This window comes from [Clostridium] ammoniilyticum (genome assembly GCF_025566905.1).
Classification (GTDB): Bacteria; Bacillota_I; Bacilli_A; order Erysipelotrichales; family Coprobacillaceae; genus Faecalibacillus; species Faecalibacillus intestinalis.
In genome coordinates this window covers 1-52,490 of sequence record NZ_JAOQJR010000017.1, presented here as the reverse complement: position 1 = coordinate 52,490, position 52,490 = coordinate 1, and the positions used below count along the sequence as shown (strand labels likewise).

The window sequence follows — 52,490 nt, the reverse complement described above, 5'->3', positions numbered from 1 at the left end:
GCAGTAAAAGAAGCATTATTTACACCATTAGCACTTGAAAACGTTGAAAAATTCAACAAAGGTGAAAAACCAACAAACATCATCAACATGTATGCATTACAAATGTGGGGTGAATTCGGTGGTTCAGGTGTTACTATCGGTTTAGTAATCGCAATCATGATTTTTGGTAAACGTGAAGATAACAAAGCAATCGCTACATTATCATTAGTTCCAGGTTTATTCAACATCAATGAAACAGTTACATTCGGTGTACCAATGGTATTAAACCCAATCTTAGGTATTCCATTCGTAGTTGCTCCATTAATCACAATCATTATTGGTTATGTATTAACAGTTATCGGATTCTGTCCAGTTGCATGTTTAACAGTACCTTGGACAACTCCACCAATCGTATTTGGTTTCTTAGCATGTGGTGCTAACGTAATGGGTGCAGTAACTCAAGCAATCTTAATTGTTGTTTCAACAGTTATTTACACACCATTCTTAATCTCTTACGAAAAATATCAAAACAAACAAGCTGCAGAAGCTTAATATTGATAAATTAAATAAGATAATGAATAAGGGCGGGATTCCCCGTCCCTTATTTTTTAAAAAAATATTTAATGAATATGAGTTGACTTTATTAAAGAAAATTGATATTTATTAAATATTGAAAGTATAGAATTAAAGAGGGGTTTTTATGGAATCAAAAAAAGTCGAATCAAATGCGGAATTAACTCCATTTGAAAAAGAATTTAAAGTTCAATTAAATTTACCTGCTGCATACTTTAGTGTATTTTATGTAATCTATGTGGTGTATATGATTGTTTCAGGTAATTTTAGTGATTTACCTGCAATTATTGTATTAGGGGTTGTTGCTATTGGATATTTATTTGGATATAGACCTTATAAATATGTTGTAAAAAGAAGAACTTTAGAAATTCATAGAAGAATTGGAAAAACAAAAGAAATAAACTTAATGAACTGTGAAACAATTACTGATCCAATCGCTAAAATGACAAAGATCATTACAAATGCACATTCATATGAAATTTATATGGACGATGGAACTCGTCAAACAGTTGCTCCAAAAGATCAAATGGGATTTGTGGATGCTGTTGTTCATTCAAATAAGAGAATTCACTGTCAAGTTGAAGAATATAACCAAACTCATCGTAAATGGGAAAAGAAAAGAAGAAAAGAAGAAAAGAAAGCTAAAAGAACTGCTGCTCAATAGTATGCAGCTCTTTTTTTGTATAAAATAAATAAAAAATTATCAAAATGATAAAAACTTTGTAATAGTTGTTGACAACCTATATTTTCGTTTGTATAATGACATCATATAAATGATAATTTATATACTAAATAAGGGGGATACAAAGATGGAATTTAACAAGTTAGTTGAAGATTATGGATGCCTAGCTTTTACTGATGATGTTATGAAGGAAAGAATTCCTAAATCAACATATAAAGCATTCCATGAATCGCTTGATAAAGGCGAAGAATTATCAAAAGAATGTGCAACTGTTATTGCGAATGCAATGAAAATTTGGGCAGTTGAACATGGAGCTACACATTTTACTCACTGGTTTACACCAATGACAGGATTAACTGCTGAAAAGCATGATGCTTTCTTAGAACCAGATGGGTCAAAAGCTGTTCTAGAATTTAGTGGGAAAACATTAAGAAAAGGAGAACCTGATGCTTCTTCATTTCCATCAGGTGGTTTAAGAGCTACTTTCGAAGCCAGAGGATATACAGCATGGGATTGTACATCACCTGCATTCGTTAAAGATGGAACATTATATATTCCAACGTTATTCTGTTCATATACAGGGGAAGCATTAGATAAGAAAACACCTTTACTTAGATCATGTGATGCTTTAAGTAAAGCAGCTTGTCGTTTGTTACCTTTAATCGGGGTTGAAGGGGTAACTAAAGTTTCTGCTTCAGTAGGGGCTGAACAAGAATATTTCTTAGTTGATGATAAATATTATCAAGAACGTATGGATTTAAAATTAACTGGTAGAACTTTATTTGGAGCTATGGCACCAAAAGGACAAGAATTAGAAGATCATTACTTCGGTTCTTTAAAACGTAAAGTTGCGGCTTTCATGAAAGATTTAGATGCTGAATTATGGAAATATGGTATTCCATCTAAAACAAAACATAATGAAGTTGCACCAGCACAACATGAAGTTGCTTGTGTTTATGCAAAAGTAAATATTACTACAGATAACAACCATTTATTAATGCAAATTGCTCAAGATATCGCTAAAAAACATGGTTTACGTTGTTTATTACATGAAAAACCATTTGCTGGAGTTAATGGTTCTGGTAAACATGATAACTGGTCAGTAATTACTAATACAGGAATCAACTTATTTAATCCAGGAAAAAATCCTGAAGAAAATAAACCATTCTTAGCTGCATTAGCTTGTACAATTAAAGCTGTTGATGAATATGCTGAAATCTTACGTATGTCAATTGCTTCTGCTGGAAACGATCATCGTTTAGGAGCAAACGAAGCACCACCAGCAATCATTTCTATGTTCTTAGGTGAAGAATTAGATAAAGTTGTAGAAGATATTTGTACTGGTAAAAAATCTGATCATGAAGAACTTGGACGTTTTGATACAGGCGTTTCTGTTGTTCCAACATTCTCTAAAGACAATACAGATCGTAACAGAACTTCACCATTTGCCTTTACAGGTAACAAATTTGAATTCCGTGCTGTAGGTTCTGCACAATCTGTAGCTGGTCCAAATACAATTTTAAATTCAATGTTAGCTGAAGAAATGACACAAATGGCTGATGCTATTGAAGGTGGAAAATCATTTGAAGAAGTTGTTAAAGAATTTATTTCTGAACATAAGAGAATTATCTTCAATGGTGATGGATATTCAGCTGAATGGGAAGAAGAAGCAAAAAGACGTGGACTTCCTAACCACAAAAACACTGTTGATGCTTTAAAATGCTTAAAAGATGCAAAATATATTGATATGTTAGATCGTCAAGGTGTTTATACAAAAGTAGAAATCGCTTCACGTTATGAAATCTTATTAGATAACTATATTAAAACAATTCAAGTTGAAGCTTTAACTGCAGTTAAAATGGTTAAAACACAAATTTATCCAGCAGCTTGTGATTATTTAGCTAAAGTATCGTCAGAAGTTGTTGCTGCAAAAGAAGCAGGTATTCCAGCAGCATTCTTAACTGAAGATGCAACAAAACTTGCAACGTTATTACAAGAAACTAAAGATAAATTAACGACATTAGAAAATAATATCGCAAAAGCACAAGCAAGCGAAGAAGAAATCTTCGAAGTAGCTACTATGTGGAGAGATGATGTTTTCGGAATGATGCAATCATTAAGAGAAACAGTGGATACAATTGAAGAATTAGTTGATGATTCTTATTGGCCAATTCCAACTTATGTAGACTTATTATTTGGTATTTAGTATATATTAAAAATCGGTTCTATGAACCGATTTTTTTGTCCTTTCTTTTAAGTATAAAATAAATGATTAAAAGCATGATCAATGCCCCTGTTGAATCAATACACACATCTCTTATTTGCCCAGCTCTGCCAGAAATAAAGAGTTGGTGAAATTCATCACTACAGGCATATAAAGCAGTAAATATAAATGATTTTATCAATGGATTTTGTTTATGTATAAAAGTTTTATAAAGTAAGAATGCAAGAATGGCATATTCTGTCATATGTGCACATTTTCTTACAATGAAGGAAAGGGTATCTCTTGTAATTGGAAGTATGTGAATAATGATATCCACAATAAAATTACTTTGTTTAGAAGAATCATTTCCAGGAGTTTGTGACATCACAAAGATAAAAATCATCCAAAGTATCGTAAGTATTAAATATTTATTTTTTTTCATACGTGCATTATAACAAATAATAATTATAAAATAAATGTTTACAATTGTATACAATTTGGTATAATGAGAGCGTATATCGGATGATAATGGCGAAAGAGATTCTATAAGAACACCGAAGAATTAAAGATTTCAGGTAAAAGGATCGCTATTGGACGAACCATTGGAGAGATTCATTCAATTGAACACCGAAGGAGCAAACCCGTTAGGGTGAAACTCTCAGGTAAAAGGACAGTGGCTAAATAGTATTTTTTCATTATTAATTCCGACTAATTTATTAGGAGGAGTTTTTTTATGCAATTACTAACACAAATATTAAAACAAATTAATGATTATGTATGGGGATTACCACTTATTTGTCTATTATTAGGGACAGGTATTTACTTTACCTTCAAATTAAGATTGATCCAGCTTACAAAATTAAAATTAGCTTTTAAATGCATCTTTAAAAAACAAGAAGGAGATGGAGACGTCAGTAGCTTTCAAGCTTTATGTACTGCACTTTCTTCAACGATAGGGACAGGAAATATTGTCGGTGTCGCTACTGCAATTGCGGCAGGAGGACCCGGTGCTTTATTTTGGATGTGGATTTCAGCCTTTTTTGGGATGGCTACTAAATATGCTGAAGGGTTACTTGCAATTCGTTATCGTCAAAAAGATGAAAATGGTGAGATTGCAGGAGGACCAATGTATTATTTAGAAAAAGGTCTACATAGTCCTTTGCTTGCAAAAATTTTTGCTTTCTTTGGTGTATCTGTAGCGTTACTTGGAATTGGAACATTTACGCAAGTAAAATCAATTTCTGATGGACTTTCAATGTCACTTAATGTTCCACGTTACATAACAGCAATTCTTCTAACAATTGCAGTTGCTTTTATTACTATTGGAGGAATCAAAAGAATTGCTTCCGTGGCAGAAAAAGTTATTCCACTAATGTGTGTGTTATACATTGGAGGGGTCGTTTTAATACTTGTGTCACATATTACCGTATTGCCAAGTGCCATTGCTTTAATTATTAAATCAGCTTTTACACCTCAAGCAGTTTTTGGTGGAGGAACTGGAATTACGATGGTTATTGCGATGCAAAAGGGAATTAGTCGAGGTATCTTCTCGAATGAAAGTGGACTTGGAAGTGCTCCAATTGCGGCCGCTGCCGCTAAAACAGACTCTTGTGTTGAACAAGGACTTGTTTCCATGACAGGAACATTTATTGATACGATTGTGATTTGTACTATGACAGGTCTTGCTATCGTGTTGACACAATCTTATACAACAGGATTAGATGGTGCAGCGATGACAACACATGCATTTTCAGTGGGACTATTTATTCCATTAATTGGTAAATATATTGTCAATATTGGTCTTGTATTCTTTGCCTTTACAACAATTATTGGATGGAATTATTATGGAGAAAGATGTATGTATTATCTTAAAGGTTTAAAAGCAGTAAAGATTTATAAAATTGTTTTTATTATATTTATTGCAATTGGACCATTTATGTCTTTAGAATTTATCTTTGTCTTAGCGGATATTGTCAATGGGTGTATGGCAATTCCTAACTTAATTGGATTAATTGGTTTAAGAAAAGAAATTGTTGCAGAAACAGAAAAATATTTTGAATATGAACAACCTGTAGAATTGGTTACAAATATAGAAGGATAGCGAGAGCTATCCTTCTATAAGTTGAAGAATATTTTTTAAAATCTTATTGGTAGAATCTTCATGATAGTATAAAGATATTGGAGAGAGAATATCTAAATCTTGATATTGAAGATATTTAGAATATTGATTTGATTCGATAAAATCATGTAAAATGGCATATCCTTCTTTTAAACATACTTTTAAAAGTGTTTGTTCTATTTCGTACTGTTCCATAGATTCTTGACGAACATCATAAATAAGTTTTAAAGAATCAAGTGAACAAGCTTGATGATAATACTTTCTTAAATGAGATATTTGTAACAAAAGATGTGAATAATCTTTAACCTCTGGATATTCAAAAGTAATAATGGCATCTAATTGTCTTTCTTTAAATAATGTTAAAAGTTCTTTTCTTGAATACGCTTTATAATGAAGATCAATGTGTGGGAAATGGTCTTTTATTTTTTGTAATAACTTTAAAAGAAGTTCGTCATCTAAAGATTTAATAAAACCAATAAAAATACTTCCTTGATTACCTTTTTGATATTCTTCGATAATTTGATAACTTAAAGCAACATTATCTAAGATTTTTCTGGCATAAGGCAAATAAAGATTGCCTTCGTTTGTTAGTTCTACAGACTTCTTACTTCTTATAAATAAAGGAATTCCTAAATCTTTTTCTAAACACTGGATTTGTTTAGTAATAGCTGTTTGACTAATATAGAAATTTTGCGCAGTTTTAGTGAAATTCAATGTTTGACTTAAATCAACAAAATATTCAAGTTGTTTAATATTCATAATATCATCTCATAACTTATAGTTATTATAATATGAAATAATAATATTGGAAAGTTATTAACAAATTCAATAAAATAGCTTTGAAAAGAGGAATGCTATGAAAAGATATGTTTATTATTTATTAGGAATGAATATTTTAGTATTGGGAATTACATGTAATACGTTATCGAATTTAGGGGTTGGTGCTTTTAGTACCCTTCCTTTTGCGATAAGTTCTTTAAGTGCTTTGACCTTTGGACAGGCAAACATTATTTTCTACTTGCTCTTTGTATTTCTTCAAATCATTATTGAAAGAAAAATAAGTGTAAAATTTGTTTTAGAAATACCATTTTCTTTTATCTTTGGTTTTCTGGTTGATTTCTATCAATATTTAATATCATCTATGGATCTAAATATTTATACACAAATTATTGTTTTATTATTTGGAAATACTTGTTGTGCAATAGGTGTTTATTTCATGCTTAAAGGAGATTTAATCATGACACCAGTAGATGGTTTGGTATTAAGTATTTCAGAAGTATCCCATAAACCTTATTCTATCTGTAAGAATTGTTTTGATATTTCAATGATTTTATCAACTGTTGTTGTTTGTTTTGTTTGTCGTAGTCCAATTTATGGTATCGGGGTAGGAACTGTTTTTTCAGCGTTTTATATTGGACGTGTGATTCTTTTTTGTGAAAACTTCAAATTAAATACATATAAAAAAATCGAGTCTTGATGACTCGATTTTCATTAATCAGTTAAATCTTCACCGTTAGATGAGATAACTTTTTTATACCAATAGAATGAATCTTTTCTATAACGATCTAATGTTTTTAAATCAAATTCATCTCGATCTACATAAATAAATCCATAACGTTTAACCATACCTTCATGAGTAGAAATTAAATCAATTGCTGACCATGGGCAATATCCCATCATTTCTGCACCATCAGTAATCGCTAATTGAATTTGTTCAATATGTTTTCTTAGATATTCAATTCTGTATTGATCATGAACTTTTCCATCTTCAGTTAAAGTATCATAAGCACCTAAACCATTTTCAGTAACGATCATAGGTAAACGATATCTTGAATACATTTCACGAATTGTTGCTCTAAATCCCATAGGATCGATTTCCCAACCAAATTCAGTAGTTGGTAAGTTAGGGTTTTTATATCCTCTATAAACACCAGCTTCACCACGGGCAGTTTGTTGATCTGCACCTGGATCTAATTTTTCAGTTCCATCACTAGCTTCTACAGTAGCAGTATTATAATAGTTGAAACCGATGAAATCAGGATGACCGTTCTTTAATGCTTCTGCGTCACCTTCACCAAATTCAGGACATGCATCATTTTCTTCTAAATAAGCCCATACTAAGTTGTTATAAACACCATAAACAGCCATATCTAAATATAACCAGTTTCTAATAGCATTGTAGTTTTGTGCAGCTAAAACATCTTCTGGTTTACAGCTTGCTGGGTAAACTAATGAGATATTTGGAGCTGGTCCAATTTTAGCACCTGGTAACATTTCATGACATAAAGCCATCGCTTTTGCTTGTGCTACTAACATATGGTGGTTTTGTTGGTAAGTTTCTTTTAAAACATTTGTACATCCTTCAGGAATCATTAATGTTCCAATAACTGGTCCAACTAAAGTTAACATGTTTTGTTCATTGATTGTTAACCAATATTTAACACGATCACCAAAGTTTTCAAACATAACTTTTGCGAAGTTTAAGAACCAATCGATTGAGTCTCTGTTTCCCCATGATCCACGTTCATCTAATGCTGCAGGCATATCGAAATGGAACATAGTTACTAATGGTTCGATTCCATATTTTAAACATTCATCGATCACATTGTTATAGTATTCAATCCCTTTAGGGTTGATAGCTCCTGTTCCTTCAGGAATAATTCTTGACCAAGAAATTGAGAAACGATAAGTTTTGAATCCCATTTCTGCCATTAAAGCGATATCTTCTTTATATCTGTGATATTGATCTGCACAGACTTTTAAATCAGAAGTTCCTTCTGGTACAACTTTAACATCTTGACATGATGGACCTTTTCCATCTTCTAAACTTGCACCTTCTACTTGATAAGCACTTGTACTTGCCCCCCAAAGGAAATCTTTAGGAAATGGTTTTAAAGTTTTGTGTAACATATTTTAAATATCCTCCTTAAATTCAAGGCTATTATACATAAATAATATTAAAATATTGATTTTTTTTATATTATGAAAAAAATGGGACAGTTAGGCTTGTAACTGTTCCCATTTTTCCATGATTTCCATTAATTCCATTTCTTTTTCTTCAATAGAATCTGTAATTTCATTATATTTTTTATAATTATTCATAACTTCTTCACTTGTGAGTTCTTCTTTTAAAGAATTAATTTCTTTTTCTAAAGAATCAATCGTTCTTTCAAGTTTTTTAATTTCATTCTTAGTTTTTTTATCAATGATCTGTCTTTGTTTAGCTTCTGTAACAATCTTTTGAGTTGTTTCTACAACAGGTGTTTTTTGATTTAAATAATCATCATAATTACCATTATAAGAAAGACATTGATCTTTTTGTACTTCGATTACACGAGTCGCAATTTTATTAATAAAATAACGATCATGACTAATAAATAAAATTGTTCCTTCAAAACTTCTTAAAGCTTCTTCTAAAACTTCTTTGGAAGAAATATCTAAGTGGTTGGTTGGTTCATCTAGAATTAAGAAGTTAGCTTGTTTTAATAAAACTTCGGTTAAAACAACACGTCCTCTTTCTCCACCTGAAAGCATTGCAATATCTTTAAAGACATCATCGCCTCTAAAGTTAAACATAGCAAGAGTACTTCTAATTTCTTGATTGGTCATACGTGGATAACAATCACTGATTTCATCAAAAATCGTTTTATTATAATTTAAAGATTCATGTTCTTGATCGTAGTAGGCCATTTCTACGTGACTACCAAAACGAATTTTACCGTGTTCAATTGGCAATTGACCTACAAGAGCTTTAAATAAAGTGGTTTTACCAACCCCGTTTTCACCAACAATCGCAACGCGTTCTCCTTTTTTGATATCAAGATTACAGTGTTCAAAAACAATTTGATCATAACGCATTGATAAATCATTAACTTTTAAAACATCGTAACCTGATTCAATAGCTGGTGTAAATTGAACAGTGATGGCACTTGGTAAATTTTCTGGTCGATCAATACGTTCAATCTTTGCAAGTTGTTTTTCTTTCGATTCTGCACGTTTAATACTTTTTTCACGATTGAATGATTTTAATGTATCAATACTTTCTTGTATTTTTTTTATTTCTTTTTGTTGATTGATATAGTGTTTTAAATCAATCGCACGTTGTGTTCTTTTTTGAATAGAATATTCTTCATAACGACAATTATAACTATGACTTTTTCCATTTTCTATTTCAATGATCTTATTAGAAACAACATCAATAAAATAACGGTCATGGCTAACCACAATCAAAGCATTTTTATATCCTTTTAAATAGTTTTCTAAAAAGGAAATTGCTTGACTATCTAAATGGTTGGTTGGTTCATCTAAAACCAAAAGTTTAGGTTCTTCTAATAAAAGCTTGGCAAGACAAAGTCTGGTTTTTTGACCTCCAGATAATTCATGGACATATTTTTGAAAGTCTTCTTCCACAAAACCCATTCCTTTTAAAACACCAACAATACGACTTGGATAACTAAAGCCATCTTTTTCATTAAATCTTTGAGTCAATGAATCATATTCATTCATGACTTGTTCACTATGATCATAAGACATCATACTTTCTAATTCACGCATACGATTTTCTATTTGAATAAGTGGATCAAAGACTTCTAAAGCACATTCATAAATGGTTTTATTCATATCTAAATCATGATGCTGTTTTAAATAGCCGATATTTAAATCACGGCTTTTAAATAAATCACCACTATCATAACTTTCTTCACCAATTAAGATATTTAAGATAGTTGTTTTACCAGCCCCATTGACACCAATAATCGCAATTTTATCATGGTCATCTACTTTAAAACTAATATCTGTTAATAAATCAATTCCTTGAAATGATTTCTTTATATTTGAACATTCTATAAGCATTTTTCATCACCTCGACTATTCTATCAATAAAATAAGTTGTTTACAAATATTCTTTGTATAAATCTTGATAAGTAGAATCTACTTCTAATAAAGCATTCATGCTTAGATAAAAAGCTTCATCAAAACAAGGTGAATCTTTTTTAATACACCATAAAGCTTCATGTCCTGTAAAGGCATGCGCTAAAGCTTGATATAAAATCTCTGGATTCGATAAATTATGAATTTCTTTTTGTTCTTGGGCTTTTTTTATAATGATGATACAAAGTTTTGTAAGATTATCACGCATATCAAAGCTATGACGATTTTCTTTTAAATTCGCAATAAACATTTGACTAAATAAATCATAACCATATTTTTTAGTATCTTTAATTAATGTAGAAAAGACAATAAGTAGTTGTTGATAGTGACTATCACTATCAACTAGTCTATACGTGTCTTTTACAAGATGATCGATGGTTGAATCATAAAGATCTAAAATAAGCTCTTCTTTATTATTGACGTATTTATATAAAGTTGGTTTGGTGATATGTAATTCGTTACAAATATCTTGAATTGTGACATTGTTATATCCTTTATCTAAAAAAAGCTGAACAGCTGTTTGTGATATTTCTTCTTTTGTTATTTTCATAAAATTCTCCTTAGAAATAATATACCATAGATTTAATGGAAAGAGGTTTGTTAAAAAATTCACTTTTATTTTATGAAAGCGTTGACATTTATTTTTACAGTTATATAATTTACTTGAGTTAAATAAATATTTACTATGGTAGAGGAGGAAAAAGAAAATGGCTAAGAGTTTATTTGATAAGACATACATAGGTAAAATGAAATTAAAAAACAGAATTTTCATGTCACCTATGGGAACAACAGGAGAAGCTGATGGAGCTTATTGTAATGAAGGTATTGATTATTTTGAAGAAAGAGCAAAAGGTGGCGCTGGTTTAATTATTACAGGTGCTAACGTTGTTTCGACAAAATATGAACCAAGACCATGTACAGAACTTTCTGATTTCCATCATGTAGAAAGATTAAATATGTTAATTGAAAGATGTCATGCTTATGGAGCAAAAGTCTGTGTACAATTATCACCAGGTTTAGGACGTCAACAATTTACCGATCCTTTTACACCACCTTATAGTGCGGGTAGTGTAGGTGCATTCTGGTTCCCAAATTTAATTTGTAAACCTTTTTCAAAAGAAGATATTCATTATTTAGTAGAAAAAGTAGGGTACAGTGCTTCACTTGCTGTAAATGCTGGTGCAGACTGCGTTGAATTACATGCGTATGGAGGATATTTATTAGATCAATTCCATTCTGTTCAATGGAATAATAGAACAGATGAATATGGTGGAACACTTGAAAATCGTATGCGTTTTACATTGGAATGTATTGAAGCAATTAAAAAGAACGTTCCAGATACAATGCCTGTACTTGTTAAATTTACACCACATCAAAGAGTAGAAGGCTTTAGAACCATTGATGAAGGTATTGAAATGGCTAAAATCTTAGAAAAAGCAGGGGTTGATGCTTTACATGTTGATACAGGATGTTATGAAGAATGGTTCCAAGCGATTACAACTGTTTATAGTAAAGAAGGATATAAACTTGATGTACAAAAAGCAATTAAAGATATTGTAAGCGTTCCAGTATTAGGTGATGGGAACCTAAAAGATCCTGAAGTGGCTAAAAAAGCTGTTGAAGATGGTATTTTAGATTATGTAGGACTTGCTCATCAAATGTTAGCTGATCCATATTGGCCTAAAAAAGTCAAAGCACATCATGAAGAAGATATCGCTCCATGTGTTGGATGTAATGAATGTTTACTTGCTGGATTTAGTGGAAAACACTACTATTGTGCAGTAAACCCATTATGTTATGCAGAAAAAGCTTATGCTTTACCACTTCCAAATGGTCAAAAACGTAATGTATTAGTTATTGGTGGAGGTCCAGCTGGTATGATGGCTGCCATTACTGCAAAACGTCGTGGTTTTGATGTTGATTTATATGAAAAAGAAGATAAATTAGGTGGAACTTTATGGCCTGCAGGTGGTCCTGATTTTAAAGCGGATGTTTTAAAATTAATTAAATACTTAGAAACACAATGTCAAAAATTAGGAGTTAATATTCATTTAAATACAGCAATTACAAAAGATAATCTTGAAGGAGATTATGACAAAGTTATTTTAGCTGCTGGTTCAACTCCTGCTATGCCACCAATTACAGGTATTGATACAACAGTTCTTGCGAGTGATTATTTAACACATCAAGCAACAGTTGGTAAAAAAGTTGTTGTTATTGGTGCTGGTCTTGCTGGAACAGAAGCTGCTTGTGATATTGCTGGAAAAGATGGAGATGTGACATTAGTAGAAATGTGTCCAGATATCTTATTTACAGCAAACCATTGTTTAAACAACGATCAACATTTAAGAAAAATGGTTAAAGATCGTGGTGTTAAAGTTGAAGCAAACGCTAAAGTAACAAATATTACACCAACAAGTGTTACATTTGAAAGAGATGGACAAACAATGACGCTTGAATGTGATACTGTTTTAAATGCTGTTGGATTTAGACCTAATAATCAATTAGAAGATTTATTAGATGAAAAATATGATGAAGTTGCTGTTATTGGAGATGCTGTTGCACCAAGAAAAATTTTAACTGCAATTCATGAGGGATATCAAGCAATCCGTGTGATGGAATAGGAGATAATAAAGATGATTAGTTTTGATTTAACAGGAAAAGTAGCGGTTGTTACAGGAGCTTCAAGTGGACTTGGACAACAATTTGCAAGAGCATTGAGTGAACAAGGATGCGATGTTGCTATCCTTGCACGTAGAAAAGAAAGATTAGAAGAATTTTCTAAAGAATTGAAACAAAATGGACAAGATTGTTTACCTGTTTCATGTGATGTTACAGATGAAGAAAGTATTAAAAATGCGATTAAAGCTGTCGTAGATCATTTTGGAAAAATTGATATTCTTGTCAATAATGCAGGCGTTGTTGAATACTCAAGTGGTCTTCATGATCATACAACGGCACAATGGGATAAAGTTTTAGATACGGATTTAAAAGGTGTTTTCCTCATGGCAAGAGAAGTTTCAACTATTATGATGAAACAAAAATATGGAAGAATTATTAATATTTCATCGGTTGGTGGTATTCAAGCTGGACCTGCTCAAGTAAGTTATTTTGCGGCTAAAGGCGGGGTTGTCAATCTTACAAAAGCCATGGCTGGAGATTTAGCCCCTTATGGTATTCTTGTTAATGCGATTGCACCAGGTGTCTATGATACAGAAATGACACATGATGCTTTAGATGCACCGGGTTCTCTTGTTTTAAAAAACAGAGTAGCTCTTAAGAGATTTGGTCGTGAAGGTGAAATGAATGGAGCACTAATTTACTTTGCAAGTGACGCTTGTACTTATACAACAGGACAATTACTTGTTATTGATGGTGGAATGACAAGCATGCTTTAAAATAAAAAACAATATCCATATGGTGTGGATATTGTTTTTTTGCATAAACAAGAACATTTTTTGCAAAAAAAAATAAAAAAGTATGATAATAAGGTATGAAATTAGATAATTGTTTTCAATTGTATACAAAAATGCAACATTCTGTTGAAATCAAGAAAGCCCTTTGATATAATACAAAGGTGCTTTAAGAAAGTTTAAGTAGGGAATTGTTAAAACTAGGAGGAAAGGGAAATGAACTTATTAAAGAAATCTTTATCTGTTCTTGCTGTTGCTGCAATGGCTGTATCCTTAGCTGGATGTGGTGGTTCAAGTAGCTCAAGCAAAAGTACAGAAAGTGGCGAAAAAGTATTTCGCTTTGGTCAATCTAATCCAAAAGTTGGTTTAGATATGCAAACTAATACTAACTCAGGGGCTTCTTCTGTTGCTGACAACGTATTAGAAGGATTATATCGTTGGAATGATGACAATAAAGAAGAATGTGTTCTTGCTAAAGACATGCCAGAAGTATCTGATGATGGATTAACTTATACAATTACACTTAAAAAAGGTGTTAAATTCTCAGATGGTTCTGATTTAACTACTGAAGATGTTAAATATACATTCGAAAGAATGTTTACACCAGCAACAGGATGTACAAATACATATATGTACAACATGATTACTGGTGCTCAAGATATGTTAGATGGTAAAGCTACTGAATTAAGTGGTTTTGAAACAGTTGATGATTACACTTTTAAATTACATATTGATTACAAATTTGCACCATTTGTTGCTAACTTAGGTATGGACTATGCTTCAATTTATCCTTCTGATGCATGTGCTGCTGCTGGTGAAAACTGGGGTAAAGGAACTAACTTAATTGGTACTGGTCCTTATGTAATTAAAGAAAATGATGAACAAACTAAAGTTGTAATGGTTCCAAATAAAAAATATCATGGTAAAAAACCTAACTTAGATCGTTTAGAAATTGTTTATATTGATGACTACAGTACAAAAATGATGGAATATGAACAAGGTAACATTGATATGTGTGACTTAGATACTTCATTATTAGATCAATATAAAGATAGTGATTTAAAAGATGAAATTACTCAAGTAACTCCATTAGGTACATATTTCTTATCAATTAAAGATAATGATCCAGTATTAAGTAATAAAGCAGTTAGAGAAGCAATCTCATTAGCTATTAACCGTAAAGAATTATGTAGTACCGTATTAAATGGTGCTGCTGAACCAGCTTCATCATTCTTAAACCCAGGTGTTCCAGGACATGATGACAAATTAAAAACTTATGAACATAACGTTAAAAAAGCTAAACAAGTTTTAGCTGATGCAGGTATTTCAAACCCTACATTTACTTGCAAAGTTAGACAAAAAGAAGAAAAAATCGCTACTGCATTACAAGCTTACTTAAAAGAAGCAGGAATTACTATGAATGTAGAAACAATTGATGCAGGTATTTGGTCTTCAGCTAGAGCTGCTGGTGAATTACAAGCTACAGTTCTTGGTTGGTTCCCATTATATGCAGATGCTGATAACCAAATGTATACTTATTACTATTCAGAAAACGCTGTAGGAAAAGGTGTATTCTACAATAATCCTGAATTCGATTCATTAATGAAAGAAGCTCGAGAATCAAATGATTCTGATAAACGTGTTGAATTATACAAAAAAGCAGATTATATCTTATCTCGTGAAGATTATGGAACAATTCCATTATATTATGGTAAGTTACAATTTGTTGCTAAACCATATGTAAAAAATGCTAAATTAGGAAACTTAATTTATCATTTATATAACATTGATATTGATTTATCTAAAAAATAGTAAATGAAATTAAATAAGTGTTAATCATATATGGAATGCAGCAATGCATTCCATATATTTATTGTAGGAAAAAGGAGGAAAAATATGGCGAAGTATTTACTAAAACGTGTATTACAAGCTATTGGTGTCGTTTTTTGTATTTCGTTAATCACATTCTTTGTGTTAAACATTGTGCCTGGTAATCCAGTTGAAATCATGTTAGGTGAGTTCGCTGATCAAGCAACGATTGCACGTGTTACACATGAAATGGGATTAGACCAACCAATTTATATTCAATATTTCAGCTGGTTAGGAAATATGCTTCAAGGAAACTTTGGAACATCCTATTTCCAAAATAAACCAGTAATTGATATTTTAACAAGTTCATTTTTAGTAACGGCTAAGCTTGCTGGTATTGCTTATATATTAGCTGTTGCTTTAGGGGTAGTAGTAGGTGTTGTGGCTGCCGTTAATCATGGTAAATGGGTTGATTCGGTTTTAATGACAATTTCTGTATTTGGTATTTCAGCTCCCGCATTCTGGATTGCTATCATCTTACAAATTGTTATCTGTTTGAAATTTAATCTATTACCTTTATCAGGTATTGATAGTTTTAAATCATTTATCTTACCAGGTATTGCCTTAGGTACAAGATATGCAGCAAGTATTGCTCGTATTACAAGAACAAGTATGTTAGATGTTTTATCACAAGATTACATTCGTACAGCTGAAGCTAAAGGTTTAAAAGGTTGGGTTGTTACAATTAAACACGCTTTACGTAATGCGTTAATTCCAATCATTACAATTGCAGGATCTGATTTAGGAAACATCTTAACAGGATCTGTCTTAGTAGAATCTGTATTTTCAATTCCTGGAATTGGAAAAATGTTAGTAGATAGTATTAATACACGTGATTTACCAATCGTCCAAGGTGGCGTTATGTATATTGCGGTTATTTGTGTCATTATGTATTTAGTAGTTGATTTACTTTATACAGTAGTCGATCCAAGAATTCGTTTAGGAAAGGAGTCATCATAAAATGTTTAAAAAGAAAAAAGATCAAACATATCAAAGTTATTGGTCAATCAGTTGGAACATTTTCAAGAAAAATAAAGTAGCAATGGTATGTTTATTCATCGTTATTCTTTTATGCTTAATTGCTTTATTTGCACCATTGATTGCTCCTTATGATCCAAACAAACAAGTTCTTACAGATCGTTTAATGAAACCTTGCGGACAACATTGGTTTGGTACAGATGATTTAGGAAGAGATATTTTCTCAAGAATTATTTATGGATGCCGTGTTTCTTTAAGTGTTGGTATCATTTCACAAATTATCGCGACAGTTATTGGTTATACAATGGGTGTTTGTGCCGGATATTATGGTGGAAAAGTAGATTCTGTTATTTCATTTTTAATTCAAGTATTTTCATCTTTTCCATTCTTATTATTTGCGATGGCAATCATGTTTGTTTTAGGACCAGGTTTAATTAACCTTTACTTAGCGCTCGGTCTTTTAGGTTGGGCTTCAACAGCCAGACTTATCCGTGGGGATGTTATGCGTCTTAAAAAGATGGAATACATCGATGCATGTAAAGTCAGCGGTGGAAATAGTTTTAGAATTATCATGAAACATTTATTACCTAACTGTTTATCAACATTAATCGTTACTGTAACATTAGGTATTCCAAATGCAATTATGTCAGAGGCATCATTAAGCTTCTTAGGTTTAGGTGTTAAAGCACCAATGGCAAGCTGGGGTTCAATGATTAGTTTTTCACAACCATATATTCGTAGTGCAACATACTATTCAGTAATTCCAGGTTTAGCTATTATTATTACAGTATTAGCGTTCAATATGTTAGGTGATGGATTAAGAGATGCGCTTGATCCAAAATTAAGATCGTAAAAAGGGGAAAAGATATGAGTGAAAATAAAGAATTATTAGAAGTCAAAGATCTTGGTATTACCTTCTTTACAGATCGTGGAGCGCTTCCTGCTGTACAAGAAGTAAGTTTTAGTATCAAACCAGGAGAAACTTTAGGAGTAGTTGGAGAATCTGGTTGTGGTAAAAGTATGACTGCTTTATCATTAATGCAATTAATTCCATCTCCTCCAGGTAAAATTACTGCTGGTGAAATTATGTATAAAGGAGAAGATTTATTAAAGAAATCTCCTAAAGAAATGAGAGATATTCGTGGTAAAGAAATCTCAATGATTTTCCAAGAGCCAATGACATCCTTAAATCCAGTTATTACTGTTGGAAAACAAATTATGGAAGCTGTTTTAACTCATGAAAAAATGAGTAAACAAGAAGCTAAAGAACGTGCTTTAGAAATGATTAAACTTGTAGGTATTCCAATGCCTGAAAAAGTATTTGCTTCTTGTCCTCATCAATTATCTGGTGGGATGAGACAAAGAATCATGATTGCGATGGCACTTTCTTGTAATCCATCATTATTGATTTGTGATGAACCGACAACAGCATTAGATGTGACTATTCAAGCACAAATCTTAAAATTAATTAATAAAATGAAAAAAGAATTAAATACAGCTGTATTATTAATTACACATGATATGGGTGTTATTTCAGAAATGGCAGATAACGTAATCGTTATGTATGCAGGTAAGATCGTAGAATATACAAATGTAGAAGATTTATTTAAAAATCCTTTACACCCTTATACTATTGGTCTAAGAAGATCAATCCCTGATATCGATAGCGATGATCAAGAAGAATTGGAAGTTATTCCTGGTTCTGTACCAATGCTTTATGAACTTCCAAAAGGATGTTTCTTCGCACCACGTTGTAAACACGCTAAAGAAATCTGTCATCAAGAATGTCCAGCAATGATGGAACATGGTGAAAACCATTTAGTTCGTTGTTGGAAATATCATGAAAGATGGAATAAGGAGGATGTAGAAAATGGAAAATAATCAAGACGTTTTATTAAAAGTAGAACATTTAAAGAAATATTATTCTATTAAATCATCTTCTTTAAGAGGTAAAAAAAGTGTTGTTAAAGCGGTAGATGATATTAGCTTTGATGTTAAAATAGGAGAAACTTTTGGGATTGTTGGTGAATCTGGATGTGGTAAATCAACAATGGGTAAAAGTGTAATCCGTCTAATTGAACCAACTGAAGGAAAGGTTATCTTAGATGGTCAAGATTTTACAAGCTTAAAAGGTAAAGAATTACAAGAAGCACGTGATAAAATCAAATTGATTTTCCAAGATCCTTATGCTTCTTTAAATCCACGTATGACAGTTAAAGATATTATTGCTGAACCAATTGATATCGCTAAATGTTATAAAACAAAAGAAGAACGTGATGCACGTGTTGTGGAAGTTATGAAACAAGTTGGTTTAAATTTAGATTACATGTATCGTTATCCTCATGAATTTTCAGGAGGACAAAGACAACGTATTGGGATTGCCCGTGCAATTGCTTTACAACCAAAATTGATTATTTGTGATGAACCTGTTTCAGCGTTAGATGTTTCAATTCAAGCAAAAATAATTAATTTATTAAATGAATTACAAGAAAAAATGGGTATTGCTTATATCTTCATTTCCCATGACTTAAGTGTTGTAAAACATATTGCTGATAGAGTAGGAGTTATGTATTTAGGTAATATGATGGAAATGGCAGATACTGAATCACTTTATGCCAAACCATTACATCCTTATACTCAAGCACTATTTTCAGCAATTCCAAGAATTGGAAAAGAAAGAATCGAAGATAAACAAATATTAGGTGGCGATGTGCCAAGTCCAGCCAACCCACCAAAAGGATGTCGTTTCTGTACAAGATGTCCGAAAGTAATGGATATTTGTAAAACAGATAGACCCGATTTTAAAGAAGTAGAACCAGGTCATTTCTGCGCATGTCATTTATATGATAAAAAGTAAAAGAGGTATTATAAAATGGAAATGAATATTGACAAAAAAGAATTAGTTGAATTATGTGAAGAATTTATTAATGTACCAAGTCCAGTAAGTTATTATGAAGAAGTTGGTGCTTTATTAGAAAAAAAAGCAGCTGAATTTGGTTATGAAGTGACTTATGATCGTAAAAGAACAGCTTACATTACTTTAGAAGGTGAAGATAATTCTAAAACAGTATGTATGGGTGCTCACTTAGATACAATTGGTTTAGTTATTCGTCATATTGATGATAACGGTCATTTAATTGTAAGACAATTAGGTGGTGTTAACTACCATAGTATGGAAGGTGAAGGCGTTACTATTATTACAAGAGATGGACGTAAATATAGAGGTATGGTTATTTGTAAAGCTCACTCAGTTCATGTATTTGAAGATGCTAGAACAATGCCAAGAGATGAAGACCATATGGAAGTTATCTTACATGAAGATGTTCATTCTAAAGAAGAAGTTATGGCTTTAGGTATTGATCATGGTGATGTGATCTCTGTAGATCCTCATTTTGAATATACACCATCAGGATATGTTGTTTCGCGTTATATTGATGATAAAGCTGCTGTTGCTGCTTTAATTGAAGTAATGGCTTACTTCAAAAGAAATAACTTAAAACCAAAATATCGTACATTATTAGCTTTCCCAATTTATGAAGAAATCGGACATGGTGGAGCTTATGTACCAGAAGAAGTAGAAGAATATGTTGCTTTAGATATTGGATTAATTGGGCCTGATTATCATGCTGATGAAAAAACAGTAAGTATCTGTGCTAAAGATAACTATTCTCCATATGATAGAGAACTTACTACAAGAATTATCAACCAAGCTAAAAAAACAAACTTAAATTATTGTGTTGATGTTTTCTTCCATTATGGAACAGACGCTAATGCTGCAATTCGTGCAGGTAATAATGTTTATGCTGCAGCATTTGGTATGGCTGTGATCAATTCACATGGTAAAGAACGTTGTCATATTGATTCAATCGTAGATACAACAAAACTTGCGATTGCATATGCCTTAGATTTATAAAAAAGCGGAGCTTTTGCTCCCTTTTTAAATGATTGATAACTGTATACAATATACAATTTTAATGGAATATACGTAAAAAAATCCCTTTATTTGCTTAGAATGTATTTACAATAATACACATGAAATGTATAATTGTATACAATCGTAATAAGGGGGACGTAGAATAATGAATTTAGCGTATAAAATCTTAAGTGCTAAACTTAAAAGTGGTGAGTTAGTCGCTGGTCAACAAATAGGGATTCAAATTGATCAAACATTAACTCAAGATTCAACAGGGACAATGGCTTATTTACAATTAGAGGCAATGGGAATTGAACATGTAGCGGTTGAAAAGGCAGTTGCATATATTGATCATAATATGTTACAAACAGGATTTGAAAACATGGATGATCATGAGTTTATTCGTAGTGTAGCAAAAAAACACGGAATTACTTTTTCTAAACCAGGAAATGGTGTTTGCCATCAATTGCAATTAGAAAACTTTGCAAAACCAGGAAAAACATTAGTAGGTTCTGATTCACATACACCAACATGTGGTGCGATGGGAATGATTGCTATTGGGGCAGGAGGATTAGATGTCGCTGTAGCAATGGCAACAGGTACATATTATTTACAATGTCCAAGTGTTGTTAAAGTAAATTTAGTGGGTAAAAAAGCAAAATGGGCTTCGGCTAAAGATGTTATTTTATATATTTTACAACAATTATCTGTCAAAGGTGGAGTCAATAAGATTATTGAATACACTGGAGAAGGTTTAAAAGAATTATCATTAACAGATCGTGCAACTATTTGTAATATGGGTGCTGAATTAGGGGCAACGACTTCTGTCTTTCCAACAGATGAAATTACTAAAGAATATTTAATTCAACAAGGAAGAGAAGAAGATTATGTTGAATTAAAAGCAGATGAAGATGCTACATATGATGAAGAAATCACCGTTGATTTATCAAAATTAGTACCATTAACTGCTAAACCACATAGTCCAGATGCAGTTGTACCAGTAAGTGAATTAAGAGGAATGAAAATCAATCAAATAGTGATTGGTTCATGTACAAACTCATCACTTCCAGATATGTTAAAAGCAGCTAAAATCTTAAAAGGAAGAAGAGTAGCAACTCATGTATCACTTGTTATTGCACCAGGTTCTTCTAGTATTCTAGCAATGCTTTCTAAATGTGGAGCTTTAGCGGATATGATTGCCTCTGGGGCAAGAATTCTTGAATGTGGTTGTGGACCATGCATCGGTATGGGGCAAGCACCACTTTCTAAAGGTGTTTCACTTAGAACTATCAACCGTAACTTTAAAGGACGTTCAGGAACAAATGATGCTAGTGTTTATTTAGTATCACCTGAAGTGGCTGCTTTAAGTGCAATCAAAGGATATTTAACGGATGAATTTGAAGATGATATGTATTTAGACGATATTGAAAATACACCATTTGTGAAGAATAAGAATTTCTTTATTGATGAATATGATCCTCAAAATGAAGTTTATATGGGACCAAATATTAAACCAGTTCCTCGAGGAGATAAATTACCAGATACATTTAAAGGTAAAGTATGTTTAAAAGTAGGAGATAATATTTCTACAGATCATATTGTGCCATCTGATTCTAAATTACTCCCATATAGAAGTAATGTGCCACATCTTGCTAAATTCTCTTTCTGTAAAGTAGATGATCAATTCTATAATAGATGCATTGAAAATGGTGGAGGATTTATTGTTGGTGGAGATAACTATGGTCAAGGTTCTTCACGTGAACATGCAGCCCTTGTTCCTAATTATTTAAAGATCAAAGCAATTTTTGCTATTTCATTTGCAAGAATTCATCGTTCGAACTTAATTAATAATGGTATTTTACCACTTGTTATTAATCAAAAAGATTACGATTTCTTTAATGATCAAGATGAATATGAATTAATTAATTTATTAGATAGTGTTGAAAGTAATAAAGATATTACTGTTATCAATAAAACAAATAATCAAACAATTACCGCAAAATTAAAATTATCATCAAGAGAAAAAACAATGATTCAATATGGTGGTCTATTAAATGCAATTAAAGAATTAGGAGGTGACTTTTAATGAAAGCAGTATTAATTCCAGGCGATGGAATTGGAAAAGAAATTTCACAAAGTGTTGTTGACATTACAAAAGCTATGAATTTAGATATTGAATGGGTAGAATATCAAGCAGGTGCAGAATATGCTGTTAAAACAAAAGAAGTCTTTGAACCAGGACTTGTAGATGCTATTAAAGAATATAAATGGGCATTAAAAGGTCCAACAGCAACACCTATTGGTACAGGATTTAGAAGTGTCAATGTTGCTTTAAGACAAAAATTTGCGACTTATGCTAATGTTAGACCAATTCGTTCTTTTAAAGGAATTGATTCTAAATATGAAAATATTGATTTAGTCATGATTCGTGAAAATACCGAAGATCTTTATAAAGGTATTGAATATATGGTGGGTGATGATGTTGCTCATGGTATTAAATTAATTACTAGAGAAGCAAGTGAAAAAATTTGTCGTTATGCTTTTGAATATGCAAAAGCAAATGGTAGAAAAAAAGTCACAGCCATTCATAAAGCGAATATTATGAAATTTACAGATGGATTATTCTTAGAATGTTTTAGAAATGTAGGTAAAGATTATCCAGAAATAAAAAAACAAGAAGTAATCATTGATAATATGTGTATGCAGCTTGTTTTAAGACCAGAAACATTTGATGTATTGGTTGCTCCTAATTTATATGGAGATATTGTTTCTGATTTATGTGCAGGTTTAGTAGGTGGATTAGGATTTGCTCCTAGTGGAAATATTGGAGATGAATACCGTATTTATGAAGCTGTTCATGGTAGTGCTCCTGATATTGCAGGACAAGGCATTGCCAATCCAAGTGCTCTTCTTTTAGCGTTTGCTTTAATGTTAGAAGCCTTAGGACAAAATGATCAAGCAAATAGACTACGTGATGCACTTTCAAAAGTCGTAGAAGAGGGAAAAATTGTAACGTGTGATATTGGTGGACATGCTTCTACAAAGGAATTCACGCAAGCAATTATAGATAGGTTATAGTATGAAAAAAAATATTTTAGAAAATGCAGGACATGGTTCCTTAGGACATCGTATCTTTTGTATTTTAAGAGATAAGATTTTAAATGAAGAATATGAAAAAGGACAAAAATTAAATGAAGTTGTTCTTTCTAAAGAACTAAATATTTCTAGAACACCTATTAGAGAAGCTTTAAAACAATTAGAGTTAGAAGGATTAGTTAAAAGTATTCCTAATAAAGGAGTTTATGTATTAGGTTTTTCATCAAGAGATATTGATGATATGTTAGAAATTCGTGTTGTTTTAGAAAGTTTATCTGTACAACTTGCTATTGATCGTGTTACTCAAGAAGAATTAGATAGAATTAAAGAAATCTATGATTTATTAGAATTCTATGCTGAAAAAAATGATCAAGAAAGATTTACAGAAGTAAACATTGATTTCCATGAAGCTATTTATAGAGCAACTCATTCACAATATTTTGAACAGTTATTGTCAGATATTAACTATTATATTCATGTTACTTCCAGACATTCAATTAAACAACCAAATCGTTTAATTGAAGCAGCACAAGAACATAAAGAAATTTATGAAGCGATTGTAAAGAAAGATAAAGCACTTGCAAAAGCAAATGTAGAAAAACATATTAGAAAAACACAATCTTTAGTAAGAAACTACTATGATGAAAAAGACGAAGCAACAGAAAAATAGTGCGAGAGAGGGAAACCTCTCTTTTTTATAAATTGTAATTCTTAAAAAATGTGTTATTTTAAGAAACTGAAAAAAAGAAGATGATGTTTTGAATACGTTTAAAGAAAGAAGTAATTATCTAAAAGCAATCGCATTGATGTCAATCTTTACTTTTATTTTTCCAGGAATAGAGTATTTATTTGTTGACATGATTTCTCTTTTAGTTTCTGAAAATAGAGTTGTTTTATCACAAAATTATGTATTAGGAATGAGTTATCTAGGATTTATTTTATATCCCTTATATAATCGTTATTTTAAAGGATTATCTCGTAAAATATGTATCGTAATCAGTACCACTATTATTGGACTGATTACCATTTTTTATTTACATCCAATCTATCCACTTACACTTATAACAGGACTTGTCTTATTTCTTTTTTTAGGAGGGTTAGGTAGTATTACTTCTTCATCATATTGGAATAAACGCTATGGTAGCCAAAAAGGAAGCTGGGGAAATCTTATTGATTCCTTTAAAGAAAATACAAAATATGTCTATAGTATATATCTTAAATTAAATGATAAAGGATATAATGAAAATTACTATTTTGATAAAAATACAAAGCTAATCATTAATGGGAAAACAATTGATCTTCCTCTTGAGTCAATAAATGTTGATGAATTAGAAGGAGGTACTATTTGGTATTCTAATGTTTTAGAAATGACCCCAGAATTACAAAACATTAAAATAGAAACATCACAAGAAACGAAAAAAAATACAAATACAAAAGTGAAAACAGGCGATCATACCAAGTATATGGTCTATATGGGATTAATAGGGTTAAGCTTATTAGGTGCTTATTGTATTATTATGAAAAACTATATTCATTAACCATACAGAAATCATGGTACAGTTTCTTTTTTTTTTGACAAAGTGTTATAATAAAAATCGAATTGGGAGGAGAGTTATGGAAAGAAAAGAGTTTTCAATTGCACGTTTTTTAAGTTCAAAAAGTCGATTTGATAATATTGTATTATTAGAAGGCTTTATTGTTGGTATATTAGCAGGGGTTGTGGCAGTTATTTATAGATTGATGTTATCTTATGGTGAAAAGATTGCCTATTTTGTTGTCGATTATATTAAAAATAATACATTTCATTTATGTATTTGGATCATTTGTATTTTAATGATTGGTTTTATTATTTCTAAATTATTAAAATATGAATCTTATATTTCAGGAAGTGGAATTCCACAGGTAGAAGCTGAAATGATTGATCAAATAGACGAAAAATGGTATAAGGTCATCCTTGCTAAAATGATAGCAGGAACACTTTCAATAGTTGGCGGTTTATCTCTTGGTAGAGAAGGGCCAAGTATTCAACTAGGAGCTATGATTGGAAAAGGACTAGCTTCTGTATTTAAAAGAATGAAATTAGAAGAAAAGTATCTTTTGACATGTGGGGCAGCAGCAGGGCTTTCGGCTGCATTTAATGCACCATTAGCTGGTGTCTTGTTTGCCTTAGAAGAAATTCATAAAAACTTTTCACCACTTGCCTTAGTAACTGTTATGGTTGCTTCACTTACAGGAGATTTTATTAGTAAAAATATTTTTGGGATGACACCATCTCTTTATTTTCCACTTGTTGAAAGTTTACCTTTAGGTCAATATGGATTTTTAATCATCTTAGGAATTATTGCAGGTTTATTAGGTGTGCTTTATAATAAAACAACAATGTTTACATTAAAACTTTATGATAAAATCACTTTTTTAAAGAATAATCAAAAGATTTATATTCCTTTAATTATTTCTATTGGCTTTATGATTTTCTATCCAGATGTTTTATGTGGAGGACATCATATTATTGATTTACTTCATGAAGGAAATTATGTTTTAAGTTCTGTTTTATTGCTCTTGGCTATGAAATTTATTTTTTCATTGATTTCTTTTGGATCAGGAGCTCCTGGAGGTATTTTCTTTCCACTATTAGTTCTTGGAAGTTTAATAGGTTGTGGATATGCTCTTGTTGTTACAACTTATTGTGGTGTACCAGCTATGTATTTTAATAACTTTATAGTTGTAGCGATGGCAGGACTTTTTGCAAGTATTGTTCGTGCACCGATTACAGGCATTGTTTTAATTGCTGAAATGTGTGGTAGTTTATCACAATTTTTACCAATTGCTGTATGTAGTTTTGTCGGCTATATTGTAGCAAATATGCTAAGATGTGAACCTATTTATCATAGTTTATTAAACCGTATGATCAAAAATGGCAATCATGAAATTTCACTTGAAGAAAAAGAAATTCTTCATTATTCAATTGAACTTGGTTCATGTTGTTTAGATCAACCAATTAAAGATTTAGGCTTACCGAAAGAATGTGTCATTATTTCAATTAATCGAGGAATTGAAGAAATTGTTCCTCGTGGGGATACCGTTTTACATTTAGGAGATCATCTGACAATCTTAGTGAATAAAGAAAATAGAGAAGTAACAAAAGATATTTTACATAAATTCTTTACATTAGAAATATAGGTGATGATATGTTTAGAAAAATAAGAAGAAAAAAACAAGAGCTAACTGAAAAACAATGTTTAGATATTTTAAGACGTGCCAAAACAGCCACGCTTGCTTTATCAGGGGATGATGGTTATCCTTATTCAGTACCGATGAATTTTGTTTATGAAGATGGGAAAATCTATTTTCATGGTGCTAAAGAAGGACATAAAATAGATGCTATTAAGAATAATCCGAAAGTATCAATGAGTATTATTGATCAAGAAGATGTCATTGAAGAAGAATTAACAACCTATTTTAGAAGTGTCATTCTTTTTGGGAAAGCAAGAATCTTACAAGAAGATGATGAAATCTATCATGCGATTGAAACATTAGGTTTGAAATATAATGAAGATGAAGTTACTGTTGAAAAAGAAATACAAAGAGAATGGAAAGCTCTTTGTTGCATAGAAATTACTATTGAACATATTTCAGGAAAACAAGCAATTGAACTTGTTAATAAAAACTATCAAGATCTGTTTTAGATTCTTGATAGTTTTTTTGTAAGGACATTGTCCTTATTTTTTTAATGTCTTAATAGTATCAATCAGTTCAACATCTAAAGAAGAAAGATAATTGAAGGCTTGTTGATAGATATCGTCTTTTAAAAGGGCATCAGGGCTATGGGCATCAAAACCAATGATGGCCTTGTTTTTATATTTACTTGCAATTTTCCAAAAAGATTCATTAGGATAATGTCTACCAGACATAAACCCTAAAAGATTAAATTCTAAAGGCATATCTTTTTCTTTAGCATAAGCACATAAACGTGACATTTCTTCTTGATAAAGTTTTGAATCTTTATCATAGTAAACAAGATCAGGATGAGCTATATAACTATAAAGACCTGTATCGATTGCTTTAATACAATGATCTACATAAGCTTTTAAATAGTATTCATTGACAGGACTTCCAAAGTATTGATGAAGTTCATCTGTTTCATAGTAATGGTTTCCTAAAATAATGTAATCAATTTGTTTATCTTTTAACATCTTTTCAAGCCAAGGCATATATCTTTCAAAATATTCACATTCTAATCCAATTAAAATAGAAATTTGATCTTTATATTTTTCTTTAAGATAACGAATGCTTTCAATATAATCATCTAATTGACTTTCAGGCATACGCATTGTTGCTTTAAAAGAAGAATCATAATGCCAAGGTGTATGATCAGAAAATCCTAATTCTTTGATGCCAGCTTTAATAGCTGCTTTTACATATTCTTCATCTTTTCCACTAGCGTGATAGCATCTCGTGGTATGGGTATGATAATTATTTTTATTCATGGTTTCACCTCGAAAATATTATAATACAAAATTATGATGTAATAAAATTTATTTTTGTACTTAATCTTAAATAAAAATAAAAAAAGGTTAACATTTAATATGGAAATTTTCTTAATGTGTAGAATATTATGAACCTAGTGTGTAATTGCTTACAATTTAAAGTGATGATAAGATTTAAGTGTCAAAAAAATAATGTACATAGATTTTGACGGGAGACTTAAACTGGACGCAGTTTAGCAGATAAAAAGAGAGGAGTATACATGTTTTTTAATGAAAAGATTGCACAATTTCACATTTTAGCTAGTTCGGCTGAAGAAGTGATTGAAATAGCTGCAAATGAGTTATATCAAAGAGGAGTAGTGAAAAAGAATTTTCTAGAAAATGTATTAAAAAGAGAAAATGAATTTCCTACAGGATTGAATACGGGAAAATATTGTGTAGCTATCCCTCATACAGATTCAGATTATGTAAATAGATCACAAATAGAATTTGTCTCATTAAAAGAGCCGGTGTATTTTAAAAATATGGCAAATAATGATGAGAAAATTCCAGTCACATTGGTGTTTATGATTGCTATGTCTGCCCCTCACGAACAAGCAGAAACATTGACAAAATTAATGGAAATGTTTAGTGATCAAGTGCTTATGAAAGAATTAGATGAATGTGATAATATTGAAACATTTAAAAATATATTACAAAGAAAAAATATTAAATAGTTAAGGAGAAATAAATATGATTGCGGATGCAGTAACTTGGTTTATTGGTTTAGGCTCAGTTGTGTTTATTCCTATTATTATTATCATTTTAGGATTAATCGTAAGAGTTAAACCTTCAAAAGCTATTATAGCAGGTATTACAGTAGGAATTGGTTTTATAGGTTTAAATATGGTTACAGGTTTTTTACAAGAGGTATTAGGACCTGCAATTAAACTTATGGTAAAAAATTATGGTTTGACATTAAGTATTATGGATTTGGGTAGTGGAACAGCAGGACCATTAAGCTTTTCTACAACATTAGGAGTATTGATTATTCCTGTAGCATTTATTTTAAATTTAATTTTAGTTTGGACAGGAATTACAAAAACATTAAATGTAGATGTTTGGAATTTATGGCAACCAGCATTAATTGGTGTTATGGTTTGGGGCATTACAGGTAATTATGTATATGGTGCAATTGCAATGATTCCAGGGTTTTTATTACAGTTGCTACTTGCGGATTTATCACAACCGTTATTAAGTAAATTCTTTAATTTCCCAGGAATTGCGATTACGCATTTAATGGCATTGTCTGGTATGGTTTTAGCAGTACCTCTAAATTGGCTTTTTGATAGAATTCCTGGATTAAAAGATTTAGATGTTGATCCAGAAACAATTCAAGAAAAATTTGGATTAATTGGTGATCCTATTATTATTGGGTTTGTAATTGGTGTAGTAATTGGTTTATTAGCTGGTTATGATTTTGGTGGATTCATGACATTAGGGGTTCAAATGGCAGCGGTATTAAAAATTCTTCCAAAAATGGTTGGAATGTTTATGGAAGGTTTAACTCCAATTGCTGAAGGAACTCAAGAATTTTGTAAAAAATATTTACATGGTAAAGTTGTTAATATTGGAATGGATGCAGCATTAACAGTTGGAAACTCAGCAGTTATGGCAACAGCACTATTATTAATTCCAGTAACACTCTTTATTTCAGTAGTATTACCAGGAAATAAAATCTTACCTTTTGGCGATTTACCAACATTAGTATTTGCATTATCTTGTATGGTAGCAGCATTTAAAGGAAATATTTTAAGATCAGTTATTGGATGTGGAATTTATTCTGCATCAATGCTTTATTTAGCAACATGGTTAGCTCCTGCATTAACTAAAGCTTATCAATTAGCACAATATAGTGTTGGATCAAGTGGACTGGTATCTTATGTTTCAGCAGGGTTATGGCCAAATGCATTAATGGTATTTATTGGACAAGTATTTTCACTTCCAGGAATTTTAATTATTACAGTTGTTATTTTAGGATTATTATTCTATGTAAATAAGATAAAAAAATTTAATGCATAAAATAATTGCGTGAAAGGATAAATATTATGAAAAAATTACTTATTATGTGTGGAGCGGGTCATGCTACTTCAACAGTTGTAAGAACAAAAGTTAACAGATGGTTAAAAGAAGAAGGATTAGAAAATCAAGTGGAAATTAAACAATCAGCTGTTGGACAAGAATTAGAATCTATAAAAAATGGAGAATATGATATTGTACTATCAACAACACAAGTTCCAGATGATATTAAGGATAAAGTAATTATGGGCGTACAATTATTAACTGGATTTGGTGCTGAAGCGGTGTATGTATCTTTAAAGGAGAAAATTTTAAAATGAAATTTTTGCATGAACAACTTAAATTAAAAACAGTTTCAAATAGACCGTCATATCATAATATAACAAGTGATGTTAAAAAAATATTTGAAAAAAGTCAAATAAATAACGGTGTTGTTATTGTTTCTTCACCTCATACAACTTGTTCAGTATATTTTGATGAATATATGCATGATGTAAATTACTATGGGGATGATTTATTACAAGTAGATTTAAATGAAGTATTAGAAAAGATTATACCGACACAAACAACCGAAGGACAATATCATAGCCCTGGACCAGAACATATTAAATATGGAATGGCAAAAACAGATCCTAATTATCCTGCTTTAGAGTGGACAATGTTGAATACAGATGGTCATTTGCGCTCTGATTTGCTAGGAGCAAGTGAAAGTTTTATTGTTAGAGATGGTAAACTTTTAATTGGTGAAGTAGGTTCAATTTATTTTGTGGATTTTGATCAGACAAGAGAAAGAAATAGAATGTGCAATATTATGGTAATGGGGGAATAAACAATGTTAGAAAAAGATATTCAGTTTGTTATTGATGCTGAAAGTGAAGAATTAAAAAAACTTTCTCATTATTTAGATTATAGAAGTGTTGAAACATTAATTGAAAAAATAAAGGATAATGAAGGAAATATATTTGTTTCTGGTTGTGGTACATCAGCAATGGCTGCAAAAAAAATTGTACATACATTTCAAGTGATAAATCAAAAAGCATTTTATGTGAATCCTTCGGATGCAGTACATGGAGGATTAGGTGTTGTAGATAAAAATGATATTTTCATTGTTATTTCAAAAGGTGGTAATACGAATGAGCTTGTGTCTTTTGTAGGAAATGTTAAAAGTAAAGGTGCTTATTTGGTTTATGTTGGGGAAAATGAAAGTTCAAGTATTTGTAAAGTTGCAGATTTATTTTTAAAGGTTAAAATTGAAAAAGAACCAGATGCTTATAATATGTTAGCAACAGCGAGTACATTAGCGGTTATTTCGTTGTTTGATGCTATTGCTATTTATCTTGAAAAAAACACTTCATTTTCACAAGAGGTATTTTTAGTCAATCATCCTAGTGGAGAAGTTGGTGATCGATTGAATAAAAATGTTGGTAAATAGTTAGAAAGTAAAATATTAATTATATTAACATAGAGGAGGCAAATATGAAAACGAGACAACTAAAAATATTAAATTATTTGTTAGTACAGGATGATTATGTTCCTGCTCAAATATTGGCAGATAAGTTTGATGTTACTCCTAAAACAATTTATATTGATATTAATGTATTACGAGATGAGTTGAAATCCTATAATTTAGAAATAGATAAAAGGCCTTATCGTGGAATAAAAGTTATTGGTAAAAAACAAGATATCAATAAAGCATTAGAAAAAGCTAATACTTTAAAAGAAATTGAAACAGACAATAAATTTGACATAGATGTTCGTAGAAGAAATCTATTTATTAATATTATTGTAAAAGGAAAAGGTGTTTCACTTCAAAATATTGCTGAAGAATACTATGTTAGTAAAACGGCTATTTTAAATGATTTAGATTATCTTACAAAAAGTTATTTAAAACAATTTCATGTTTCATTTAAAACAACAGATAAAAAAATTATTGCTGTAGGTTCAGAATTTAATATTCAATCTGCAGCAATAGATTATTTATTAAATACAATTACGTTCCATAAAGTTCCATTTGTAGATTTTTTTGGAAATGATTTGTATGATTTAATCTTAGAGGTGTTTAATGATATAATTTCATTTAATAATATTCAAATAACTGATTATTATAAAAATGCTTTCACTGTTACTTTACTTGTATTTATCTATAGAAATAAACATGGTTATCATATAGGTGACGAAGAATATATTAATACAGACGGAATGTTGTTTATTTCAGATTATCCATTTGTACAAAGAATTATTGAATACTTAGAAGAAAAGGCGGATATTCATTTAACAGGTGAAGATAAAATAATTCTTACTAAGTATTTAGCATCGTATAGAATGACAAAGATAGATGTTGATAAAAGCAAATACCATCTGCTTATAAATGAAATAATTAATCGATTAGAAAAAACAGAAAATATAGTAATATCTAATAGAGATGAATTAGAAAAACAATTATATCAACATATTCCTGCAATGATTATGAGATTAAAAAATGGTGTTAATATTGTTAATCCTATTTTATGTGAGATAAAAACAAGATATCTACCTTTATTTACAGTTTCATGGTATGTTTTATCAATTATTGAAAGTACATTTGACTGTATTTTAACAGATGATGAAGTTTCTTTTATTACTATATATTTTCAAATTGCTATTAATAAATCTGCAGTATCTCATAAAATTCTAGTTATTTGTCCATATGGAATAGCATCATCAAAATATATCGTTAATAGATTACGATCTGTCCTTCCTAAATATGATGATATTCAATCCTGCAGTTTAAGTAATTTGAAACAGATTAATATGAATAATGTAGATCTTATAATTAGTACAACTAGTGAATATTTTAATTCACAAATACCAGTTGTAAAAGTAAGTCCATTTTTAGATAATATAGATTATGCAAATATTTTTGATGTATATGCAAAAAATGTTTTTATTAAAACTCCAAGGCTTAATGAAACAATAAAAAGTAATAAAATAAAACTATCTACTTTGAAAAAATATATTAAACCAAAATATCTATTTTTTAAATCTGCATTAAATTCAAAAAAAGAATGTATGGATTTTATGATTGATATATTACAACAAAATAAAGCAGTTAAAAGTGGATTTAGAGAATCTGTATATAAAAGAGAAGAACTAGGTGATACAGTTTTAGAAAATAGTGTTGCATTACCGCATGGGGACCCGGCAACTGTTATTAATACAAGTATTATTATAATGACCCTAACAAATCCTATTAAATGGGGAAATAATTATGTTGATATGATAGTGATGTTAGCTGTTCCTAATAATATGGAGTCTGAATTTAATCAAATTGTTTTGGAAATATATGATCTTGTATCGAATAAGAATATTATAAATGAAATTAAAAAAATAGCGAATAGAGCTGATTTTATAAATTCATTAAAAGAATAACGATGTAGAGATTGAGAAAAAGGAGAAATAATATGGTTAAAGTTGCACCTTCTCTTCTTTCAGCAAATTTTACATGCTTGAAAGATGATATAGAAAAAATTGAAAATGGAAAAGCTGATTGGCTTCATTATGATGTTATGGACGGACATTTTGTTCCGAATATTTCTTTTGGATATAGTATTTTAGAAGATGTTTCTAAAGTGACAAATTTATTTTTAGATGTTCATTTAATGATCAGTGAACCTCAAAAGTATGTCAATGAATTTATTAAAAGTGGAGCAAACCTTATTGTTTTCCACATTGAAGCAATGGACAATAAAGAAGACACTTTAGTACTTATTCATCATATTAAAGAAAATGGTGTCCGAGTAGGAATAAGTATTAAACCAAATACACCAGTTGATACAATCCAAGATTATTTATCTTTATTAGATGTCGTTTTAGTCATGTCTGTTGAACCTGGATTTGGTGGGCAATCCTTTAAAGAAATTGCTTTAGCCAAAATTAAAGATTTAGATACTAGAAGAAAAGAAAATAATGATCGCTACTTAATTGAAGTAGATGGTGGAATCAACGAAACAACAGGAAAAAAATGTAAAGATGCAGGTGTTGATGTATTAGTTGCTGGAAGTTATATATTTAATAGTGATGATTATGCACAAAGGATTGCTTCTTTAAAATGAAAGCAGAATTAGCAAGAAAAAATAATACATGTATATTATTTTATAAAGAATCTTATATAAATAAAAAACTGTAAAGAATACTCATAAATAAAATATGAGTATCTTTACAGTTTTTATATTATAATCCAAGTTTTGCTTTCATAGCAGCTAATTCATCTTCAACAGAAGCGTCACTACCGTTTGATGTATACTTATCAGCAAGAGTAGAAGCAGCACTTGTATGTGCATTTAATTCAGCTTCTGCAGTAGCTGCATCAAGCATTTTTTCTGCTTTCTTTTCATAGCGTTCAAATGATTCCATAGAAGATTTTGCTTTATCTCCACCAGAAACAATTTTATTAATATGTTCTTGAGCTTTAGCAGAAGCAACTGTTGCTTTAATAGCATCTCTTCTTGCTTCTAATGTTTCGATATCGTTTACTAATTTATCATGCATTTGACGCATTTTATCAGCATTGGCATGAGTAAGTTCTTGTGTTTTTTTGTATGAAACAAGATTGCTTTCATATTGTTGTTTTTTAGCAATCAATGTTCTTGCATCATCTTCATTACCTGCTTTTAATGCATTTTGTGCAGCAGTTGTATATTTAGTGATCTCTTCTTCACATTCTTTAACTTGTCGATCAGCACTTTTAGCATCAGCAATAATGTTTGCTGTTTCTTTTTTGACTTCAGCAAGATCTTCTCTTAAATCTCTTAATGTTTGATCAATCATTTTAGCTGGATCTTCACATTTGTCTAATAAGGCATTAATATTGCTTTTCATAATATCAGTAAATCTTGTTAAAATTCCCATAATTATTCTTTCCCTTCTTCATTTAAGTATTTGTCTCTTAATTCATCTGATTTATCAAGAGGTGTTTTTAAGATTTCAATTGTTTCTTTTGCTTTTTCTTTATCACGTTTGAATTTCATACGTAAAATATAAATAATTCCACCGATAACAATGACAATACCTACAATAATACAAATAATTTTAATGATATCTTTAGAGGTTGTTGATTTTTTCATAATTGTTTTAGCTGTTGAATCGAATGTTTTTGTAAAAACATCTACAGTCGATAATGAACTGTCTGTCCAATAACGATCTATGTAATTCCAAAAAATATCAATAGCTTCACTATCCATTACCGATGTGACTTGTTTACCATTGACATAAGCCATATAGCCTATTTCATCAGAATTCTGTTCCTCAAAGTAAACAAATAAGAAGGTATCTTCATTATCGATGTTTTCTGAATACCATGTTTGAGCATATTCATCTTTTTGATTATCACTTGTTAGGCTTTCATCATAACTTTTTAAATAAATATAAGGTTGAATTCCTGTTTTATTGTAGAAGTTTTTAAGATTTTTAGAAAGCTTTGATTGATTTTCGATATAGCCTAGTTCATCCTTAATACAGTTATTATCATAAGCAACTGGATTTTCTATTTTTTCTCGATTAATAGTCGAAGTAACATCACTATGATCATTACTTATCATAAAAAAGCTAAAAATAATGATTGCAAAAATAATAATACAAGCAATTAATGTTCCTAAGCCACTCGATGAGTGTGTATAAGTATTTCTACGATAACCATAATAACCTCTTCTCGGTGGTCTTGGTGGTGGGGGTTCATGGTGATAGCCACCTCCAAAAGATGGTCCTCTATTAAATGAAGAACCTCCTGTTGGTCTCCTTGATGAACTTCCAACATGGTGTCCACCACCTACACGACCACTTGAATGTCCTCCAGATGAACGATGACCTCCTCCACTAGTTCCAGGTCTTGGCATACTTTCACCTCTCTTTCTTTATTGAGTTTTATTATAAATATTATACATGAATCTTTTTAGAAAAGATATATTATAAAGATTTTAGTTCAATAAATGATAAAAAGAATAAATATAAAAAAGTATGTAATATTTATTGACATATAGGTTAGCCTATGCTAACATATAGTTGTAGTTAGCGAGGGATAACCCACAGAAAGGTTGAAGAGCTATGAAAAAGAAATTCAAGCGCAGCTTGATGGCTCTTGCTTTACAAATTAGTGTCATCGTTGCTGCAATACTATTCGTTTAATTGTCTTATGATTATTTAACTTAAATTAGCCAAATTCCTTTTTCCTATCATAAGATTATTAAGGGAAGCAAAAGTTTGGTAAGATCACTTACCTTTTTTTGTTTATAAAATAAAAACTCTTCCTAGGAAGAGTTATTTTTGTTTCATGTGTTCTTTGATTTTATTCATTGTTTCAGTAGAAATAACATGTTCAATACGGCATGCATCATTAACAGCGGTATCGTGGCAAACACCAATACTTTCAAAAAATGAAGATAATGTGTCATGACGATCATAAATTGTGTTTGCTACTTCGGCACCTTTATCAGTTAATTCGATATAACCTTTACTATCTACGATAATATATTCATCTTTTTTTAATAAACCAATAGCACGAGAAACACTCGGTTTGGAATAATTAAGTTCTCTTGCAATATCAATAGAACGAACATCTTTATTCTTTTTCGATAAGATGAGAATCGTTTCTAAATACATTTCTCCTGATTCTTGTAAATTCATGCGCATCACCTCTTACTGTATTATATCATATTTTAACCGAGATAAGCAATGAATAAGCACGTTGTAAATTGTTGAAAGAGGGTTGACATCTATTTTAAAATGAAGTATACTCTATTTGAAGTTAGAGAAGTCTAACTATATTTTATGTCTTATAGTTAGCAAATACTAATCAAATTAGCATAACCTAATGTGGTTAGCGAGGACAAATTCTTGAGGAGGTAAGTAAGATGCCGTTAACAATGTTAAACATAGGAGAAACCGGTAAAATCAAAAGAATTGGTGGGAACGAAGAAACGAGAAGATTTTTAAATAATCTTGGTTTTGTTGTTGGCACTGAAGTTTCTGTTGTTTCGGCAATCGGGGGAAATGTGATTGTTAATATCAAGAATTCTCGCGTTGCTATTAATGAAGATATGGCAAAACGTATCATGGTGTAGAAAAGGGGGAAGTGTTGTGAAACTTAATGAAGTAGAAGTTGGTAGCACTGTCACTGTTAAGAAAATTGAAGGTGATGGAGCTTACAAAAGACGTATTATGGATATGGGTATCACTAAAGGGGTAGAATTATATATTAGAAAAGTTGCTCCTCTTGGAGATCCTGTTGAAATTACTGTAAGAGGTTATGAATTATCAGTTAGAAAAAACGATGCACAATGTGTTGAAGTTGAATAACGGAGGGGGAAAGTTAAAAATGAATATTAAATTTGCGCTTGCAGGTAACCCTAACTGTGGTAAAACAACAATGTTTAACGCATTAACAGGTGCTAATCAATATGTTGGTAACTGGCCAGGTGTTACTGTAGAAAAGAAAGAAGGAAAAGTAAAAGGAAACAAAGAAGATAATATTACTGTTGTTGACTTACCAGGTATTTATTCTTTATCTCCTTATACATTAGAAGAAGTTGTCAGCCGTGATTTTCTTTTAAATGAAGATCCAGATGTCATCATTGACTTAGTTGACGCTACTAATATTGAAAGAAACTTATATTTAACAACTCAATTAATTGAAACTGGGGTTCCAGTAGTTGTTGCTTTAAATATGGCAGACTTAATTGAAAAAAGAGGTTTAAAAATTGACACTAAACGTTTATCAATGGTATTAGGATGTCCTATTATTGAAACTTCTGCTTTAAAAGGAACAGGTTTAAAAGAATTAATTGCTGAAGCTGTTAAAGTTGCTAAACAAGGTGAACATCAATTACCAGGAGCTATTTTCAGTGAAAAACTTGAAAAAGCAATTGATACTGTTGTTCCTACTTTATCTGAAACAATTGCTGCTAACAAAAAAAGATGGTATGCTGTTAAAGTTTTAGAAAATGATGAAAAAGTAATGAATCATATTGTTTTAGATGCTCAAGCTAAAACTACTATTGATGCATTAAGAAAAGATTTAGAAACTGAATTAGATGACGATATGGAAAGTATTGTTACTGATGGTCGTTATACTTATATTCAAAAAATAATTTCAACAACTGTTGAAAAACCAAAAGAAAAATTAACAATTTCTGACAAAATTGATAAAATTGTAACAAACAGATTCTTAGGAATTCCTATTTTCTTATTAATCATGTATATTGTTTACTATATTTCAGTTACAACTGTTGGGACATTCGTTACTGACTGGACAAATGATGTCTTTGTTGTAGCTATTCAAGATGCTGTATCTGGATTCTTAAGTTCAGTTGGAGCAAGTGGTTTATTATCTGCTGTTATCGTTGATGGTATCATCGGTGGTGTTGGTGCAGTTATCGGATTTGCACCTCAAATGGCAATCTTATTCTTATTCTTATCAATCTTAGAAGATTGTGGTTACATGGTTCGTATTGCATTCGTCATGGACAGAGTATTTAGATATTTCGGTTTATCTGGGAAAAGCTTTATTCCATTATTAATTGGTTCTGGTTGTGGTGTTCCTGCTATTATGGCATCTAAAACAATCGAACAAGATAATGATAGACGTTTAACTATTATGACTGCTACATTTATTCCTTGTGGTGCAAAATTACCTGTTATCGCTTTATTAGGTGGAGTTATGGCTGGTAAAGTTGCTGGTTGGGAAGCTGGAGGAATGATAGCTCCTGCAATGTATTTCTTAGGTATTGTTGCTGTATTAGTTTCTGCTATTATCTTAAAGAAAACAAAACCATTCTCTGGTAAACCTGCTCCATTCGTAATGGAATTACCAGAATATCATATTCCTAGTGTTAAAACTGTATTATTACACGTATGGGAAAGATTAAAAGCATTCTTAATTAAAGCTGGTACAATTTTAGTTGTTGCTTGTATCATTATTTGGTTCTTATCTACATTTGGATTTGAAGGTGGATCATTCGGTATGGTTGATGATACTGCTAATAGTTTAATCGCTGTTATTGGTAACGTTATTGCTCCAATCTTTGCTCCACTTGGATTTGGTAACTGGCAATCAGTTGCTTCATCATTAACTGGATTCTCAGCTAAAGAAGCAATCGTTTCTACAATGGGTGTATTAGCTAATGTTGCTGGAGATACTGAAGATGCTGTTAACGTTGCTGCTGGTGTAGCTCAATGGTTCCCAACTGCAATGGCTGCATTATCATTCTTAATCTTTAACTTATTAGATTCACCATGTTTAGCTGCTATTTCAACAATGGCTAACGAATTGAATGATAGAAGATGGTTCTGGTTTGCAATTATCTTCCAAAACGTATTTGCTTACGCTGTTTCATTAATGGTATATCAAATTGGTTCATTAGTATTATATGGAACATTTGGATTCTGGACAGTTGTTGCATTCGTTGTTCTTGCATTCATGTTATACATGTTATTTAGACCTGATCCATATAAAGATCAAAAAGTTTATTCTACAAGATCAGTTGAAGCATAATAAAATCCGGAATTACTCCGGATTTTTATAAATTAAAGGAGGTATTATTATGGCTAATGTGATTATTGTTTTATTAATTGTTACCTATTGTGCATGGGTCATCTATACACATTTCTTTAGAAAGAAAGATGGACATAAGTGTAGTGGTATTTGTGCAGGGTGTAGTCAATGTTCATCTCCTTTAGATGATTATTATAGAGATCAAAAGAAAATGAAAGAGAGACATAATCATGGGTAATGTAAGTGGTTCGACTTTCTATATGTTTTTAGGAGTACTTGTTATTTATTTAATAGGTGTTTCTATTTACACACTTGTTCAAAAAATTAAGAAGAAAAGAAAATAACAGGAGGTAATTATGGCTAATGTTATTATCGTTCTTATATTAGTGGTGGTTGTTGGTATTGCTTTAAAATCAACAAGAAAACACATGAAGGGTGAAAGTTCTTGTTGTGGCGGTGGTGGAGAAATCTATCAAGCTTTAGAAGATAAAAAATTAGACAATCCAATTATTAAAGAAAAAGTATTTAAAATTAAAGGTATGACTTGTCAACATTGTGTGGCTAATGTAACACGTGCAATTAATGCTATTGAAGGCGTAAGTTCACAAGTGAACTTAAAAAAAGAAGAAGCACATGTTGTCTATGATCGAGATGTTGATGATCAAGTGATCATATCTGCTGTCAAACAAGCAGGATATGATGTTATTTAGGGAAGAAGAAATTCTTCTCTTTTTTTATAAAACGATTGATATTCATGTCTATACATGGTACATTTAATATGTATAGACAAGATATAATTGTTGCGATTAAAAGTTAAAGAAATACACATCTCATACACCAAGCACTCCAAATTCTTTAATAATGTCTATATATAATGAAGTATCTAAAAAGAGGATTTCAAAAATCCTCTTTTTTTACCAATATTTGGTATTGCTTTTTGTTTGAATATTATATTTAGGTGTATGTGGATATTTTTCAATAGATTTGTTGTTTTTGATAGACCAAGCTTTTGCTGGAAGCGTTAAAAGCTGTGGACATTTTAATTCACCATCTAGTGGTTTAATGAGGGAAATGATATCATGATAATATTTATTACCATTTGTAAGAACATAAGCTCTTTGATTTAAGAAATCTTCCTCATTAAATTGTTCTTGATTGATACTATGTTCATAGATTTCTTTACGATCTAATTCATATAGAAATTCAGACATTAAATCATGAAAATCAAAAATATATTGATCTTTATGATTTACTAAAAAATTAATAATTGGTTCAAAAACTTCATCTGTATTTTCACTATCCCAATAACCTTTTTTTAATATTCCCCAAAAAGAATTTTTAAACATTTTCATCACCATATCCATTCTATAGGATAATGAACAAGATATCAAGGACTCCCTTTTCTAAACCAATAAACAATCCCTGTTTCATCAATATTTCCATAGATAGGATTAATAGCGATAGCATTTAATTTAGATGTTAATTTATACCAACTTTCTTTTTTGATTTCTTTATTTAAAAAATTAATCGCCACTTCTTTAGCAAGTATTTTTTCCTGACTGTTTTCTATTTTTCGATTATCATCATAGCCTACCCAACCATTAATGAGGATATTAGGATTATAAGCAACAATCAAATTATCATAATCTGTACTTCCTGTTTTACAGGCAACTTTATATTTGGTTTGATAATTTTCCATTGTTGCATTTAAATAAGTTGAAAATTGTTTATTAAAGGTTCCTGTTAATAATTGATTGAGGATTAAACAGCTTTCTTTGTTCAAATTTTGAATTCTTTGATTTTTATGTTGATAAATAGTTTTTCCTTGATGATCAACGATTTTTTCAATGGTATAAAGATGTTGATATTTACCACCAGAAGCAATATTACAGTAGATATTTGAAAGATTATAAATGTTTGTATTAACTGTTCCAAGTGCTAAAGAGGCGTTGTTTTTAGCGTTGATTCCATAGGATTTAAGAAAATCTCTAAGATTTTCTGTACCTAAAAATAAATGTGTTTTTACAGCATAAATATTATCGCTGACAGCAATAGCTTGAGCAAGTGTGATTTCTTGATAAGCATATTTTTGATGAAAATTAGCAGGAGAGTAAGTTGTATTGTTACTTAATTTAAAGGTCGTTGGTTCGCATAGAAAACGTGTAGAGGGGTTAAATCCGTTTTCTAAGGCTAAATAATAGAGAAAAGGTTTCACTGTACTTCCTATTTGTCTAGAAGCATGTATAGCACGATTATATTGAGAATTAGCGTAATCTTTACCACCAATCAAGGCTTGTAATTGATTGGTTTTAGGATTTGCAACCGTAAAAGCGCATTGTAGATCACCTTGTATTTTCTTTTCTTTAATAAGATCATTTAAAGTATTTTGATATTTACTGTTAAAAGAAGTATAAATATTTAATCCTTTATTTAAATATTGATTATTATAAAAACCTAATTCCTCTAATTCTTCTAAAACAGTATCCTTATAATAATAAGTAGACATATTTTCATTAAGTGAATGTTCACTTGCTAAATTAAGAGTTTGTTTTTGAGTGGCCTCTAAAATACTTTGAGTAATCATTTGATTATCATACATAGCTTTTAAAACAAGACTTTGTCTTTGTTTAGCTCTTTCTTTGTTTAAAATTGGTGAATAATATTGGGGACCATTGACAACCCCTGCTAACATGCTTGCTTCATTTAAAGTCAATTCTTTTGCTTTTTTACCATAGAAATACTGGGAAGCATTTTCAATGCCATAAATTCCATGTCCAAAATAGACATTATTGATATAACCTTCTAAAATTTCCTTTTTTGATAAATGCGTTTCTAATTGTAAAGTAAAAAAAGCTTCTTTTACTTTACGAGACCAAGTCTTTTCATTTGTTAAATAAAGAAGACGAGCGTATTGTTGGGTTATTGTGCTAGCACCTTGAGAAGTTTTCCTTTTTAGGACATTTGTTTTTATTGCCCGGGAAATTCCGACATAATCAAACCCATGATGACTATAAAAACGTTTATCTTCAATAGCAACAATTGCTTTTAAAAAATAAGGACTAACATCATCAATTGAAACATATTGCCCACTATAATTATTGACACTTTGATAAAAAATCTTATTTTGATCATCATAAAGCTTTATGTAACGATCTTTATTAAGTTCAGGTTTTCCTACACAAAAGGCAATAACATACATCAATAAAAGAAATGTGAAGAAAAATATAAAACAATAAAGAATTCTTTTTATAAACTGTCTCATTTTATCACCGATTTTATTCTTGCCATTTTATGTTATAATATGCACGGTGATAGAATGAAAAAGAATATTAAAGTAAATTATAAGAGTATATTTAAATATGATGATCATCATGAAACAGTTCAATTTAAAAGTGATGGAATCTATGAAAAAGGATTTGATAAAGAGAAATTTACTTTCTATAACAATGATCAAAAGATAGAAATTATTTTAAAAGGTAAAGAAATGACATTAGCTAATGGACCTTCTTTATTAAATCTTTCTTATCATAGAAAGATAGGAAATCATTATCATACAGATTATGGGATGATAGAACTCTTTACAGAACTTATTACAATGGAACATGATCGTTATTTAAAAGTGAAGTATATTTTAAGTGATGAGCATCAACAATTAAGTGAAGTTTACGTGATGATGAAATATGATTTTTATGGAGAAGAAAATGAAGCAATCTAAGAAGTTATTAACGAATAAAATATTATTTTCAGGTTTATTGATTTTAATTCAATTAATTATTGTTTTTGTTGCCTTTTTGACGATTCATAGATCATCTAGATTTTTTGTCTATTTGTTCAAGCTTATTAGCGTTCTTGCTGCTTTATATATTATAAATAAGGATGATGCAAGTGCTTATAAGATTACCTGGCTTGTTTTGATAGCTGCTGTACCTTTTGTAGGTGGTGTTCTTTATGTATTTTTAGGAGATAAAAAACCAAGTCAAAGGTTACAATTTGCTTTTTTAAAACAAATAAAGAATCAACGTATTATTGAAAATGATATTATAGAAGAAGTAGCTGATCCTTATATTAAAGGACAAATGAATTATTTAAATCAACAAAGATATCCTACTTATTATGGACAAGATCTTAAATATTTTTCATTAGGTGATGATGCTTTTGAACCTTTATTGGAATCTTTAAGAAATGCGAAAAAATTCATTTTTATGCAATTTTTTATTGTTGATGAAGGAAAAATGTTGAAAAGTGTTTTAGATATTCTTAAAGAGAAAGTTAAAGAAGGCGTAGAAGTGAGATTTATGTATGATGATGTAGGATCACTTACGATGTTGCCTCGTCATTATGATCGTCAACTTGAAAAAATGGGCATAAAGAGTGTGGCATTTAATCCTTTTATACCTGTTTTATCTTTAGCGATGAATAACCGTGATCATAAAAAGATCGTGGTGATTGATGGTGAAATAGGCTTTAGTGGTGGATTTAATTTAGCAGATGAATATATTAATCAAAGAGTTAAATATGGGCATTGGAAGGATTCTGGGTTAATGATTCATGGTCCTGCTGTTAATTCGCTTACGAAGATGTTTTTAGAATCATGGAATGTAGCAAGAAATACAGAAGAAGATTATGAAAAGTATTATGTGCGCTCTCAGCAAAAATTTGAGGTAGATGGCTATGTAACTCCTTATGGAGATTCTCCTTTAGATGATGAAAATGTAGGTGAAAATGTTTATTTAAACATGATCAATCAAGCGTATGATTATTTATATATTACAACACCTTATTTGATCTTAGATGATAACTTACAAACAGCATTGATCAATGCTGCTAAAAGAGGAGTCGACGTACGCATCATTACACCAGGAATACCAGATAAAAAAATTGTTTTTAGAGTTACACGTTCATATTATCAAACATTGATCAAACATGGTATTCGTATTTATGAATATACTCCTGGATTTATTCACGCTAAAAACTTTTTAGTGGATGATAAATGTGCAACAGTAGGGACAATTAATTTAGATTATCGTAGTTTATATCTTCATTTTGAAAATGGAATTTATTTATATAACAATAAAATATTAAAAGATATTAAGGAAGATTTTTTAGCGACAGTAGAAAAGTCTCATGAAATTACCTTGGATGAAGTTGTAACTGGTAAATTTATGGGTTGGTTTGAAGCAATTTTACGTGTAATTGCTCCATTACTTTAGGTAAAAAACATTGACTTTATGCACTCTTAATGGTAACGTATAAACGATTAAATATCTTTTTTAAGGAGGTAAAAAATGGCTGTAAATAAAATTGAAATTGCATTAAAAGAAGCACTAAAAAAAGCAATGGTTAAATGCAATTTTGTAGAAGATTATGAAATAGATCAAATCACAATAGAAATACCAAAAGAAAAAAGTCATGGTGATTATTCAACAAATATCGCTATGCAACTTACAAGATTACTTAGAAAGAATCCAAGAATGATTGCAGAACAATTAATCGAAGCAATTGATAAAGAGGAAGCAAATATCGATTCTATTGAAATTGCTGGTCCAGGATTCATCAATATGTTTATGAAAAAAGATGCTTTAACTTCTATTATTAAAGAAGTATTAGCAGAAAAAGATGATTATGGAAAAAGTGATGCAGGAAAAGGAATTAAATATAATGTTGAATTCGTTTCTGCCAATCCAACAGGAGATTTACATTTAGGACATGCTAAAGGGGCAGCAGTAGGAGATAGTATTTGTCGTATTATGTCAGCTGCAGGATATGATGTTACAAGAGAATATTATATTAATGATGCAGGAAATCAAATTTATAATTTAGCTTTATCTTTATATGCAAGATATAGAGAAGCTTTTGGTTTAGATTTTGAATTACCTGAAGATGGATATCATGGTCAAGATATTAAAGATATCGCTGTTAAAATCAAAGAAGAAGTTGGCGATAAATATTTAAATGCAGATCATGATGAAATGATTGCTTTCTTTAGAAAAGAAGGAACTAAATTTGAATTACAAAAAATTAAAGATATTTTAGCGGAATTTAGAGTTCATCATGATGTTTGGTTCTCTGAAACTTCTTTATATGAAGAAAATAAAGTAGTTCCTACAATTGAAAAATTAAAAGAAAAAGGATTTACTTATGAACAAGATGGTGCTTTATGGTTTAAATCAACTGAATTTGGAGATGATAAAGACCGTGTCTTAATTAAATCTGATGGAAGTTATACTTATTTAACTCCTGATATTGCTTATCATTTAAATAAATTAGATAGAGGTTATGAATATTTAGTAGATTTATTAGGAGCAGATCATCATGGTTATATCAATCGTATGAAAGCTGCTATTCAAGCTTTAGGTTATAATAGTGATCAATTAAATATTGATATTCTACAAATGGTAAGAATGATGGAAAATGGTGAAGTTGTTAAAATGTCTAAACGTACAGGAAATGCAATCACTATTAAAGATTTAATTGATGATATTGGTGTTGATGCAACTCGTTATTTCTTTGCCGCTAAAGCAGCCAATACACCTTATGATTTTGATTTAACATTAGCTAAATCTAAATCAAATGATAACCCTGTTTATTATGCACAATATGCTCATGCAAGAATGTGTTCAATTTTAAGACAAGCTAAAGAAAATGATATTACAATTGCAGATCATTTTGAATTACTTGTAAATGATAAAGAAATGGCTTTATTAAAACATATTAATGAATTTAGAAATGAAATTGCAGATAGTGCAAAATCAAGAAGTCCACATAAAATCGCAAATTATATTCAAAGACTTGCACAATTATTCCATAGTTTCTATAATGATTGTTATGTAATAGATAAAGAAAATATTGAATTATCAATGCAACGTTTAGCTTTAGTAGAAGCAACACGTATTACATTAAAAAATGCATTAAACTTAATTGGTGTTGAAGCACCTGAAAAAATGTAAGGAGAGATAAAGATGGATAAAAATAGATCAATGGTTGATGTCGCTTATGAATTAATGTCTAAAAAGAAAAAAGCAGTTAATTTCTATAAATTATGGCAAGAAGTAAGTGAAGTTAAAGGTTTTGATGAAGAAGAAAAAAATGAAAAAGAATCTTTATTCTATACAAACATCACTTTAGACGGACGTTTTATTACAGTTGGTGAAAATAACTGGGATTTACGTTCTCGTCATAAATTTGATGAAGTACACATTGACATGAATGATATCTATACTGATGAAGATGAAGAATCTGAAGAAGTAGAAGATGATGTTGATAGTACAATCGAAGATGATTACAATAACTAAGAGGCAAGGCCTCTTTTTTAATAAAATCCTTGCTTTCAAATAAAAGTAGATATTCTTATTAATGAAAGGATTATTTTATGAATAAACGACAAACAAAGATTTTAGAATTACTCACACAAAATAAAAAAGTAGAAGTTACAAAACTTTCTGAATTACTAGGAGTTTCACAAGTTACAATTCGTAAAGATTTAGATGCTCTTTCAGAAAGTGGTATGTTAATTAGAGAACATGGGTATGCTACTCTTAATAAAAGTGATGATATGAATATTCGTCTTGCTTATCATTATGAACAAAAACAAAAAGTAGCTAAAAAAGCAGTAGAATCGATTCAACATGGTGAAACAATTATGATTGAATCAGGTTCATGTTGTGCTCTAGTAGCCTTAGAAATTGCAAAGACAAAAAAAGATGTCACACTGATTACCAATTCTGCATTTATTGCAGATTATATTCGTAAACATACAGCTATTAAAATTATTTTATTAGGTGGAGAATATCAACATGAATCTCAAGTGATGATAGGACCAATGATGAGAAAATGTGCAAAAGCATTTTTTGTGGATAAACTCTTTATTGGAACAGATGGTTTTAGTATTGATACAGGATTTACAGGAAATGATTATATGCGTTGTGAAGCTGTTAAAGATATGGCAAGACAAGCAAGTCATGTTATTATTGTTACTGAATCAGATAAGTTTCATCAAAAAGGAGTTTCTAATTTAATTGATTTACATCAAGTATCATGTATTTATACAGATCAAGGAATTCCTCAAGAAGTTGAAGAATATTTTAAAGAAAAACATATACAAGTTGAGAAAGTTTGATCCTAGGGTTTCCTTAGGATTTTTTGTAGCAAAAATGTAAAGGAAAGTTGCTGGTGATAAGAAGTAAGAATGTTATAATTTTTCTAGGAGGTGACAGTAATGCTTAATGAAAAGATAGTGTATTATAGAAAGAAAAACATGCTTACACAAGAAGAACTAGCATATCAATTAAATGTTTCAAGACAAACAGTTACAAAATGGGAAACAGGAACTATTTATCCTAATATTGAGTATTTAATAAAACTTTCAAATCTTTTTGGTGTTTCAATAGATTATTTAGTTAAAGAAGATGATTGTTTAACATTAGAAACTCATAAAATTGAAATAAGTGAACTTGCATGCTTTCTTGTAAAAGCCAAAAAGGCAACGTATGCAAATAAAACAAATAAAGTCAATTCTTCAAGAAAAGAGTCTCATGATTATTCATATCAAGAGAATAATTATACTTATTTAGATTCTTTCTTTGGTGCGGAAAATTTTAGTGGACAAGAAATTGTTTATAAAGATGAAAAACCATGTTGGTCTATGAATTACTATGGAAGGGTTATAGAGGAAAACTTTAATGGTGATTTTTTAAAAGAAGCTTTATTACAAGTTGATGAAGAATTGCCTTTTAGAGGTCCTTTATTTTATCAAAAAGGGGAGTATCTTTACTTGTTGCGTATTCAAGGAAAAATTGATTTTTTTCAGGGTGTTGAAGAAATATATTATCAAACATATAAAGTTTATGAAGGATTTATACAAGGCGGAATTGTGAAATAAATAATGACAAATATTTTAAATAAATTTTAATATACTCTTAATGAAGAATGATTATTTCTAAAACAGGAGAGAGTATATGAAAAATTTAGAAAGAAAAGATATTTTAAATGTGAAAAAGCATACTAAAAATAAAAGTGTTTTTAATAATTCACAGCTTGTATTAAATATTTTATATGATACAAGTATTAAGTATAAAAATAATAAAAGCTATCCTCGTTGATAGCTTTTTAAATACTTAAAAGAAACAATCAATGCCTTTATCTAAAAAGATTTGTTGGTAATCTTTTAAATCTTCTTCATGATAAGCTTGATAAGTTTTTAAAGAATATTCTTTATTCAATAAATCATATTTTTTTTCACCAAATTGATGAAAAGGAAGAAGTTGTACCTTTTGAATGTTTGATACTTTTAATAAATCACTGATTCCTTGAGCGTCTTCTAAAGAATCATTAAAATCAGGAATAACAGGAATGCGTGGTAAAACATTAAGTTGATGTTGAATAGCCCATTGAAGATTTTCAACAATTAAATCATTATAAACACCTGTTCCTTCAAAATGTTGAAGTCGATTATAATGTTTTACATCAAAAAGTAAAAGATCAAATAAAGGTGCTAATTTTTGAAATGTTTCTTTTTGAATATATCCCGTTGTTTCAATAGCAACATGTAAATTCTTTTCTTTAAGAGATAAAACAAGCTCTTCTAGAAATTCAGGTTGTGCCATACCTTCACCCCCAGAGATAGTTACACCACCATTAGATTCTTCATAAAAATCAATATCTTGCATGCAGACATCCACAATTTCTTGGATTTCTTTAAAGTATCCTTCATGACTTAATGCTTTAGTTGGACAATGATTGACACATTGTAGACAGCCAATACATTTATCATGATTAAAGATCATATGGTTTTCTTTTTCAGTAATTGCTTGTTTTGGGCAGTTAAGTAAACATTTCTTACAATGAACACATTTTTCAAAGTCATAAAGTATTTGTAGCTTATGTAATTGGGATTCAGGATTTGAACACCATTTACATTTTAAAGGACAGCCTTTAAAGAAAACGGTCGTACGAATACCTGGACCATCATGAATACTAAATTTTTGTATATTAAATATTAATCCTTTTTCCATAGTTTTTCTCCTCGCTAATATCCTAACATATCTTTTTATAACTTTCAAATGAAACCAAAATTGTTTATTTATGAAAATAATATTGACTTATTTTTTGCTTATTATATAATTTAATTGCAAAAGAAAGATTTAAAACTTACGAATGAAAGTTGAGGGAAGAAAAATGAAAAATAGTGAACACTTTGGTGAACTTACATCAAGAATGAATCATTTTAGAGAAGAAGTCTTAGATAAAAAACCATATATCTGTGCAAAAAGAGCACTCCTTGCGACAGAGGCATATAAAGAACATTTAAATGAACCGCCAATTATGAAAAGAGCGTATATGTTAAAAAACATCTTAGAAAAGATGCCTATTTATATTGAAGAAGATACTCTGATTGTAGGAAATCAAGCTTCATCAAATAGAGATGCACCCATCTTTCCAGAATATACAATGGAATTTGTGATGAATGAACTTGATCTATTTGAAAAAAGAGATGGAGATATTTTCTATATTACTGAAGAAACAAAAGATGAATTAAGATCTATTGCACCATTTTGGAACAATAATAATTTAAGAAGTAAAGGAGGCGCTTTGCTTCCAGATGAAGTGAGTGTTTATATGGAAACAGGTTTCTTTGGAATGGAAGGGAAGCTTAATTCTGGAGATGCGCATTTAGCGGTAGATTATCAACAAGTTTTACAAAAAGGTTTAAAAGGATATGAAGAAAGAGTTAAAGATTTAAAAGAAAAACTTGATTTATGTATACCTGAAAATATTGATAAATATCAATTTTATAAAGCTGTTTTAATTGTCATTGATGCAGTTAAAACATTTGCAAGACGTTACAGTGATCTTGCTTTAGAACTTGCAGAAAGTGCTGATGGGAAACGAAAAGAAGAATTAGAAGAAATTGCACGTATTTGTAAGAAAGTTCCATATGAAAAAGCAGAAACTTTCTATGAAGCGATTCAATCAACATGGTTTATTCAATTAATTCTACAAATTGAATCGAATGGGCATTCTTTATCTTATGGACGTTTTGATCAATACATTTATCCTTACTATAAACATGATAAAGATCTTCATAATATAACAGAAGAACAAGCTATTGAATTATTAGATAACTTATGGATCAAAACTCTAACAATCAATAAGGTGCGTTCACAAGCCCATACTTTTTCAAGTGCCGGAAGCCCAATGTATCAAAATGTAACCATTGGTGGACAAACACCTGATAAAAAAGATGCAACGAATGAACTTTCATATTTAGTATTAAAATCAGTTGCCCAAACACGTTTACCACAACCAAACTTAACAGTGCGATATCATAAAAATATGCCAAAAGCTTTTTTGGATGAAGCTATTGAAGTTATGAAACTTGGTACAGGAATGCCTGCATTCAATAATGACGAAATCATTATTCCATCATTTATTGAAAAGGGTGTCAAAGAAGAAGATGCATATAACTATTCAGCGATTGGTTGTGTTGAAACAGCAGTTCCTGGTAAATGGGGTTATCGTTGTACAGGGATGTCTTATATGAACTTCCCACGTATTTTATTAATGGCAATGAATGATGGGGTAGATATGACTTCTGGAAAACGATTCTTTGAAGGTAGTGGTTACTTTAAAGATATGACATCTTATGATGAACTCTTTAAAGCGATTGAAAAAGGAATGCGTCATTTGACACGTATGTCAGTGATTGTTGAAAATGCGATTGATTTAGCACTTGAAAGAGATGTTCCTGATGTTTTATGTTCAGCCTTGACAGAAGATTGTATTGGTCGTGGAAAAACAATCAAAGAAGGTGGCGCTGTTTATGATTTTATTTCAGGGTTACAAGTAGGAATTGCGAATATGGCAGATAGTCTTGCAGCTATTAAAAAACTTGTCTTTGAAGAAAGAAAAATCACACCTGAAGAATTATGGAATGCTATTTTAGATGATTATACAAGTGAAGAAAGTCAAAGAATTCAAGAAATGTTAATTAATGATGCACCTAAGTATGGTAATGATATTGATGAAGTCGATCAATTAGTAGTTGATGTTTATAATATTTATATTGATGAAATGAAAAAATATCCAAATACTCGTTATGGAAGAGGTCCAATCGGTGGGATTCGTTATGCTGGTACTTCAAGTATTTCTGCCAACGTTGGACAAGGTTATGGCACAATGGCTACTCCAGATGGAAGAAAAGCACATACACCTCTTGCTGAGGGATGTTCACCAGCTCATGCGATGGATAAAAAAGGACCAACTGCTGTGTTTAAATCTGTTTCTAAATTACCAACACATGAAATTACTGGTGGTGTTTTATTAAATCAAAAGGTAACACCTCAGTTATTATCGAAAGAAGAAAATAAAGAAAAGATTGAAATGTTGATTAAAACCTTCTTCAATCGATTAAAAGGTTATCATGTTCAATACAATGTTGTTTCTAAAGAAACATTATTAGATGCCCAAGCACATCCTGAAAAGCATAAAGATTTAATTGTTCGTGTTGCTGGCTATTCCGCATTCTTTAATGTGTTATCAAAAGCAACACAAGATGATATTATTGGAAGAACTGAACAAACATTATAGGAGAAAAGAAAATGGAATTTATAATTGATACAGTAAACTTAGAAGATATAAAAGAAGCAGTAGAATATATGCCAATTGTAGGA

51 protein-coding genes and 2 riboswitches are annotated in these 52,490 nt (G+C 30.4%); of the genes, 39 read left to right on the top strand and 12 right to left on the bottom strand.

Annotated features, from left to right (window positions below; genetic code table 11):
- The 3 genes from OCV55_RS12620 to OCV55_RS12610 all read left to right on the top strand — a co-directional run.
- Window positions 1–531: PTS transporter subunit EIIC (locus OCV55_RS12620; RefSeq protein WP_147580796.1), on the top strand; the 531-nt coding region annotated here is incomplete at its 5' end.
- Window positions 532–679: 148 nt separating this feature from the next.
- The gene (locus tag OCV55_RS12615) at window positions 680–1,216 is read left to right on the top strand and encodes a hypothetical protein (RefSeq protein WP_052010801.1); all 537 of its coding nucleotides are present in this window, start codon (window positions 680–682) and stop codon (window positions 1,214–1,216) included.
- Window positions 1,217–1,361: 145 nt separating this feature from the next.
- Complete coding sequence (locus OCV55_RS12610) at window positions 1,362–3,440, top strand: glutamine synthetase III family protein (protein WP_147580795.1); 2,079 nt, start codon at window positions 1,362–1,364, stop codon at window positions 3,438–3,440.
- A gap of 19 nt (window positions 3,441–3,459) precedes the next feature.
- On the opposite strand, the gene OCV55_RS12605 is transcribed toward OCV55_RS12610, so the two are convergent.
- Complete coding sequence (locus OCV55_RS12605) at window positions 3,460–3,879, bottom strand: VanZ family protein (RefSeq protein WP_119362584.1); 420 nt, start codon at window positions 3,877–3,879, stop codon at window positions 3,460–3,462.
- Between the two features lie 80 nt (window positions 3,880–3,959).
- Window positions 3,960–4,034, top strand: a riboswitch (glycine riboswitch).
- Window positions 4,035–4,121, top strand: a riboswitch (glycine riboswitch).
- 49 nt (window positions 4,122–4,170) lie between these two features.
- Here OCV55_RS12605 and OCV55_RS12600 point away from each other — a divergent pair.
- Window positions 4,171–5,538, top strand: coding sequence for an alanine/glycine:cation symporter family protein (locus OCV55_RS12600; RefSeq protein WP_147580794.1), 1,368 nt, complete (start codon window positions 4,171–4,173; stop codon window positions 5,536–5,538).
- A 6-nt stretch (window positions 5,539–5,544) separates the two neighbouring features.
- Here OCV55_RS12600 and OCV55_RS12595 read toward each other — a convergent pair whose 3' ends face one another.
- Window positions 5,545–6,315 (bottom strand): LysR family transcriptional regulator, encoded by a 771-nt coding sequence (locus OCV55_RS12595; protein WP_147580793.1) that lies wholly within the window; start codon window positions 6,313–6,315, stop codon window positions 5,545–5,547.
- A 97-nt stretch (window positions 6,316–6,412) separates the two neighbouring features.
- Here OCV55_RS12595 and OCV55_RS12590 point away from each other — a divergent pair, with 97 nt between their 5' ends.
- Entirely contained in the window at window positions 6,413–7,033 is a 621-nt protein-coding gene (locus OCV55_RS12590; protein WP_147580792.1) for a YczE/YyaS/YitT family protein, read from the top strand.
- Window positions 7,034–7,047: 14 nt separating this feature from the next.
- Here the strand turns inward: OCV55_RS12590 and OCV55_RS12585 are convergent, their stop codons facing one another.
- The 3 genes from OCV55_RS12585 to OCV55_RS12575 all read right to left on the bottom strand — a co-directional run bounded on the left by OCV55_RS12585 (window position 7,048) and on the right by OCV55_RS12575 (window position 11,035).
- Window positions 7,048–8,466, bottom strand: coding sequence for a glycoside hydrolase family 1 protein (locus tag OCV55_RS12585; RefSeq protein WP_147580791.1), 1,419 nt, complete (start codon window positions 8,464–8,466; stop codon window positions 7,048–7,050).
- A 90-nt stretch (window positions 8,467–8,556) separates the two neighbouring features.
- Window positions 8,557–10,407 (bottom strand): ABC-F family ATP-binding cassette domain-containing protein, encoded by a 1,851-nt coding sequence (locus OCV55_RS12580; RefSeq protein WP_147580790.1) that lies wholly within the window; start codon window positions 10,405–10,407, stop codon window positions 8,557–8,559.
- A 40-nt stretch (window positions 10,408–10,447) separates the two neighbouring features.
- The gene (locus OCV55_RS12575) at window positions 10,448–11,035 is read right to left on the bottom strand and encodes a TetR/AcrR family transcriptional regulator (protein ID WP_147580789.1); all 588 of its coding nucleotides are present in this window, start codon (window positions 11,033–11,035) and stop codon (window positions 10,448–10,450) included.
- A 157-nt stretch (window positions 11,036–11,192) separates the two neighbouring features.
- On the opposite strand from OCV55_RS12575, the gene OCV55_RS12570 reads away from it, so the two are divergent.
- The 14 genes from OCV55_RS12570 to OCV55_RS12505 all read left to right on the top strand — a co-directional run bounded on the left by OCV55_RS12570 (window position 11,193) and on the right by OCV55_RS12505 (window position 27,440).
- Window positions 11,193–13,109: an NAD(P)/FAD-dependent oxidoreductase gene (locus tag OCV55_RS12570; RefSeq protein ID WP_147580788.1), complete on the top strand. Its 1,917-nt coding sequence runs from the start codon at window positions 11,193–11,195 to the stop codon at window positions 13,107–13,109.
- A 12-nt stretch (window positions 13,110–13,121) separates the two neighbouring features.
- Window positions 13,122–13,883, top strand: coding sequence for an SDR family NAD(P)-dependent oxidoreductase (locus OCV55_RS12565; RefSeq protein WP_106988313.1), 762 nt, complete (start codon window positions 13,122–13,124; stop codon window positions 13,881–13,883).
- A gap of 231 nt (window positions 13,884–14,114) precedes the next feature.
- Window positions 14,115–15,710 carry an ABC transporter substrate-binding protein gene (locus OCV55_RS12560; RefSeq protein ID WP_048924956.1) on the top strand — a complete coding sequence of 532 codons (1,596 nt, stop codon included), beginning with the start codon at window positions 14,115–14,117 and terminating at the stop codon, window positions 15,708–15,710.
- Between the two features lie 84 nt (window positions 15,711–15,794).
- On the top strand, window positions 15,795–16,727 hold the full coding sequence (locus tag OCV55_RS12555) for an ABC transporter permease (RefSeq protein WP_032089613.1): 933 nt from the start codon (window positions 15,795–15,797) through the stop codon (window positions 16,725–16,727).
- Window position 16,728: 1 nt separating this feature from the next.
- The gene (locus OCV55_RS12550) at window positions 16,729–17,598 is read left to right on the top strand and encodes an ABC transporter permease (RefSeq protein ID WP_048924954.1); all 870 of its coding nucleotides are present in this window, start codon (window positions 16,729–16,731) and stop codon (window positions 17,596–17,598) included.
- A 14-nt stretch (window positions 17,599–17,612) separates the two neighbouring features.
- Window positions 17,613–18,626 carry an ABC transporter ATP-binding protein gene (locus OCV55_RS12545; protein WP_032089614.1) on the top strand — a complete coding sequence of 338 codons (1,014 nt, stop codon included), beginning with the start codon at window positions 17,613–17,615 and terminating at the stop codon, window positions 18,624–18,626.
- Window positions 18,616–19,602, top strand: a complete 987-nt coding sequence (locus OCV55_RS12540; RefSeq protein WP_022001687.1) for an ABC transporter ATP-binding protein — start codon at window positions 18,616–18,618, stop codon at window positions 19,600–19,602. The genes OCV55_RS12545 and OCV55_RS12540 overlap by 11 nt, the downstream gene beginning before the upstream one ends.
- 15 nt (window positions 19,603–19,617) lie before the next feature.
- Window positions 19,618–20,658, top strand: coding sequence for a M42 family metallopeptidase (locus OCV55_RS12535; protein ID WP_032089615.1), 1,041 nt, complete (start codon window positions 19,618–19,620; stop codon window positions 20,656–20,658).
- Between the two features lie 166 nt (window positions 20,659–20,824).
- On the top strand, window positions 20,825–22,744 hold the full coding sequence (locus OCV55_RS12530) for an aconitate hydratase (protein ID WP_147580787.1): 1,920 nt from the start codon (window positions 20,825–20,827) through the stop codon (window positions 22,742–22,744).
- Entirely contained in the window at window positions 22,744–23,736 is a 993-nt protein-coding gene (locus OCV55_RS12525; protein WP_147580786.1) for an isocitrate/isopropylmalate dehydrogenase family protein, read from the top strand. The genes OCV55_RS12530 and OCV55_RS12525 overlap by 1 nt, the downstream gene beginning before the upstream one ends.
- A 1-nt stretch (window position 23,737) precedes the next feature.
- Window positions 23,738–24,424 (top strand): GntR family transcriptional regulator, encoded by a 687-nt coding sequence (locus tag OCV55_RS12520; RefSeq protein ID WP_147580785.1) that lies wholly within the window; start codon window positions 23,738–23,740, stop codon window positions 24,422–24,424.
- 88 nt (window positions 24,425–24,512) lie between these two features.
- Window positions 24,513–25,292 (top strand): hypothetical protein, encoded by a 780-nt coding sequence (locus tag OCV55_RS12515; RefSeq protein WP_147580784.1) that lies wholly within the window; start codon window positions 24,513–24,515, stop codon window positions 25,290–25,292.
- 76 nt (window positions 25,293–25,368) lie between these two features.
- Window positions 25,369–26,934 (top strand): ClC family H(+)/Cl(-) exchange transporter, encoded by a 1,566-nt coding sequence (locus OCV55_RS12510; protein ID WP_147580783.1) that lies wholly within the window; start codon window positions 25,369–25,371, stop codon window positions 26,932–26,934.
- 8 nt (window positions 26,935–26,942) lie between these two features.
- The gene (locus tag OCV55_RS12505) at window positions 26,943–27,440 is read left to right on the top strand and encodes a pyridoxamine 5'-phosphate oxidase family protein (protein WP_147580782.1); all 498 of its coding nucleotides are present in this window, start codon (window positions 26,943–26,945) and stop codon (window positions 27,438–27,440) included.
- A gap of 33 nt (window positions 27,441–27,473) precedes the next feature.
- Here the strand turns inward: OCV55_RS12505 and OCV55_RS12500 are convergent, their stop codons facing one another.
- Entirely contained in the window at window positions 27,474–28,241 is a 768-nt protein-coding gene (locus OCV55_RS12500) for a histidinol-phosphatase (protein ID WP_147580781.1), read from the bottom strand.
- A 260-nt stretch (window positions 28,242–28,501) separates the two neighbouring features.
- Between OCV55_RS12500 and OCV55_RS12495 the strand changes: the two genes are divergently transcribed.
- Genes OCV55_RS12495 through rpe form a run of 7 tightly spaced genes read left to right on the top strand, consistent with a single transcriptional unit; the run spans window position 28,502 to window position 34,390 of the window.
- Complete coding sequence (locus OCV55_RS12495) at window positions 28,502–28,957, top strand: PTS sugar transporter subunit IIA (protein ID WP_117347595.1); 456 nt, start codon at window positions 28,502–28,504, stop codon at window positions 28,955–28,957.
- Between the two features lie 16 nt (window positions 28,958–28,973).
- Window positions 28,974–30,302, top strand: coding sequence for a PTS galactitol transporter subunit IIC (locus OCV55_RS12490; RefSeq protein WP_117347594.1), 1,329 nt, complete (start codon window positions 28,974–28,976; stop codon window positions 30,300–30,302).
- A gap of 26 nt (window positions 30,303–30,328) precedes the next feature.
- On the top strand, window positions 30,329–30,619 hold the full coding sequence (locus tag OCV55_RS12485; protein WP_117347593.1) for a PTS sugar transporter subunit IIB: 291 nt from the start codon (window positions 30,329–30,331) through the stop codon (window positions 30,617–30,619).
- Complete coding sequence (locus OCV55_RS12480) at window positions 30,616–31,128, top strand: YjbQ family protein (RefSeq protein ID WP_117347592.1); 513 nt, start codon at window positions 30,616–30,618, stop codon at window positions 31,126–31,128. Before OCV55_RS12485 ends, OCV55_RS12480 begins: the two co-directional genes overlap by 4 nt.
- Before the next feature lie 3 nt (window positions 31,129–31,131).
- Window positions 31,132–31,731 carry a KpsF/GutQ family sugar-phosphate isomerase gene (locus tag OCV55_RS12475; protein WP_147580780.1) on the top strand — a complete coding sequence of 200 codons (600 nt, stop codon included), beginning with the start codon at window positions 31,132–31,134 and terminating at the stop codon, window positions 31,729–31,731.
- 44 nt (window positions 31,732–31,775) lie between these two features.
- Window positions 31,776–33,707: a BglG family transcription antiterminator gene (locus OCV55_RS12470; protein ID WP_147580779.1), complete on the top strand. Its 1,932-nt coding sequence runs from the start codon at window positions 31,776–31,778 to the stop codon at window positions 33,705–33,707.
- A 32-nt stretch (window positions 33,708–33,739) separates the two neighbouring features.
- A complete protein-coding gene (rpe, locus tag OCV55_RS12465) occupies window positions 33,740–34,390 on the top strand; it encodes a ribulose-phosphate 3-epimerase (RefSeq protein WP_117347589.1) in 651 nt (216 codons plus the stop codon).
- A 118-nt stretch (window positions 34,391–34,508) separates the two neighbouring features.
- On the opposite strand, the gene OCV55_RS12460 is transcribed toward rpe, so the two are convergent.
- From OCV55_RS12460 to OCV55_RS12450, 3 genes are all read right to left on the bottom strand, one after another.
- Window positions 34,509–35,186 carry a PspA/IM30 family protein gene (locus OCV55_RS12460; protein WP_032089623.1) on the bottom strand — a complete coding sequence of 226 codons (678 nt, stop codon included), beginning with the start codon at window positions 35,184–35,186 and terminating at the stop codon, window positions 34,509–34,511.
- A 2-nt stretch (window positions 35,187–35,188) separates the two neighbouring features.
- Window positions 35,189–36,169, bottom strand: a complete 981-nt coding sequence (locus OCV55_RS12455; protein ID WP_147580778.1) for a hypothetical protein — start codon at window positions 36,167–36,169, stop codon at window positions 35,189–35,191.
- 421 nt (window positions 36,170–36,590) lie between these two features.
- A complete protein-coding gene (locus OCV55_RS12450; RefSeq protein WP_147580777.1) occupies window positions 36,591–36,956 on the bottom strand; it encodes a metal-dependent transcriptional regulator in 366 nt (121 codons plus the stop codon).
- Between the two features lie 227 nt (window positions 36,957–37,183).
- Here OCV55_RS12450 and OCV55_RS12445 point away from each other — a divergent pair, with 227 nt between their 5' ends.
- From OCV55_RS12445 to OCV55_RS12425, 5 genes are all read left to right on the top strand, one after another.
- Complete coding sequence (locus OCV55_RS12445; protein WP_032089625.1) at window positions 37,184–37,393, top strand: FeoA family protein; 210 nt, start codon at window positions 37,184–37,186, stop codon at window positions 37,391–37,393.
- A gap of 16 nt (window positions 37,394–37,409) precedes the next feature.
- Window positions 37,410–37,628, top strand: coding sequence for a FeoA family protein (locus OCV55_RS12440; protein ID WP_022000741.1), 219 nt, complete (start codon window positions 37,410–37,412; stop codon window positions 37,626–37,628).
- 19 nt (window positions 37,629–37,647) lie between these two features.
- Complete coding sequence (gene feoB / locus OCV55_RS12435) at window positions 37,648–39,822, top strand: ferrous iron transport protein B (RefSeq protein WP_147580776.1); 2,175 nt, start codon at window positions 37,648–37,650, stop codon at window positions 39,820–39,822.
- 49 nt (window positions 39,823–39,871) lie between these two features.
- Window positions 39,872–40,060, top strand: coding sequence for a FeoB-associated Cys-rich membrane protein (locus tag OCV55_RS12430; RefSeq protein WP_217498502.1), 189 nt, complete (start codon window positions 39,872–39,874; stop codon window positions 40,058–40,060).
- Between the two features lie 118 nt (window positions 40,061–40,178).
- Window positions 40,179–40,532, top strand: a complete 354-nt coding sequence (locus OCV55_RS12425; RefSeq protein WP_032089627.1) for a heavy-metal-associated domain-containing protein — start codon at window positions 40,179–40,181, stop codon at window positions 40,530–40,532.
- 204 nt (window positions 40,533–40,736) lie between these two features.
- Here the strand turns inward: OCV55_RS12425 and OCV55_RS12420 are convergent, their stop codons facing one another.
- Together OCV55_RS12420 and OCV55_RS12415 are read right to left on the bottom strand one after the other, a co-directional pair.
- Window positions 40,737–41,168, bottom strand: coding sequence for a DUF4240 domain-containing protein (locus OCV55_RS12420; RefSeq protein ID WP_032089628.1), 432 nt, complete (start codon window positions 41,166–41,168; stop codon window positions 40,737–40,739).
- A 41-nt stretch (window positions 41,169–41,209) separates the two neighbouring features.
- The gene (locus OCV55_RS12415) at window positions 41,210–43,084 is read right to left on the bottom strand and encodes a transglycosylase domain-containing protein (protein WP_147580775.1); all 1,875 of its coding nucleotides are present in this window, start codon (window positions 43,082–43,084) and stop codon (window positions 41,210–41,212) included.
- 54 nt (window positions 43,085–43,138) lie between these two features.
- Between OCV55_RS12415 and OCV55_RS12410 the strand changes: the two genes are divergently transcribed.
- The 7 genes from OCV55_RS12410 (at window position 43,139) to OCV55_RS12380 (ending at window position 48,920) form a co-directional block, all read left to right on the top strand.
- On the top strand, window positions 43,139–43,537 hold the full coding sequence (locus tag OCV55_RS12410; RefSeq protein ID WP_052010804.1) for a hypothetical protein: 399 nt from the start codon (window positions 43,139–43,141) through the stop codon (window positions 43,535–43,537).
- A complete protein-coding gene (gene cls / locus OCV55_RS12405) occupies window positions 43,524–45,032 on the top strand; it encodes a cardiolipin synthase (RefSeq protein WP_147580774.1) in 1,509 nt (502 codons plus the stop codon). Before OCV55_RS12410 ends, cls begins: the two co-directional genes overlap by 14 nt.
- A 75-nt stretch (window positions 45,033–45,107) precedes the next feature.
- Complete coding sequence (gene argS, locus OCV55_RS12400; RefSeq protein WP_118632607.1) at window positions 45,108–46,769, top strand: arginine--tRNA ligase; 1,662 nt, start codon at window positions 45,108–45,110, stop codon at window positions 46,767–46,769.
- A gap of 12 nt (window positions 46,770–46,781) precedes the next feature.
- Window positions 46,782–47,114, top strand: a complete 333-nt coding sequence (rpoE, locus tag OCV55_RS12395) for a DNA-directed RNA polymerase subunit delta (RefSeq protein WP_032089633.1) — start codon at window positions 46,782–46,784, stop codon at window positions 47,112–47,114.
- Between the two features lie 77 nt (window positions 47,115–47,191).
- A complete protein-coding gene (locus OCV55_RS12390) occupies window positions 47,192–47,938 on the top strand; it encodes a DeoR/GlpR family DNA-binding transcription regulator (RefSeq protein WP_147580773.1) in 747 nt (248 codons plus the stop codon).
- 99 nt (window positions 47,939–48,037) lie between these two features.
- Complete coding sequence (locus OCV55_RS12385; protein WP_022002696.1) at window positions 48,038–48,700, top strand: DUF5680 domain-containing protein; 663 nt, start codon at window positions 48,038–48,040, stop codon at window positions 48,698–48,700.
- Between the two features lie 76 nt (window positions 48,701–48,776).
- A complete protein-coding gene (locus OCV55_RS12380; RefSeq protein WP_155522455.1) occupies window positions 48,777–48,920 on the top strand; it encodes a hypothetical protein in 144 nt (47 codons plus the stop codon).
- A 15-nt stretch (window positions 48,921–48,935) separates the two neighbouring features.
- Here OCV55_RS12380 and OCV55_RS12375 read toward each other — a convergent pair whose 3' ends face one another.
- Complete coding sequence (locus tag OCV55_RS12375; protein WP_147580772.1) at window positions 48,936–49,832, bottom strand: glycyl-radical enzyme activating protein; 897 nt, start codon at window positions 49,830–49,832, stop codon at window positions 48,936–48,938.
- A gap of 163 nt (window positions 49,833–49,995) precedes the next feature.
- On the opposite strand from OCV55_RS12375, the gene OCV55_RS12370 reads away from it, so the two are divergent.
- Window positions 49,996–52,407, top strand: a complete 2,412-nt coding sequence (locus OCV55_RS12370) for a glycyl radical protein (protein ID WP_147580771.1) — start codon at window positions 49,996–49,998, stop codon at window positions 52,405–52,407.
- The last annotated feature ends 83 nt before the right edge of the window (window positions 52,408–52,490 follow it).

Bases quoted from the DNA above. Each gene is read 5' to 3' on its own strand.
- OCV55_RS12605 (WP_119362584.1), bottom strand. From the start codon at position 3,879: ATGAAAAAAAATAAATATTTAATACTTACGATACTTTGGATGATTTTT.
- OCV55_RS12490 (WP_117347594.1), top strand. From the start codon at position 28,974: ATGATTGCGGATGCAGTAACTTGGTTTATTGGTTTAGGCTCAGTTGTG.
- OCV55_RS12425 (WP_032089627.1), top strand. From the start codon at position 40,179: ATGGCTAATGTTATTATCGTTCTTATATTAGTGGTGGTTGTTGGTATT.
- OCV55_RS12385 (WP_022002696.1), top strand. From the start codon at position 48,038: ATGCTTAATGAAAAGATAGTGTATTATAGAAAGAAAAACATGCTTACA.
- OCV55_RS12460 (WP_032089623.1), bottom strand. From the start codon at position 35,186: ATGGGAATTTTAACAAGATTTACTGATATTATGAAAAGCAATATTAAT.
- feoB (WP_147580776.1), top strand. From the start codon at position 37,648: ATGAATATTAAATTTGCGCTTGCAGGTAACCCTAACTGTGGTAAAACA.
- OCV55_RS12520 (WP_147580785.1), top strand. From the start codon at position 23,738: ATGAAAAAAAATATTTTAGAAAATGCAGGACATGGTTCCTTAGGACAT.
- OCV55_RS12475 (WP_147580780.1), top strand. From the start codon at position 31,132: ATGTTAGAAAAAGATATTCAGTTTGTTATTGATGCTGAAAGTGAAGAA.
- OCV55_RS12370 (WP_147580771.1), top strand. From the start codon at position 49,996: ATGAAAAATAGTGAACACTTTGGTGAACTTACATCAAGAATGAATCAT.
- OCV55_RS12480 (WP_117347592.1), top strand. From the start codon at position 30,616: ATGAAATTTTTGCATGAACAACTTAAATTAAAAACAGTTTCAAATAGA.
- OCV55_RS12430 (WP_217498502.1), top strand. From the start codon at position 39,872: ATGGCTAATGTGATTATTGTTTTATTAATTGTTACCTATTGTGCATGG.
- OCV55_RS12570 (WP_147580788.1), top strand. From the start codon at position 11,193: ATGGCTAAGAGTTTATTTGATAAGACATACATAGGTAAAATGAAATTA.
- cls (WP_147580774.1), top strand. From the start codon at position 43,524: ATGAAGCAATCTAAGAAGTTATTAACGAATAAAATATTATTTTCAGGT.
- OCV55_RS12585 (WP_147580791.1), bottom strand. From the start codon at position 8,466: ATGTTACACAAAACTTTAAAACCATTTCCTAAAGATTTCCTTTGGGGG.
- OCV55_RS12555 (WP_032089613.1), top strand. From the start codon at position 15,795: ATGGCGAAGTATTTACTAAAACGTGTATTACAAGCTATTGGTGTCGTT.
- OCV55_RS12445 (WP_032089625.1), top strand. From the start codon at position 37,184: ATGCCGTTAACAATGTTAAACATAGGAGAAACCGGTAAAATCAAAAGA.
- OCV55_RS12615 (WP_052010801.1), top strand. From the start codon at position 680: ATGGAATCAAAAAAAGTCGAATCAAATGCGGAATTAACTCCATTTGAA.
- OCV55_RS12575 (WP_147580789.1), bottom strand. From the start codon at position 11,035: ATGAAAATAACAAAAGAAGAAATATCACAAACAGCTGTTCAGCTTTTT.
- OCV55_RS12470 (WP_147580779.1), top strand. From the start codon at position 31,776: ATGAAAACGAGACAACTAAAAATATTAAATTATTTGTTAGTACAGGAT.
- OCV55_RS12510 (WP_147580783.1), top strand. From the start codon at position 25,369: ATGGAAAGAAAAGAGTTTTCAATTGCACGTTTTTTAAGTTCAAAAAGT.
- OCV55_RS12455 (WP_147580778.1), bottom strand. From the start codon at position 36,169: ATGCCAAGACCTGGAACTAGTGGAGGAGGTCATCGTTCATCTGGAGGA.
- OCV55_RS12390 (WP_147580773.1), top strand. From the start codon at position 47,192: ATGAATAAACGACAAACAAAGATTTTAGAATTACTCACACAAAATAAA.
- OCV55_RS12530 (WP_147580787.1), top strand. From the start codon at position 20,825: ATGAATTTAGCGTATAAAATCTTAAGTGCTAAACTTAAAAGTGGTGAG.
- OCV55_RS12485 (WP_117347593.1), top strand. From the start codon at position 30,329: ATGAAAAAATTACTTATTATGTGTGGAGCGGGTCATGCTACTTCAACA.
- OCV55_RS12565 (WP_106988313.1), top strand. From the start codon at position 13,122: ATGATTAGTTTTGATTTAACAGGAAAAGTAGCGGTTGTTACAGGAGCT.
- OCV55_RS12495 (WP_117347595.1), top strand. From the start codon at position 28,502: ATGTTTTTTAATGAAAAGATTGCACAATTTCACATTTTAGCTAGTTCG.
- OCV55_RS12380 (WP_155522455.1), top strand. From the start codon at position 48,777: ATGAAAAATTTAGAAAGAAAAGATATTTTAAATGTGAAAAAGCATACT.
- OCV55_RS12560 (WP_048924956.1), top strand. From the start codon at position 14,115: ATGAACTTATTAAAGAAATCTTTATCTGTTCTTGCTGTTGCTGCAATG.
- OCV55_RS12580 (WP_147580790.1), bottom strand. From the start codon at position 10,407: ATGCTTATAGAATGTTCAAATATAAAGAAATCATTTCAAGGAATTGAT.
- OCV55_RS12410 (WP_052010804.1), top strand. From the start codon at position 43,139: ATGAAAAAGAATATTAAAGTAAATTATAAGAGTATATTTAAATATGAT.
- OCV55_RS12535 (WP_032089615.1), top strand. From the start codon at position 19,618: ATGGAAATGAATATTGACAAAAAAGAATTAGTTGAATTATGTGAAGAA.
- rpoE (WP_032089633.1), top strand. From the start codon at position 46,782: ATGGATAAAAATAGATCAATGGTTGATGTCGCTTATGAATTAATGTCT.
- OCV55_RS12540 (WP_022001687.1), top strand. From the start codon at position 18,616: ATGGAAAATAATCAAGACGTTTTATTAAAAGTAGAACATTTAAAGAAA.
- OCV55_RS12375 (WP_147580772.1), bottom strand. From the start codon at position 49,832: ATGGAAAAAGGATTAATATTTAATATACAAAAATTTAGTATTCATGAT.
- argS (WP_118632607.1), top strand. From the start codon at position 45,108: ATGGCTGTAAATAAAATTGAAATTGCATTAAAAGAAGCACTAAAAAAA.
- OCV55_RS12545 (WP_032089614.1), top strand. From the start codon at position 17,613: ATGAGTGAAAATAAAGAATTATTAGAAGTCAAAGATCTTGGTATTACC.
- OCV55_RS12500 (WP_147580781.1), bottom strand. From the start codon at position 28,241: ATGAATAAAAATAATTATCATACCCATACCACGAGATGCTATCACGCT.
- OCV55_RS12420 (WP_032089628.1), bottom strand. From the start codon at position 41,168: ATGTTTAAAAATTCTTTTTGGGGAATATTAAAAAAAGGTTATTGGGAT.
- OCV55_RS12450 (WP_147580777.1), bottom strand. From the start codon at position 36,956: ATGAATTTACAAGAATCAGGAGAAATGTATTTAGAAACGATTCTCATC.
- OCV55_RS12525 (WP_147580786.1), top strand. From the start codon at position 22,744: ATGAAAGCAGTATTAATTCCAGGCGATGGAATTGGAAAAGAAATTTCA.
- OCV55_RS12610 (WP_147580795.1), top strand. From the start codon at position 1,362: ATGGAATTTAACAAGTTAGTTGAAGATTATGGATGCCTAGCTTTTACT.
- OCV55_RS12550 (WP_048924954.1), top strand. From the start codon at position 16,729: ATGTTTAAAAAGAAAAAAGATCAAACATATCAAAGTTATTGGTCAATC.
- OCV55_RS12590 (WP_147580792.1), top strand. From the start codon at position 6,413: ATGAAAAGATATGTTTATTATTTATTAGGAATGAATATTTTAGTATTG.
- OCV55_RS12415 (WP_147580775.1), bottom strand. From the start codon at position 43,084: ATGAGACAGTTTATAAAAAGAATTCTTTATTGTTTTATATTTTTCTTC.
- OCV55_RS12505 (WP_147580782.1), top strand. From the start codon at position 26,943: ATGTTTAGAAAAATAAGAAGAAAAAAACAAGAGCTAACTGAAAAACAA.
- OCV55_RS12600 (WP_147580794.1), top strand. From the start codon at position 4,171: ATGCAATTACTAACACAAATATTAAAACAAATTAATGATTATGTATGG.
- rpe (WP_117347589.1), top strand. From the start codon at position 33,740: ATGGTTAAAGTTGCACCTTCTCTTCTTTCAGCAAATTTTACATGCTTG.
- OCV55_RS12595 (WP_147580793.1), bottom strand. From the start codon at position 6,315: ATGAATATTAAACAACTTGAATATTTTGTTGATTTAAGTCAAACATTG.